The organism is Streptomyces sp. NBC_00078, assembly GCF_026343335.1.
Classification (GTDB): domain Bacteria; phylum Actinomycetota; class Actinomycetes; order Streptomycetales; family Streptomycetaceae; genus Streptomyces.
Map to the genome: position 1 here is coordinate 8,383,112 of NZ_JAPELX010000001.1, position 56,366 is coordinate 8,439,477.

55 protein-coding genes, 3 pseudogenes and 1 riboswitch (1 of these 59 cut by a window edge) are annotated in these 56,366 nt (G+C 70.6%); of the genes and pseudogenes, 21 read left to right on the forward strand and 37 right to left on the reverse strand.

The genetic code is table 11. The features are described 5' to 3' along the window. The 4 genes from OOK07_RS38950 to OOK07_RS38965 all read right to left on the reverse strand — a co-directional run. Window positions 1-185 carry the beginning of a SpoIIE family protein phosphatase gene (locus tag OOK07_RS38950; RefSeq protein WP_266801316.1) on the reverse strand. It extends 1,543 nt beyond the left edge of the window, so 185 of the gene's 1,728 nt are visible here — the first part of the coding sequence; its start codon is at window positions 183-185; the stop codon falls past the left edge of the window. A 304-nt stretch (window positions 186-489) separates the two neighbouring features. Beyond that, on the reverse strand, window positions 490-945 hold the full coding sequence (locus OOK07_RS38955) for an ATP-binding protein (protein WP_266801318.1): 456 nt from the start codon (window positions 943-945) through the stop codon (window positions 490-492). A 137-nt stretch (window positions 946-1,082) separates the two neighbouring features. Next, window positions 1,083-1,676, reverse strand: a complete 594-nt coding sequence (locus OOK07_RS38960; protein ID WP_266801320.1) for a hypothetical protein — start codon at window positions 1,674-1,676, stop codon at window positions 1,083-1,085. Window positions 1,677-1,873: 197 nt separating this feature from the next. After that, a complete protein-coding gene (locus tag OOK07_RS38965; protein WP_266802234.1) occupies window positions 1,874-3,103 on the reverse strand; it encodes a PP2C family protein-serine/threonine phosphatase in 1,230 nt (409 codons plus the stop codon). 196 nt (window positions 3,104-3,299) lie between these two features. On the opposite strand from OOK07_RS38965, the gene OOK07_RS38970 reads away from it, so the two are divergent. Beyond that, a complete protein-coding gene (locus tag OOK07_RS38970) occupies window positions 3,300-4,439 on the forward strand; it encodes a YihY/virulence factor BrkB family protein (RefSeq protein ID WP_406313064.1) in 1,140 nt (379 codons plus the stop codon). Window positions 4,440-4,506: 67 nt separating this feature from the next. Here OOK07_RS38970 and OOK07_RS38975 read toward each other — a convergent pair. From OOK07_RS38975 to OOK07_RS39005, 7 genes and pseudogenes are all read right to left on the reverse strand, one after another. After that, a pseudogene (locus OOK07_RS38975) lies at window positions 4,507-4,848 on the reverse strand (hypothetical protein); the annotation flags it as partial. A 37-nt stretch (window positions 4,849-4,885) separates the two neighbouring features. After that, window positions 4,886-5,704, reverse strand: coding sequence for an SDR family oxidoreductase (locus tag OOK07_RS38980; protein WP_406313066.1), 819 nt, complete (start codon window positions 5,702-5,704; stop codon window positions 4,886-4,888). A 286-nt stretch (window positions 5,705-5,990) separates the two neighbouring features. Beyond that, window positions 5,991-6,134, reverse strand: a complete 144-nt coding sequence (locus OOK07_RS38985) for a hypothetical protein (RefSeq protein WP_266801324.1) — start codon at window positions 6,132-6,134, stop codon at window positions 5,991-5,993. A 109-nt stretch (window positions 6,135-6,243) separates the two neighbouring features. Beyond that, window positions 6,244-6,734 (reverse strand): annotated as a pseudogene (locus tag OOK07_RS38990) (MFS transporter). Window positions 6,735-6,922: 188 nt separating this feature from the next. Then, entirely contained in the window at window positions 6,923-9,679 is a 2,757-nt protein-coding gene (locus OOK07_RS38995) for a phosphoesterase (RefSeq protein ID WP_266801328.1), read from the reverse strand. A gap of 3 nt (window positions 9,680-9,682) precedes the next feature. Next, window positions 9,683-11,041 carry an ABC-2 transporter permease family protein gene (locus tag OOK07_RS39000; protein ID WP_266801331.1) on the reverse strand — a complete coding sequence of 453 codons (1,359 nt, stop codon included), beginning with the start codon at window positions 11,039-11,041 and terminating at the stop codon, window positions 9,683-9,685. After that, entirely contained in the window at window positions 11,038-11,979 is a 942-nt protein-coding gene (locus OOK07_RS39005; RefSeq protein WP_266801333.1) for an ABC transporter ATP-binding protein, read from the reverse strand. Before OOK07_RS39005 ends, OOK07_RS39000 begins: the two co-directional genes overlap by 4 nt. A gap of 501 nt (window positions 11,980-12,480) precedes the next feature. Between OOK07_RS39005 and OOK07_RS39010 the strand changes: the two genes are divergently transcribed. Both OOK07_RS39010 and OOK07_RS39015 read left to right on the forward strand, forming a co-directional pair. After that, window positions 12,481-14,778, forward strand: coding sequence for an eCIS core domain-containing protein (locus OOK07_RS39010; RefSeq protein ID WP_266801336.1), 2,298 nt, complete (start codon window positions 12,481-12,483; stop codon window positions 14,776-14,778). Next, window positions 14,775-15,050 carry an MFS transporter gene (locus OOK07_RS39015; RefSeq protein WP_266801338.1) on the forward strand — a complete coding sequence of 92 codons (276 nt, stop codon included), beginning with the start codon at window positions 14,775-14,777 and terminating at the stop codon, window positions 15,048-15,050. Before OOK07_RS39010 ends, OOK07_RS39015 begins: the two co-directional genes overlap by 4 nt. Window positions 15,051-15,215: 165 nt before the next feature. Here OOK07_RS39015 and OOK07_RS39020 read toward each other — a convergent pair whose 3' ends face one another. Next, window positions 15,216-16,028, reverse strand: coding sequence for a COG4705 family protein (locus OOK07_RS39020; protein ID WP_266801342.1), 813 nt, complete (start codon window positions 16,026-16,028; stop codon window positions 15,216-15,218). Between the two features lie 199 nt (window positions 16,029-16,227). Between OOK07_RS39020 and OOK07_RS39025 the strand changes: the two genes are divergently transcribed. The 6 genes from OOK07_RS39025 to OOK07_RS39050 all read left to right on the forward strand — a co-directional run bounded on the left by OOK07_RS39025 (window position 16,228) and on the right by OOK07_RS39050 (window position 21,964). Continuing rightward, complete coding sequence (locus OOK07_RS39025) at window positions 16,228-17,175, forward strand: ABC transporter ATP-binding protein (RefSeq protein WP_266801343.1); 948 nt, start codon at window positions 16,228-16,230, stop codon at window positions 17,173-17,175. Further along, complete coding sequence (locus OOK07_RS39030) at window positions 17,172-18,011, forward strand: ABC transporter permease (RefSeq protein WP_266801344.1); 840 nt, start codon at window positions 17,172-17,174, stop codon at window positions 18,009-18,011. Before OOK07_RS39025 ends, OOK07_RS39030 begins: the two co-directional genes overlap by 4 nt. A gap of 58 nt (window positions 18,012-18,069) precedes the next feature. After that, complete coding sequence (locus OOK07_RS39035) at window positions 18,070-19,326, forward strand: sensor histidine kinase (protein WP_266802238.1); 1,257 nt, start codon at window positions 18,070-18,072, stop codon at window positions 19,324-19,326. Further along, window positions 19,323-19,991 (forward strand): response regulator, encoded by a 669-nt coding sequence (locus tag OOK07_RS39040; protein WP_266801345.1) that lies wholly within the window; start codon window positions 19,323-19,325, stop codon window positions 19,989-19,991. Before OOK07_RS39035 ends, OOK07_RS39040 begins: the two co-directional genes overlap by 4 nt. Window positions 19,992-20,084: 93 nt before the next feature. Next, window positions 20,085-20,924, forward strand: coding sequence for a COG4705 family protein (locus tag OOK07_RS39045; RefSeq protein ID WP_266801346.1), 840 nt, complete (start codon window positions 20,085-20,087; stop codon window positions 20,922-20,924). A gap of 164 nt (window positions 20,925-21,088) precedes the next feature. Beyond that, complete coding sequence (locus OOK07_RS39050; RefSeq protein ID WP_266801347.1) at window positions 21,089-21,964, forward strand: COG4705 family protein; 876 nt, start codon at window positions 21,089-21,091, stop codon at window positions 21,962-21,964. 6 nt (window positions 21,965-21,970) lie between these two features. Here OOK07_RS39050 and OOK07_RS39055 read toward each other — a convergent pair whose 3' ends face one another. The 12 genes from OOK07_RS39055 to OOK07_RS39110 all read right to left on the reverse strand — a co-directional run bounded on the left by OOK07_RS39055 (window position 21,971) and on the right by OOK07_RS39110 (window position 30,449). Further along, complete coding sequence (locus OOK07_RS39055; protein ID WP_266801348.1) at window positions 21,971-23,344, reverse strand: sensor histidine kinase; 1,374 nt, start codon at window positions 23,342-23,344, stop codon at window positions 21,971-21,973. Next, the gene (locus OOK07_RS39060; RefSeq protein WP_266801349.1) at window positions 23,341-24,003 is read right to left on the reverse strand and encodes a response regulator transcription factor; all 663 of its coding nucleotides are present in this window, start codon (window positions 24,001-24,003) and stop codon (window positions 23,341-23,343) included. Before OOK07_RS39060 ends, OOK07_RS39055 begins: the two co-directional genes overlap by 4 nt. Beyond that, a complete protein-coding gene (locus OOK07_RS39065; RefSeq protein WP_266801350.1) occupies window positions 23,957-24,688 on the reverse strand; it encodes a phosphatase PAP2 family protein in 732 nt (243 codons plus the stop codon). The genes OOK07_RS39060 and OOK07_RS39065 overlap by 47 nt, the downstream gene beginning before the upstream one ends. A gap of 26 nt (window positions 24,689-24,714) precedes the next feature. After that, entirely contained in the window at window positions 24,715-25,149 is a 435-nt protein-coding gene (locus tag OOK07_RS39070; protein ID WP_406313071.1) for a phosphatase PAP2 family protein, read from the reverse strand. Then, on the reverse strand, window positions 25,146-25,814 hold the full coding sequence (locus tag OOK07_RS39075; RefSeq protein ID WP_266801351.1) for a DedA family protein: 669 nt from the start codon (window positions 25,812-25,814) through the stop codon (window positions 25,146-25,148). Before OOK07_RS39075 ends, OOK07_RS39070 begins: the two co-directional genes overlap by 4 nt. Before the next feature lie 143 nt (window positions 25,815-25,957). Continuing rightward, window positions 25,958-27,766, reverse strand: a complete 1,809-nt coding sequence (locus OOK07_RS39080) for an MOSC and FAD-binding oxidoreductase domain-containing protein (protein WP_266801352.1) — start codon at window positions 27,764-27,766, stop codon at window positions 25,958-25,960. After that, window positions 27,763-28,086 (reverse strand): hypothetical protein, encoded by a 324-nt coding sequence (locus OOK07_RS39085; protein WP_266801353.1) that lies wholly within the window; start codon window positions 28,084-28,086, stop codon window positions 27,763-27,765. The genes OOK07_RS39080 and OOK07_RS39085 overlap by 4 nt, the downstream gene beginning before the upstream one ends. A gap of 103 nt (window positions 28,087-28,189) precedes the next feature. Further along, a complete protein-coding gene (locus OOK07_RS39090) occupies window positions 28,190-28,909 on the reverse strand; it encodes a DUF899 domain-containing protein (protein WP_266801354.1) in 720 nt (239 codons plus the stop codon). A gap of 65 nt (window positions 28,910-28,974) precedes the next feature. After that, the gene (locus tag OOK07_RS39095) at window positions 28,975-29,148 is read right to left on the reverse strand and encodes a hypothetical protein (RefSeq protein ID WP_266801355.1); all 174 of its coding nucleotides are present in this window, start codon (window positions 29,146-29,148) and stop codon (window positions 28,975-28,977) included. Between the two features lie 47 nt (window positions 29,149-29,195). After that, window positions 29,196-29,552 carry a PRC-barrel domain-containing protein gene (locus tag OOK07_RS39100; protein ID WP_266802240.1) on the reverse strand — a complete coding sequence of 119 codons (357 nt, stop codon included), beginning with the start codon at window positions 29,550-29,552 and terminating at the stop codon, window positions 29,196-29,198. A gap of 87 nt (window positions 29,553-29,639) precedes the next feature. Further along, a complete protein-coding gene (locus OOK07_RS39105) occupies window positions 29,640-30,071 on the reverse strand; it encodes a response regulator (RefSeq protein ID WP_266801356.1) in 432 nt (143 codons plus the stop codon). Window positions 30,072-30,074: 3 nt separating this feature from the next. Next, entirely contained in the window at window positions 30,075-30,449 is a 375-nt protein-coding gene (locus tag OOK07_RS39110; RefSeq protein WP_266801357.1) for a hypothetical protein, read from the reverse strand. 120 nt (window positions 30,450-30,569) lie between these two features. Here OOK07_RS39110 and OOK07_RS39115 point away from each other — a divergent pair, with 120 nt between their 5' ends. Then, window positions 30,570-32,177, forward strand: coding sequence for a sensor histidine kinase (locus tag OOK07_RS39115; RefSeq protein WP_266801358.1), 1,608 nt, complete (start codon window positions 30,570-30,572; stop codon window positions 32,175-32,177). Beyond that, window positions 32,174-33,382 carry a PP2C family protein-serine/threonine phosphatase gene (locus OOK07_RS39120; RefSeq protein WP_266801359.1) on the forward strand — a complete coding sequence of 403 codons (1,209 nt, stop codon included), beginning with the start codon at window positions 32,174-32,176 and terminating at the stop codon, window positions 33,380-33,382. The genes OOK07_RS39115 and OOK07_RS39120 overlap by 4 nt, the downstream gene beginning before the upstream one ends. A gap of 212 nt (window positions 33,383-33,594) precedes the next feature. On the opposite strand, the gene OOK07_RS39125 is transcribed toward OOK07_RS39120, so the two are convergent. Beyond that, on the reverse strand, window positions 33,595-34,065 hold the full coding sequence (locus OOK07_RS39125; RefSeq protein WP_266801360.1) for a hypothetical protein: 471 nt from the start codon (window positions 34,063-34,065) through the stop codon (window positions 33,595-33,597). 181 nt (window positions 34,066-34,246) lie between these two features. Between OOK07_RS39125 and OOK07_RS39130 the strand changes: the two genes are divergently transcribed. Beyond that, window positions 34,247-34,453 (forward strand): hypothetical protein, encoded by a 207-nt coding sequence (locus OOK07_RS39130; protein ID WP_266801361.1) that lies wholly within the window; start codon window positions 34,247-34,249, stop codon window positions 34,451-34,453. Window positions 34,454-34,510: 57 nt separating this feature from the next. Here OOK07_RS39130 and OOK07_RS39135 read toward each other — a convergent pair whose 3' ends face one another. The 10 genes from OOK07_RS39135 to OOK07_RS39180 form a co-directional block, all read right to left on the reverse strand. After that, window positions 34,511-35,650, reverse strand: coding sequence for an SGNH/GDSL hydrolase family protein (locus tag OOK07_RS39135; RefSeq protein ID WP_266801362.1), 1,140 nt, complete (start codon window positions 35,648-35,650; stop codon window positions 34,511-34,513). A 292-nt stretch (window positions 35,651-35,942) separates the two neighbouring features. Continuing rightward, on the reverse strand, window positions 35,943-36,569 hold the full coding sequence (locus OOK07_RS39140; RefSeq protein WP_266801363.1) for a precorrin-8X methylmutase: 627 nt from the start codon (window positions 36,567-36,569) through the stop codon (window positions 35,943-35,945). Between the two features lie 161 nt (window positions 36,570-36,730). Next, window positions 36,731-37,714, reverse strand: coding sequence for a methylmalonyl Co-A mutase-associated GTPase MeaB (gene meaB, locus OOK07_RS39145; protein WP_266801364.1), 984 nt, complete (start codon window positions 37,712-37,714; stop codon window positions 36,731-36,733). Beyond that, window positions 37,711-39,885: a methylmalonyl-CoA mutase gene (scpA, locus tag OOK07_RS39150; protein ID WP_266801365.1), complete on the reverse strand. Its 2,175-nt coding sequence runs from the start codon at window positions 39,883-39,885 to the stop codon at window positions 37,711-37,713. Before scpA ends, meaB begins: the two co-directional genes overlap by 4 nt. Continuing rightward, window positions 39,885-41,699: a methylmalonyl-CoA mutase family protein gene (locus tag OOK07_RS39155; protein ID WP_266801366.1), complete on the reverse strand. Its 1,815-nt coding sequence runs from the start codon at window positions 41,697-41,699 to the stop codon at window positions 39,885-39,887. The genes scpA and OOK07_RS39155 overlap by 1 nt, the downstream gene beginning before the upstream one ends. A 202-nt stretch (window positions 41,700-41,901) precedes the next feature. Continuing rightward, window positions 41,902-42,060, forward strand: a riboswitch (cobalamin riboswitch). Window positions 42,061-42,220: 160 nt separating this feature from the next. Next, window positions 42,221-42,811 (reverse strand): histidine phosphatase family protein, encoded by a 591-nt coding sequence (locus OOK07_RS39160; RefSeq protein ID WP_266801367.1) that lies wholly within the window; start codon window positions 42,809-42,811, stop codon window positions 42,221-42,223. 105 nt (window positions 42,812-42,916) lie between these two features. Further along, a complete protein-coding gene (locus tag OOK07_RS39165; protein ID WP_266802242.1) occupies window positions 42,917-43,354 on the reverse strand; it encodes a glutaredoxin domain-containing protein in 438 nt (145 codons plus the stop codon). Between the two features lie 261 nt (window positions 43,355-43,615). After that, window positions 43,616-44,110 (reverse strand): peptidylprolyl isomerase, encoded by a 495-nt coding sequence (locus tag OOK07_RS39170; RefSeq protein ID WP_266801368.1) that lies wholly within the window; start codon window positions 44,108-44,110, stop codon window positions 43,616-43,618. A gap of 103 nt (window positions 44,111-44,213) precedes the next feature. Continuing rightward, complete coding sequence (locus OOK07_RS39175; protein ID WP_266802244.1) at window positions 44,214-44,744, reverse strand: DUF6624 domain-containing protein; 531 nt, start codon at window positions 44,742-44,744, stop codon at window positions 44,214-44,216. Window positions 44,745-44,803: 59 nt separating this feature from the next. Next, complete coding sequence (locus tag OOK07_RS39180; RefSeq protein ID WP_266801369.1) at window positions 44,804-45,358, reverse strand: ATP-binding protein; 555 nt, start codon at window positions 45,356-45,358, stop codon at window positions 44,804-44,806. A gap of 477 nt (window positions 45,359-45,835) precedes the next feature. Between OOK07_RS39180 and OOK07_RS39185 the strand changes: the two genes are divergently transcribed. From OOK07_RS39185 to OOK07_RS39205, 5 genes and pseudogenes are all read left to right on the forward strand, one after another. Then, window positions 45,836-46,702 (forward strand): Sco1979 family transcriptional regulator, encoded by an 867-nt coding sequence (locus OOK07_RS39185; protein ID WP_266801370.1) that lies wholly within the window; start codon window positions 45,836-45,838, stop codon window positions 46,700-46,702. A 3-nt stretch (window positions 46,703-46,705) separates the two neighbouring features. Beyond that, window positions 46,706-46,951 (forward strand): DUF397 domain-containing protein, encoded by a 246-nt coding sequence (locus OOK07_RS39190; protein ID WP_266530498.1) that lies wholly within the window; start codon window positions 46,706-46,708, stop codon window positions 46,949-46,951. A 279-nt stretch (window positions 46,952-47,230) separates the two neighbouring features. After that, window positions 47,231-48,040, forward strand: coding sequence for an SAM-dependent methyltransferase (locus OOK07_RS39195; RefSeq protein ID WP_266801371.1), 810 nt, complete (start codon window positions 47,231-47,233; stop codon window positions 48,038-48,040). Window positions 48,041-48,361: 321 nt separating this feature from the next. Next, window positions 48,362-49,771, forward strand: a pseudogene (locus OOK07_RS39200) (glycosyl hydrolase family 95 catalytic domain-containing protein); the annotation flags it as partial. A 108-nt stretch (window positions 49,772-49,879) separates the two neighbouring features. Continuing rightward, window positions 49,880-50,365: a MarR family winged helix-turn-helix transcriptional regulator gene (locus tag OOK07_RS39205; RefSeq protein ID WP_266801372.1), complete on the forward strand. Its 486-nt coding sequence runs from the start codon at window positions 49,880-49,882 to the stop codon at window positions 50,363-50,365. Between the two features lie 59 nt (window positions 50,366-50,424). On the opposite strand, the gene OOK07_RS39210 is transcribed toward OOK07_RS39205, so the two are convergent. Continuing rightward, complete coding sequence (locus tag OOK07_RS39210) at window positions 50,425-51,075, reverse strand: FMN-dependent NADH-azoreductase (RefSeq protein ID WP_266801373.1); 651 nt, start codon at window positions 51,073-51,075, stop codon at window positions 50,425-50,427. A 147-nt stretch (window positions 51,076-51,222) separates the two neighbouring features. Here OOK07_RS39210 and OOK07_RS39215 point away from each other — a divergent pair, with 147 nt between their 5' ends. The 4 genes from OOK07_RS39215 (at window position 51,223) to gap (ending at window position 54,942) form a co-directional block, all read left to right on the forward strand. Beyond that, a complete protein-coding gene (locus OOK07_RS39215; protein ID WP_266801374.1) occupies window positions 51,223-51,891 on the forward strand; it encodes a nitroreductase in 669 nt (222 codons plus the stop codon). Between the two features lie 98 nt (window positions 51,892-51,989). Further along, window positions 51,990-52,718 carry an SDR family oxidoreductase gene (locus OOK07_RS39220; protein ID WP_266801375.1) on the forward strand — a complete coding sequence of 243 codons (729 nt, stop codon included), beginning with the start codon at window positions 51,990-51,992 and terminating at the stop codon, window positions 52,716-52,718. 134 nt (window positions 52,719-52,852) lie between these two features. Beyond that, complete coding sequence (locus OOK07_RS39225; protein ID WP_266801376.1) at window positions 52,853-53,809, forward strand: GlxA family transcriptional regulator; 957 nt, start codon at window positions 52,853-52,855, stop codon at window positions 53,807-53,809. Between the two features lie 134 nt (window positions 53,810-53,943). Continuing rightward, window positions 53,944-54,942, forward strand: coding sequence for a type I glyceraldehyde-3-phosphate dehydrogenase (gene gap, locus OOK07_RS39230; protein ID WP_266801377.1), 999 nt, complete (start codon window positions 53,944-53,946; stop codon window positions 54,940-54,942). Between the two features lie 11 nt (window positions 54,943-54,953). Here gap and OOK07_RS39235 read toward each other — a convergent pair whose 3' ends face one another. After that, on the reverse strand, window positions 54,954-56,234 hold the full coding sequence (locus tag OOK07_RS39235) for an MFS transporter (RefSeq protein WP_266801378.1): 1,281 nt from the start codon (window positions 56,232-56,234) through the stop codon (window positions 54,954-54,956). Between the last annotated feature and the right edge of the window lie 132 nt (window positions 56,235-56,366).

Consider the following 56,366-nt stretch of genomic DNA (forward strand, 5'->3'; position numbering starts at 1 on the left):
CCGACGAGGTCCGCGGCGGGCCGGCCCAGCAGGTGTGCGGCGCGGCTGTTGACGGCAGCGATATGGCCCCGCTCGTCCACGACGTAGGCTCCCGCCCCGATGGCCTCCAGCGCGTCGGCGACCTCGGCAGGCGGCAGGTACGGGGGCTGCCTCTGCTCGGTGTCGGTGCTCTCGGCTGCTGCCATGTCCTCGCCTCCTGCGTGATCGAGCTGCCGCCCCGCTCGCCGCTCGTACGGTCGTCGCCTGCCATCCTCGCCTGCCTGGTTACCCGTGTGCCCCGTCGCCGCAGAGAATCCGCACCAGCCGGTGCCTCGGATGGTCTGTACCCGTGGTGCGAAGGAGCGTGGCGGGCGGGTGCAGGCTGGGCATCGCCCAGTGGGTACCGGCGAGGTGCCGCCAAGGAGCGTCGACCCGCTCGGGCCATCCGGTCCGGCGCACCGCCGCTGCCGGCCACGTCACGGGAACCGCGCCCGTCGGTGCCCGACCGCATCACGAACTCTCGGGCGCCGGACCCGCCTGCCCGGGACGCGGCTGATCGGGGACCAGTCGCACCCATGCGGTGACCTGTTTTCCCGCGGGTCGTGCAGCGGTGACGAACCGGTCGCTGAGGGCGCGCACAAGGTGGAGCCCGTGGCCGCCGACACGCTGACGATCAGGCGGCTGGGCCGCGGGTTGCTCGCGGGACGTGTCCCACACGGTGACGGACAGATCGGTGTCGGACAGTTCCAGAACCAGACCGCAGGGGCCCGGAGCGTGCAGTATCGCGTTCGTCAGCAGCTCACTGATCACCAACTGTGCGTCCAGGACCGCCGAGGAGGGGAGCGGTACGCGACCCAGGCGCGCGGCGCGGTCCACGAGAGCTTGGAACGCACGACGCCCGTCCACCGCGCGCGCAGCGCCCTCGGCGAAGGCCACGCTGAAGTGCAGTGTTCGGTGCCCAGCCACGCGATGCTCATCTGCCGATCCCATTTGACTAAGTCGATGCACGGTCCGGATACCCCTCACCGGGAAAGCTAGACGCCGGATCCCGAGGCACTTGTGCCGCCGGCCGGACGGCCGCCCCACTCTCGTGCCCCGCCTGCTCAGCCCCGACCGGTCGATGGCTTCCCTCCGGCAACGTGCGCAGGTGTCGACCGCGGTGACGCCGCGGGGGAGAACAGCGCCGAGGCGGCCCTGGCGTGCAGGGAGTCCAGTGCCTTGATCTGCCGCTCCGCCCGCCGCAGCAGTTCCTCCAGCCGGGCGGAGTCCAGGCGTGGGTCCTCCGCTGAAGCCGAAAGCAGAGTGCGCCAGAGCATCGACTTGCCGCCGGCGCCCGTGCGTATGGTTTCGAGCTCGATCAGCACCGTGAGGCCGGAGCGACGCACCAGACGGCCATTGGGCTTCACCCGTGCGAGCTTCTCGCCCAGCCATGCCCCGTAGACCTTGTATCGCCGCGTGGGGACATTCAGGTCCGCCATCAACCTGAGCAGGGCCTGCCGGTCCTGAGAGATCTCCGTCGCCAGGCTCCGCAGTTCCGGGCCGTAAGCCGAATCACCGTGCTCCTGGACCATGCGGTGCACCAGTTCGGTGCCGCCCGTCGCGCCCGCCAGGTGATCGTTGAGGTAGACGCCGAGGGTCCTCTGCCACCCGGGACCCTCGCCGGGATTTGGTACGGGAGCATTCACGGGAGCATTCATCGTCTTCCTCCGCGCTCCGGGGCTTCTGACGATGAGCGAGTGCCCCTGTCGGCGCGGTCAACCGCACGATTCGGTGCATACGGCGATCAGGAGGGCAAACCGTCCGCAGTCTCCTCTGTCACAGGTGCAGGTCGAGGCCGTATCGCGCGTCGTCAGCTCGGGGGCAGGCGCACGATCAACAGCCGATTCGGCCGCCGTCACAGTCGGACCACGATCAGGGCGATGTCGTCGCGAGCTCCGCCGGACAGGCCGAGGCGGGCCAGCAGGGAGTCTGCTAGGCGTTGCGGGGACTGGGTGCTGCAGTGGCCGAGGACCTCGAGCAGTCGGGACAGCCCCGCATCGATGTCCTCGTCACGGCGTTCGATCAGGCCGTCGGTGTAGAGCACGAGGGTGTCGCCGGGCACGTACGGCTGGCCGGCCTGAGGACGGGGGACGTGGTCGGGACGGGCGCCCAGGGGCGGGTCGGTGGCCTTGTCGAGGAGTTCACAGCTGCCGTCGGGGTGCACCAGGACAGGTGGCGGGTGGCCGGCGCTGCTGTAGATGATCAGGTGGCTGCGGGGGTCGATCAGGGCCTTGGCGACGGTGGTGTTCAGCGCGCCCTCCACCGACCGGGAGTAGAGTCCCAGCACCTCCAGGGCCTGGGCGGGACGCTCCAGCGCGCGGATGGCGGCACTCAGTGCGCTGCGCAGCATGCCCATCACCGCGGCGGCCTCCAGCCCGTGTCCGACGACGTCGCCGACGGCCACCGCGAAACGGCCGTCGGCCAGGTCGACGAGGTCGTACCAGTCGCCGCACACGTTCAGCGACCCGGCCGCGGGCAGGTAGCGCACCGCGACGTTCTTGTGCCGGACCAGATCCGGCGCCTGCAGCATCGCCTCCTGCAGCGCGACGGCCACTTCACGCTCCCGGGTATGGGCCAGCCGCAACTCCTCGTTCAGCCGCTGCAACTCGCGTGCCCGCGCATAGAGTTCGGCCTCCAACGCCTCGCGCTCGGTCAGCTGTTCCGTCGGCGGCCGCCGTCCGGCTGGGCGCGTCTGTACGAACGCGGTCACGTCCTCCACCCGGTGGATGACCCAGCGCACCTTTCCGTCCGAGCCGAGGATGGGCGTGTTGATCGGCGACCACCATCGCTCCTCGAACGCCCCTGACGGGCCGCTCACGCGGATGTCGTACTTCTGCAAGGCCATCGTGTCCGGTGCCTGCGCGGCCAGGACACGGTGCAGCGAGGCGCTGAGGTTGCGTACGCCGTCGGCCTCCGGATCGGCCGGGTTGTCCGGGAAGGCGTCGAAGATGTGCTGTCCGAGCAGGTCATCGCGGGTGCGGCCGGTCGCCTTCAGGTAGGCCTCGTTGACCTCCACGATGACCAGGTCCGGGCCCAGTACTAGGTACGGGCTCGGCGTGGCGGCGAACAGGGCCGCGTAGTCCATGCCCACCACCGCCACCACCTCTGCACCCGGTACCGGCCCCACGTGTCCGGCCGGGGCCACCGCTTCCGCCGCTCCCTCCAGAGTGCCCCCACTGTGATCGCAAGCACCAGACATACGCACTGCGGGGGAGCCGCTCAGCCTTCGGCACCGGCCGATCGGAGCGTGAGGATGCCGCCGTGTGGATACCCGGGAGCGTATGACCCGAGATCACTCATTGAGCCACATCCATCGCAAAGCACGCCCCGACCCGCCACCCGATCGGGCCGATGACCGGGCCGACCGGCAGGCCGACCAGGAGGCCGGCGACCGGGCCGACCAGCAGGCCCAGCCGCGGGCGGATGCCCGCGAAGAGCGGTTCGGCCCCGGCCCGCAGGTGGAGCAGCGTGCCCCGGACACGCTCACCGACCTGCCCCGCCGTTCGTGGAGCGCCGCACTGAAAGGCAGCCTGCGGGAGTTCAAGGACGACGAGCTGACCGACCGCGCGGCGGCCCTGACGTACTACGGCGTCCTGTCCCTGTTCCCGGCCCTGCTGGTCCTGGTCTCCCTGCTGGGCCTGTCCGGCACATCGGCCACCGACAAGGTTCTGACCAACCTCCGGCAGCTGACTCCCGGCTCGGCCCGGGACATCCTCACGCGCGCGGTCGAACAGCTGCAGGGCGGCGGTGGCCTCGGATCGGCCATGGCCGTCGTGGGCCTCGTCCTGGCGGTGTGGTCGGCCTCCGGCTACGTCGCGGCATTCATCCGCACGTCCAACGCCGTCTACGACATGCCCGAGGGGCGCCCGGTCTGGAAGATCCTCCCCATCCGGGTCGGAGTCACCGTCGTGCTCATGGTGCTGGCCGTGGCCAGCGCGCTGATCGTCGTCTTCACCGGCGGTCTGGCCCGCCAGGCGGGCAAGGCGCTGGGCATCGGCGACACGGCCCTGACCGTCTGGTCGATCGCCAAGTGGCCCGTGCTGGTCGTCCTGGTGACGGTGATGATCGCGATCCTTTACTGGGCGAGTCCCAACGCCAAGGTCCGCGGCTTCAAATGGATCACCCCGGGCAGCTTCCTGGCCCTGCTGATCTGGCTGATCGCCTCCGCGGGCTTCGCGTTCTACGTCGCCAACTTCGCCTCGTACAACAAGACTTACGGCACCATGGCGGGCGTCATCGTCTTCCTGGTCTGGCTGTGGATCGGCAATCTGGCCCTGCTGCTCGGCCTGGAGTTCGACGCGGAGACCGCGCGGCAACGGGCCGTGGCAGGCGGGCATCCACCCGAGGAGGAGCCGTACGTCACTCCTCGCGACACCCGCACCTGGGACGACGAGGACCGGCGCCGCCTGGGCGGCTCCTGACCACCGCCGTTGGCATCCCTCCGCCTCCCACACCTCAGTGCCTCATCACCGCCTCATCACGGCCTCATCACCGGTGGACCGGTGCGGTGAGGCGTCGCAGTGCGGCGTGGGAGGGCGGGCCCCAGGCCGGTCTGCCCCCAGGGCGGCCGTGGACGCCGGCCTCTCCGATGTGGATGCAGAAGAGAGCGCGCAGCACCGACCAGCCGCGAGCGCGCCGCAGGGCCGCGGCGCGTCCGCGCTCGGCCGGTAGGTCTCGAGGTCAGGAAGGCGTCCAGGATGACGGCCGCCTCCGCGGCGTGAGTCGCGGGGGTGCGGTCAGCAGGCTCGCCCGGTACCCAGGTGGTGACGAGCCAGGGTCGCGGAAACCGTGCCGACGGCTCACCAGGCGCCGGGGCACGGGAATCTGCAGCAGCGCCGGCCCGCCTCGCGCGATCGCCTGACCGGGGTCAGGCGAATCCGCCGTTGCTCATCAGAAGCTGGCCGTTGATCCACTGACCCTCCGGCGAGCAGAGGAAGTCGACGAGGTGGGCGGTGTCCTGCGGGGTGCCGAGCCGGTTGAGCGGCGTCTGGCGAAGCACGTGTGAGCGCCCTTCGTCGGTCATCCAACCGGTGTCCACCGGCCCCGGGTTGATCACGTTGGCGGTGATGCCGAGGTGGGCGAGTTCGTGGGCGGCGGCCAGGGTGATGCGGTCGAGGGCGCCCTTGCTGGCGCCGTAGGGCATGTTGCCCACGGTGTGGTCGCTGGTCAGGCTGATGATCCGGCCGCTGCCCGGGGCGGCCGCGAACCGCCGGCCGTACTCCCGGATCAGCAGCCAGGTGGCGCGCGCATTGACCGTGAAGTGCCGGTCGAAGCTCTCGACGGTGGTGTCGAGCAGACCGGAGGCGACCGATTCACAGTGGCACATCACCAGGGCGGAGACGCTGCCCAGGGTGCCTTCGACCTCGTCGAAGACGCGCGCCGGAGTGTCCGGGTCGGCCAGGTCCGCCTCGACGGCGGTGGTGGCGGCACCGTTGTCCTTGAGGGCGTCGGCGATCGCATCGGTTGCGCCGGACTCGCGGCCCCAGGTCATGCGCTCGTCATAGGGGGCCCAGTAAGTGAAGGCGACGTCCCAGCCGGAGGCGGCCAGCCGGCGGGCGATGCCCGCGCCGATGCCGACGGTGCGACCCACACCGGTGACCAGGGCGAGCGGGCGGACCGACGGGTGGGGCGGCTCGGGAGTGGGATCTTCCTGGCCGAGGTGTCCTTGGCTGCTGTTCGTTGTCACAGTCCGGGATCGTCCACGATCGGAACCAGCCGGGGCAACTGCCTTTTCGTCAGATGGAGTTGGCCCGCCGAACGACCGTCCCGGTCATGACCGGGCCACGGCGGTCACCCGATGAGGTCCATGTCCACCGCCGACGGCCGGACCAGCCGGCAACCTTGCTGGGTGACGCGGGATTCGAGATCGAGGCCCAGCTGCCGCTCGACCCGGACGGTGCAGCTCCACGAGCGGTCCTCTTCGCACGCCGGGAGCCTCGCCGGTAGTTCGGGGGCCGCGGACGGACCCGGCGCTACAGCAGGCCGATATTGGTGAGCGGGAAGTTCCAGTCGTTGCTCTCGACATCGCCGCGGCCGTCCTGAGCCACGGCCGGTGCCGCGAACAGGATCAGCCCGGCGACGGCGGCGGCCAGAACGGCGATCACACGACGCTTCACGGTTCCTCCTCTACGACGGCGGCAGCGACCACCCTGTGCCGGGCGGGCGGCTCCGCCCGCCCGGACACGCCGCTCGGCCCGTGGATTCAGCCGACCGGTGGCGGCGGCCCTACGCCACGGCCTCCACTCCGCAACCGAGCAGTCGGCCGCCGACGAGCACCGCGCAGGCCCCGACGGTCAGCAGCCCACCGGCGAGGAAGGTGCCCCGCACGCCGGCGAGCGGCAGGACCAGTCCACCGAGCGCGGCGCCCGCCGCGATACCGGCGTTGTAGGCACCGGAGTTCGCCGCGAGCGCGATGTCCGTGCGTCCCGGCGCGCACTGCAGCATCGCGTTCTGGGCGGTCATGAACACCGGCCCGAGTGCACCGCCCATCAGCGACTGGACACGGCCAGCGCGGCCAGCAGTCCGGTGAGCACATGACGTCGGGGCACGGCCCGTACGACGTGGGCGAGCGGCAGGGACGCGACCGCCACTGTCAGGCCATAGCCGGTGATCAGAAGACCGGCCGCCGACAGGGACACCCGCAGGCTCCCGGAGATGAGGTCCAGCAGACCGATCGGCAGGTTCTCCGCCGTGTTGAACGTGAACGCGGCCAGCATCAGCGCTCCGAGCACCGCCGGTCTCCGCCATGGAGCCGACGGCCACCCGACCTCACCGGTTGTTCCCGCGCCCGCCCGTTGCGCCTGCTCTGTGGACCCTTCCATGCCACAAGCCCAACGGACTCACGGGCCTGGCCGCAACCGAATTCATCTGCCGCCGGGAGCGGCGGACCAGGTGCTCACCCGCCTCAGCCGTCGGACTCCGGCGACGGGAGGTAGGCACCCGGCACGTCGTCCGGTGTGTAGACCTTGCGGTCACCGGGGTACGGCTTGGTCCAGTTGTGGGTCTGGTACCAGGTGTAGCGGTTCATCTGCTCGTTGTTGGCGTAGTCGGGCACGGCGTGCGGGCCGGTCAGCCGCTGGTGCGAGGCCCAGGTCTTCCACTGCACGGCGAGCTTCTGCTGGGCCTGCGGCACCGCCGCGGACGTCGGTGCGGCCGCCGCCTTGGTGTCCTGCGGCGCCGGGGTGTCCGAGCCGCAGGTGGGCTGGGGGCTCACGCCGAGGGTCAGGGAGGTCCGGTTGGGCACCGCGGTGAACGGTGTGGTGTTCGCCTTCGGGGTGAACGCCCCGTACATCGGGGTGGCAGCGCTGTCGAGCTGGTTCATCGGGTGGATCCCGAGGATCTGCTCGATGGTGCGGACCATCGTGATCTGTGAGTAGTAGTGGCTGTCGACGGTGTCGTGCTTGGCCCAGGGGCTGATGATCTGGACCGGGGCGCGGTGGCCGTCGACGTGGTCGAGGCCGTTCTGGGAGTCGTCCTCGACGACGAAGATCGCGGAGTCCTTCCAGTACTTGCTGTGGGAGATCTCGTCGACCGTCCGGCCGACCGCGAGGTCGTTGTCCGCGACCTCGGCCGCCGCGTTGGCCGGGCCGCCGGTGTGGTCGTTGGAGAACCAGAACATGTTCAGGTTCGCCGGGCCGTTCTTCTCGAAGTCCTGCTTCCAGATCTGTTCCTTGTAGATGTCCGGGACATCGAGGTCGAACATCGGGAAGCCCTGCACGGACACCTTGTTGAGCGAGGGGATCGCCGAGCCGGTCTGGATGGGGTACTGCGTCCGCGCCCCGGTGGCTTCCATGTTCTTGCTGTCGCAGTACAGGTTCTGCCAGGTCGCGCCGGCCGGCTTGGTCTCCAGCGACTGGAACTCACCGAAGTCCTTGACCGACCTGCCGGCCGCCTGCGCGCCGCTCCAGATGAAGCCGGTCTTCTGGTGGCCGAGGGCGTCGTTCTCGGTGTCGTAGCTGCGCTGGTACTCGCCGGCGGACGATTCGGTGTACTCCGGGTTGTCCGACTGCATCAGCCAGTTGTGGCCCTCGGCGGAGTTCGTGCCGACGTCGTAGAAGTTGTCGTAGAGCCCGAACTGCGTGGCCAGCGCATGCTGGTTCGGCGTCACGTTCTCGCCGAACGTCGTGAGCGAGGGGTTCCCGTCGCCCTGCGGCAGGTCGCCGTAGACCTGGTCGTAGGTCCGGTTCTCCTTGACGAGCAGGAAGACGTGCTTGATCGTCGAGGCGTCGCCGAGCCGCAGCGGGACCGGCAGCGCCCTCCCGGAGGTCTTGCCGCCGGACGTCAGGACCGAGCCGGGCGTCCAGCCGTTCTGCCGGAAGACCTTGGCCGTCTGGGACTTGACGGTCTTGTCGTCCGGCAGCGTGAACTGGGTCAGGCTCGACGTCGTGTCGTGCGTGCCGTGGCCGGAGGCGGCGGTGGGGCGGCGGGCGTCGATGCCGCGGGTGTTGGAGACGACGACGTTCTTGCCGACGGTGGCGATCCCCGAGGGGAAGTAGTCCGTCGGGAGCAGACCGACGTAACGGGCGGGCTCCTGCGGGGACTTGTACCGGTAGACGGCGACCGCGTTGGCGCGGCCGAGCGTCACCAGCAGGCGGCCGTCGTCGGCGAGCGTCACCGCGTTCGGCTCGTAGCCGACCTTCGCCTCCGGCCAGGGCTGGGTGGCGATGGTCTGTACGACCTTGTCCTTGGCCGTGCTGATGACCGAGACGCTGTTGTCGGCGGTGTTGGTGACGAACACCGCGCCCTTGTTCGCGTACACCGCGGTCGGGTGCAGGCCGACGTCGATGCTGCCGACCGCGGCAGACGGGTCCGCCGTGTCGATGACGCTGACGGTGCCGGTGGTGGTGGCGCCGGTGCCCGGGTCGGCCGGCACGTCGGTGCCGTAGGAGTTGATGGTGGTGTCGCCGGGCTTGGCCGGGCGCCCGCCCTCGTTGCTGACGTAGAGCTTGCCGCCGACCAGGGCCATGCCGCGGGGGGCGGTGCCGACAGTCCAGCTCTGCTTGACGGTTCCGGTCGCCGCGTCGATGGCGACCACCCGGTTCTGGCCGTTGACCGCGGAATACACGGTGGAGCCGTCGGCCGAGAACACGGCCGCGCCGACCAGCGCGTGCTTGGCGCCGTCGGCCGGGATCGAGACGGTCACCGGGTTGGAGAGAGTGCCGTCAGCGCCCACGGTGAACTTGGTGTAGCCGTCGGTCTGGCCCAGCCACAGCTGCGTGCCGTCGGGCGAGTACGTCGGGCCCTCCTGGCCGACGGAGCCGTTCTTGATGCGCAGATCGTCGGCCGCGTTGGTGCCGGCCTTCTGCTTCACTTGGCCGGTCGCGAGGTCCATGACGACCAGCGACGCGTCACCGTCGGCGACCGCGGCCGCGAGGTGCGTGCCGTCCGGGCTGACCGCCGACGACATGATCTTGCCGTCGTTGATGACGGTGCGGCTGCCGTACGGCTTGATGTACTGGTCGCTGGAGATGACCTGCCCGTTGGCGGTCCTCCGAGCGACCTGCTGGGTGCCGAACTGCCACGTCGAGGCGACCGCGGTGCCCGTGACGCCGAGCGCGACCGCGATGCCTGCCGTCACCAGCATGGTGCGACGGCCGACGCGTCTGCCGAGGAGGTTGATCTGGTCCTTCTGCTCAACCCGGCGCTGCCGTGTGACCTGCATGGACTATCCCTTCGAGGTGGTGTCAAGCAGGTCGACGCTGCCGTCGAACTGCCAGAGCGGGTTCGGTGCGTCCCCTGCCGACGTCCGCACCAGGAAGTAGCCGTTCACTTCCTTCGGCCCGTCGCCGTCGGCCACGAACCGCCCGTCCGAGGTGATGTCGAGCTGGTAGATGGCGGTCCCCGCGACCGGGACACCGGGCAGATGCCAGGTCACGGCGCAACGCCAGTCGTTGCCCGCGCCCTCCTGGGCGGCCAGGCCGTCGCTCTTGGTGCACACCGCAGTGGCCCGCAGCTGCGCCTCGGTGACGGCGGGCCGGTGCAGCTGCCGGGTCTGCAGGCGGTAGAGGTGCGCGAATGCCGTGGCGAGCGACCGCTGGACCTTGTCCTCGCTGATCCCCGAGCCCAGGGAGGGGGTGGCCACGCCGATCACGGTGACGGTGAGGGCGGTCAGCGCGACCAGCGGCAGCAGCCCGACGGTGAGCGCCCGGCGCCCGGCACCGTCGTAGGCCGGGTTGGTGAAGTCGCGTCGCAGAAACAGCAGACAGGCCAGCGCGGTCGCGAGTGCCGCCCACACCAGGCTGACCACGACGCCGATCAGGAGCGGGGCGAGCTGCGTGGGGCCGGTGAACAGACCGTTCCAGGAGATGAAGGCGTAGCCGGGCAGGGCGAGTCGCACGGCGACGGGCAGCGGCAGCATCTGGGCCACCGACATCGCGAGCGCGACGAGCGGGGGCAGCAGCAGCCCCATCGGGGACCGCCCCAGCGCGACCGATCCGAGGAATCCGATCGCGGCGAGCGCCAGCGTCGGGGCGAGGGCGCAGCCCCAGGCGAGCAGCACCCGAACGGCCGCGTCGCCCGGCGCCAGCAGATGTCCGTCGAGGCCGACCAGCGGCTGGTTGCCGACCGCCACGAGACCGCCCGCCGTGCTGGAGGCGGCGAGCCCCGCCACGAACAGCAGGACGACAGTGAGGCTGGCCAGCGCCTTCGCCACGAAGATCCGCCGGGGCGACCGGACCGCCACCAGCAGATGGCGCCAGGTGCCGAGCCTGTCCTCGACGGCGAACACGTCGCCCGCCACCACCGAGGTCAGCAACGGCAGCGCCCAGGTGCCCGCGAAACCGAGCATCACCAGCGGCCCGGCCCACCCCGTGGCATGCATCCAGCGGCCGAAGAGGGTGTCCGAGGGGAGCGTGCTCTGCCGGCTCACTCCCGCGACGAACAGCGCAGGTGCGATCCAGCAGGCCAGGACCAGCAGGCGGATCCGCCACTGCGAGACCAGCTTCACCAGCTCGAAGCGGTAGCCGCGGGAGACCGGGACGCGGCGGACGACGGCCGCCTTGTCGTCGGCGATGGTCGCCGTCATCGGCCGGCCTCCTGCTGGTCGGTGAGGGCGAGGAACGCGGCTTCCAGAGGCGACACCACGGGTGCGAGTTCGCGTACCGCGATGCCCGAGCGCACGAGTCCGGCCATCAGTTCGTCGAGGGCGGGCACCAGTGCGCGCACCACGAGCAGCCCGGCATCCTGCCGTATGCCGGTGCCGTCGACGACCCGGATGCCGGCCGTGCCGGCGGCCAGCCGGCGTGCGGCGTCCAGGTCGGAGGTGCGCAGCCGGTAGTCGAGTGCACGGTTCTCGGCGGCCAGCTTGCTCAGCGGCCCGGAGAACACGACCCGTCCCGTGGCGAGGATGGTGACCTCGGAGCACAGTGCCTCCAGGTCGTCCATGCGGTGGCTCGAGAGCACGACACCGGTTCCGTCCGCGGCGAGCCGGGTGAGAACGCCGTGCACATGTCTTTTGCCCGCCGGATCAAGGCCGTTGGAGGGTTCGTCGAGCACCAGCAGCCGGGGCTTGGTGAGCAACGCGGCCGCGAGACCCAGTCGTTGACGCATGCCGAGGGAGAAGCCGCGGGTCCGGTCGTCGGCGACATCGGTGAGCCCGACCTCGTCGAGCACGTCGTCGATCCCCGCCGTCCGCGCGTCGTGGCCGCGGAGTTCGGCCAGCGCCGCGAGGTTCTGCCGGGCCGTGAGCGAGGGGTAGAGACCGGGCGCGTCCACAAAACCGGCGACCCCGTCGGGAACGGCGAGCGCCCGCTCGACCGGCGTCCCCAGGATCTCCAGCCGGCCGCCGTCGGCGACTGCCAGGCCCAGCAGGAGGCCGAGCAAGGTCGTCTTGCCGGCGCCGTTCGGTCCGACCAGGCCGTGGATCTGACCCTGCACCACATCCAGGTCGATGCCGTCGAGTGCGACGACATCGCCGAAGCGTTTGGCGATTCCACGGGCCCGGACTGCGAGGAGTCTGTCCATAGTCCCTTCTCCTGCATCTGTCAGGGAACATAGGGACCACGCACAGCGCGGGCGGGGACGGCTGGTTGAACGCCCATGGAACGGATCGTCAAGGCATCGGCAAGTGCGCGTCACGGACCGGCCGCTATCGGGCCAGACTCGGGCAACGCCGCACGCCTCGGAGCCCGTACGCGACGCCGCTTCCCGCACGGACCGGGCCCTGTGACCGCTGTGGCGGACGGCGACACGGCGGCACGGCGGACGACTTCGCCGTCCCGCACTTCGACAGGCTGGAGCTGGGCCGGCGGTTGTACCGGGCCGGCCCTACGCCCTCGTCGTACGACATGCGCAGGGACGACGTGGCGCTGAGCGGCAGGCGCGTGGGCGGGTGCGGCTCGTGATCCGTCCGGGGGCAGCAGGGCTGCCCGGCCGTTACCCCCAGGGACCTTCCGTGATGCCCCGAGGCGCGTGATGCTGGGCGCGGACCTGGCTGTCGGAACCACCGGAACGACCGGAGATGCCATGCGCGTTCAGGAGCCCGGCCGGGACCGCAGCGACCCGGAGCGGTCGACACGCCACTCCGCGCCCACCGCCCACGACCGTGTGGGCCCGGTTCCGTCGGTGGGCGCCGGCCCCGCGCGCATCCCGGGGACGTTCTCTCCGCAGCGCCTCGTCGCACTGCAGCGCGCCGTCGGCAACCGGGCCGTGGCCGCGATGCTCGCTGAACGGCATGGCGAAGACAAGGACCAGCACGGTCACGACGAGGATCACACCCACGCCGGCCACACCCGCGGGGAGCCGGTCCAGTGTGCCGCCGCCCTGGACCACGCCCACGAGGAACCCGTGCAGCGTGCCGCCGCGCACAGCGTGCTCCGTTCCTCGGGCCGGGCGCTGGAGGCGCCGCTGCGCACCGAGATGGAGGCCCGCCTCGGCGCGGACTTCTCCGGCGTACGTCTGCACACGGGCGCCGTCGCCCAGCGTTCGGCACAGGAGCTGGGCGCCCGCGCGTACACGTCGGGAGAGAACGTCGTCATCGGTTCGACGGGTGTCGACAAGCACACCCTCGCCCACGAGTTGACGCACGTCATCCAGCAGCGGCAAGGCCCCGTCTCAGGCACCGACCACGGCGACGGACTGCGGGTGAGCGACCCGACCGACCGCTTCGAGCGGGCGGCCGAGGCGAACGCGAAGCGGGTGATGGCGGCGCCGCCGCCATCAGCGCACCGGACGGGGGACGAAGGGCGGACGGACCCGGCCGGTTCACTCTCCCGGGGAGCACGGGACACGGGCGGGGCCGGGACCCCCGACGTGCAGCGCGCGGTCGGGTTCGAGTTCGAGGCGCAGTGGAACGTGCGCAGGATGGAGGACAACTCGGAGACCGTCCGCGCACAGCGGTCCCAAAAACGGCAGCAGCTGATCGACGCCAGGATCCTGGAGATCTTCCTCTCCCCCTATTCTCCGTACCACCGGCGGCTGGGGCCGCAGGAGCAGGAGCAGGCGGCCGAAGGCAAGGCTGATGCGTTGCGGGCCCAGTGGTTCGGCAGCGACGGCCTGTTGACCGCGGCCGGTGAGCAGCGCCTCGCAGACCTCGGCGTGACCGAGTCCGAGCGCCAGGGTCTGGTGACCACTCTGCTGGTCAGGGGAGAGGTGTCCGAGGAGCCCCTGGCGGGCGAGAACCTCGGCAAGGGGCGGGTCGACGGGCTCGTCGTGGCGGGCAACAAGTTCGACCTGACGGCGGACGCCAGCCCCACCGGCGGCTCCAACCTGGAGTGGATCACCGACCCGCTCACCTCGCTCGCGGAGGTCGGGACGGTCATGGACAACCTGACCGCCATGGCCCGCTACCTCGACGGCCGGCGCGGCGACCCGTACATCCCCTCCGAGGACGTGACCGCGGGCGGCGGGACCCCTCAGTCCCGGCTGCGGATCTACCCGGACGGAAACCCCCTCAGTTTCGCCCCGCAGGCGACGCTCGGGGCGCGCCTGGAGCGTCTGCCGAAACTGATCGACTATCTCGCCAACCGCGAGCCGATGAGTGTGATGGAGCGCGTGCCCGTGCTGGGGGCGGGGCGGGTCAGGCGCCGCGCTCAGGCGTCCGCGGACCTGTCGGCCGGCGGTCTCGGTGAGCTCCCCGTGGCCCGGGCCGGCGCCGACGCCGCGATCACGGCGCTGCTGCCCCGGCTCGGTTTCCAGCCGTCGAGGTCCGACACCAAAGCGCTCACGGGCCTGGTCATGCATCTTGCCGCTTACCTGATCCAGGGGCAGAACCTGCCGCCGGGTGCCAACGCCAAGTCGATCGCCGGCGCCTTGATGGCCCGTACGGACTTCGCCCACGCCTTCAGCCTGCTGTCGCCGAACCTGACGGGCCACTTCCAGGCCAACCGTGACGCGTTCGTCGCTCTCGTCCTGCAGGCGGCGGGGATGACGGGCCACGGCGACGAGCGGGTCTTCGGCAACGAGGTCGAGCGAGGGCTGGCCAGCGACCGGACCCGGACCACCATCGAACTGACCCGCAACGCCTGGCTGAGTGCCCTGCCGTCCGGTTCGGACCTGCTCAAGAACTGGGACCACCTGACCGTGGACGAGCGGGACATGGTGGACAACGAGGACGGCGCCCGAGCCGTCCACAAGTCCCTCGGTGCCCTCGGCGCCGAGCAGAACCTCGTCGGCCCCCGGGGCAACCAGGAGGCGGTCGTCGCCGAACTGCGCCGGATGAAGGACAACGTACCGACGGCCAACCTGAAGCAGCTGGCCGTCGCCGTCTTCTCCCTCGTCGAACAGCTCAACGCCCAGCAGACGCTGCGCTACGAGAGTCGGTGACAGAACCGCTCTTACCGCTCTTCCCGGCCGCGCTCGCCGTGGTGGTGGCCGCGTTCCCGGTGGAGCGCAGGGGACGCGCGCTCGCCCTGTTCCCGGGGCTCGCCGGCGCCCTCACCGCGACAGGACCGCTACTGGGCGGCCGGCTGACCGCGTGGACGTGGCGAGCGGTCATCCGGGTCAACGTGCCCGCCGCGATCGTCGCCCTGATCCCGACCGCGCCGGCTCGCTTCACCGACCGCCTCCGCGACGAACCTCTCGCGTTGAGGACGTGACCGGCGCATCGCTGATCGCGGTCGGTATGGGGCTGAGCGTGCTCGGCCTCCAGCAGGCCCCGGCCTGGGGCCGGGACACCGCGGCGACCTGGGGCTGCGTCGTCGGCTGACTCGTCGTCCGCTACGTCTTCGGCCGCTGCGAACTGCGCGCACGGCAGCCTTTGGTCAGCCGCGGTGTTTCGCGACCGGGCCTTCACCGTGGATGACCTGGCGCCGATCTGACACGGCCACGTATCCCACGAACCCGATGATCGCGACCGTCCACACGAGGGTGACCGGCGACAGACCGAGGCCGAGGCCGCCGCGGGTGTGGCCGAGCGCCATCCAGTCGGCGAGCGAGGCCCCGAGGGGGCGGGTGATGACGTACGCCGTCCAGAAGGCGGTCACCGCCTTCAGAGCACCGAAGCGGTGGGCCAGGGCGGGCACGCAGATGGCGGCGGCGAAGAGGGCGACCGAGCCCAGGTAGCCGAAGCCGACCGTGGCGGTGAGGTCGCCCGCGGCGGTGCCGAGGGCGAAGGTGGCGAGGACGGCCGCCCAGTAGAACGCCTCGCGGCGGCGGGTGCGGACGGTGTGGATGGACAGGGTCCGCTCGCTCGCGTACCAGAGGACGAAGACCGCGGCCAGTACGACGAGGAAGGCCGGGGCCGACACGCCGTAGGGCACACCGAGGCCGACGTGCAGGACATCGGCGGCCATGGTGCCGAACACGCTGACCATGACGACCGCGGTCCAGTAGGCCCAGGCGACGTACCGGCGCAGGGAGAACTGGACGGCCAGGGAGACCACGAGACCGAGGCCGCCGAGTGCGACCGCCGGTACCGGGCCGAGCGTACGGGCCAGAAGGTCCGACGCCGTCTCGCCCATGCCCGTGGTCAGCACCTTGATGATCCAGAAGTAGGCGGTAACCTCCGGCACCTTGTTCGCCGGCCGGCGTACGGGGACGAGGGGGCGGTCGTCGAGGACGTGCTCTGCGGTCATGATCCGCACGATGGCACTTCGAGCCTGAACGCAACCTGAACGGTGCGCGGGGAAGCGACGGCACGTAGTACCGCGGTACGACCCGACCTGCGTGGATCAGTCCGCGGTACCACCGGATCGGGACGTTTCGCCTCCTAACGTGGTCGGTGAGGCGTCAGGGGCCACGGACGGCGCCGGTGTCCGACAGGAAGAAACGCGAATGATCGACGCACAGCAGCTGACCAAGAGGTACGGCGAGAAGACGGCCGTCGACGGGCTGGACTTCACCGTCGAGCCGGGCACGGTGACCGGCTTCCTGGGCCCCAACGGCGCGGGGAAGTCCACGACCATGCGCATGATCGTCGGGCTCGACGCTCCGACGAACGGCTCCGTGACGGTCAACGGTCGCCACTACGCCCGGCACCGGGCCCCGCTCCAGGAGGTCGGCGCCCTGCTGGAGGCGAAATCGGTCCATCCGGGCCGCTCGGCCTACAACCACCTGAAGGCGCTCGCGCTGACGCACGGAATTCCCCGTCGCCGGGTCGACGAGGTCATCGGCCTCGCCGGGCTCGACACCGTGGCGAGGAAGCGGGCCGGTGCCTTCTCTCTCGGTATGGGCCAGCGGCTCGGCATCGCGGCGGCGCTGCTGGGCGATCCGCAGACGGTGATGCTGGACGAACCCGTCAACGGGCTCGATCCGGAGGGCGTGCTCTGGATCCGCAACCTGCTCAAGGCCCTCGCCGGCGAGGGCAGGACCGTGTTCGTGTCGTCCCACCTGATGAGCGAGATGGCCCTGGTGGCGGACCATCTCATCGTCGTGGGACGCGGGCGGCTGCTGGCCGACACCACGGTGCGGGACCTCGTTCGCGAGGCGGGCGGCGACACCGTGCAGGTGGCCACGCAGGACCCGGCCCGGCTGAGGGACGTACTGGCGGGCCCCGGCGTCGACATCACGGGCCGCGCCGGCTCCGAGGAGCTTCAGGTATCCGGACTCACAGCCCGCGAGATCGGCCTGAAGGCGGCCGAGCACGGGATCCCGCTGTTCGAACTGACCGCGCGCACCGTGTCGTTGGAGGAGGCGTTCATGAACCTGACCAGAGACGCCGTGGAGTACCACGGCTCCACGACCGGCATCGACACTCTCCTGGCCGAGGGGAGGGCGGCATGAGCACCCTCACCGCGACCGTCGAGACACCCCCGGCAACTCCCGCCCGTCCCGCCTACCGGGTGACAGGACGACGCGTGCTGTCCTCGGAGTGGGCCAAGCTGTGGTCGCTGCGTTCGACGTGGATCACCCTGGGTCTCGGCCTGCTCTTCCTCGTCGCCTTCGGGCTGATCGCCGCGAGCCGCTACAAGTCGGGGATCGACTCCGGCGACATCGACAAGCACTTCGCCGCCTCGACGGCCGTGAGCCTGTCCCTCTTCGGCACCAACTTCGCCCAGCTAGCCCTCGGGGTGCTCGGCGTGCTGGTCACGGCGGGGGAGTACTCGACCGGCATGATCCGCTCGACGCTCGCGGCCGTACCGCGTCGGCTGCCCGTGCTGTGGTCCAAGGCGGCCGTGTTCGGTGTGGTCGCTCTCGTTGCTGCCACCCTGGGCGCGTTCGTCGCCTTCGCGTTCGGCAGCCGCATCGTCTCCGGCACGCCCGCCGCGATGGGCCTGACACACGAGGGAGTTCTGCGGAGCCTGCTGGGCGCCGGACTCTACCTCGGCCTGGTCGGCGTGATCGGCACCGCCCTCGGCGCACTGCTGCGCTCGGTGGCCGGCGGCATCTCGGTGCTCGTCGCCACCCTGATGCTGATCCCGGGGCTGATCTCCCTGCTGCCCAGCTCCTGGCAGGACGACATCGGCCCCTATCTGCCGAGCAACGCGGGCGAGTCGATGTTCGCCCTGACCCACGACGCCACCAGCCTGTCGCCCACGGCCGGGCTGCTGGTCTTCCTCGGCTGGACGGTGCTCGCGCTGGCGGGCGCGGCGTACCGGCTGGTGCGCAGCGACGTCTGACTGGCTGCACCATGGGCAGGTGACCACCTTGACGACCACCACCGAAGACGTCAGTGGCATGGGACCGCTGGTCGCCCGGCTCGCCCGGGGCGGCCAGCGGCTGCGCCAGGCGGACCGGGCCCGCCCCTGGGTGCTGGACACCGCGGTGGTGGCGCTGGTCTTCCTGATGTTCTGCCTGCCGGACCTGCTGCACGGGGGTGCCGGGGACGGCGACGGTCCACGCCGGTTCCGGCTCGCCGTCACCCGGCTGCCCCTGGCGGCCATGCTGGTTGTGCAGGCCGGCCTGGTGCTGCCGCTGCTGTGGCGGCGGCGCCGGCCCATGGCGGCCTTCACCGCCATCGCGGTCGTGTTCGTCGTGCAGTGGTCTCTGGGCGCCGCGCTGCGTGCGGACATCGCCCTGTTCATCGCCCTGTACAGCCTGGCACTGCACGGGCATCCACGGCAGTTGTCGTACGCCTGCGGGGTGATGGCGGCGGGGATGGTGCTCGTCGCGTTGCGCATCTCGTCGGCCGTGTCCGTCTGGGACGCGCTGTTCTTCCTGCTCAGCACGTCGATCGCGGCCCTGGCACTGGGTCTGATGGTGCGCATCCGGCGGGCGCAGCTCGCCGGGTTGCGGGAGCGGGCGGCGCGCCTGGAGACGGAACGCGACCAGCGCAGCAGACTCGCGGCCGCCACCGAACGTGCCCGGGTGGCCCGCGAGATGCACGACATCGTCGGCCACAACCTGTCCGTCATCATCACCCTCGCCGACGCCGGCGCGTACGCCACCGACGCCGCTCCCGAACGCGGCAAGGAAGCCCTGCACCTCATCGGTGACACCGGCCGGACGGCCCTGGGCGAGCTGCGACGCGTGCTCGGCGTGCTGCGGGAGGCGTCGGACGTCCCCGCCACGACGCCCGAGCTCAGCCCGCAGCCCGGCCTCGCGGACATCGGGGCGCTGTGCGACGGGGTGCGCGCGGCCGGCCTGGAGGTCGTCTACCGGACCGTCGGTGAGGTGGACGCCCTGGACCGGGGCATGCAGCTGACCGTCTACCGCATCGTCCAGGAAGCCCTCACCAACACCCTGAAGCACGCCGGAGCCGGAACACGGGTGACACTGTCGGTCATCGTCGAGGACGCCCGGCTGGTCATCCGGGTCCAGGACAACGGCCGGGCCGGACACCCCGGACCATGGAACGAGGAAGGACACGGCCTGGTGGGCATGCGAGAACGCGCGGCGCTCTACGGAGGCGACATCAGCGCCGGCCCCGCGACCGGCGGCGGCTGGACCGTACAGGCCACCCTCGACCTGCCACCCCAGGCAGGTGCCCGGTGACCACGGTTCTCGTCGTGGACGACCAGCCGCTGCAGCGCTACGGCTTCCGTGTGCTGCTCGACTCCATCCCCGAGACCGAGGTGGTCGGCGAGGCCGCGCACGGCGCCGAGGCGGTTCGCAAGACCGCCGAACTGCGCCCCGACGTCGTCCTGATGGACGTACGGATGCCGGGTATGGACGGCATCGAGGCGACACGCCGGATCACCGCCGCCGGCGGCCGCTCCCGTGTCCTCGTACTGACCACCTTCGACGTCGACGAATACGTGCACGCCGCGCTGCGCGCCGGAGCCAGCGGCTTCCTCCTGAAGGACGCGCGCCCCGAGGAACTCCTCGCCGGGATCCGGGCGGTCGCCGTGGGCGACGCCGTCATCGCACCGGCGCTCACCCGCCGCATCCTGGACGAGTACGCCGAGCACGTGCCCGCCGGCCGGAGCGACGCGAGCGAGGACCCGCGGCTGGACTCCCTCACCGACCGCGAGCGCGAGATCCTCGTCGCCATCGGCAAGGGCTGGACCAACGGCGAGATCGCGGCGCGCTTCGTCGTGTCCGAGTCCACCGTGAAGACCCACGTCGGCCGGGTCCTTGCCAAGATCGGCGCCCGCGACCGCATCCAGGCAGTGATCTTCGCCTACGACTTCGGACTGGCCCGGCCCGGCACCGGATGAGGGGCACGGCGGCTTTCTCCCACCGCGGCGGATCGCGCGGGGCGGTACGGCGGTCAGGATGTGTTCAGGTATCGGGTGGCACGGTCGGGCCTCATGACATACGAGACCTCACAGACCCCTGCGGCCTCTGCGGCCGATCCCCAGGTGTCGCCCTCCGGCGGGCGGCTGGGCTGGAACAAGGTGCCCGAAGTCACCGTCTACTTCTGGATCATCAAGGTGCTGTGCACGACGGTCGGTGAGACGGCGGCCGACCTGCTCAACGAGAAGGCGGGTCTCGGCCTGACCGGTGTGTCGGTCCTGATGAGCGCCCTGCTGGCGGTCGTCCTGGTCGTGCAGTTCCGCACCACCGCCTACCGCGCGGGTGTGTACTGGCTCGCCGTCGCCCTGATCAGCGTCGTGGGCACGCTGGTCAGCGACAACCTCACCGACAACATGGGTGTACCGCTGGAGACCAGCACCACCGTCTTCGCGATCATCCTCGCGATCGTCTTCGTGGTCTGGTGCCGGCGTGAGCGGACCCTGTCCATCCACCACATCGACACCACGAGCCGTGAGTCCTACTACTGGCTCGCCGTGCTGTTCACCTTCGCTCTCGGCACCGCGGCCGGTGACCTGGTCTCGGAGCGTATGGCCCTCGGTTACTGGCTCTCGGTGGTGCTGTTCGGCCTGGCCATCGCCGCGATCGCGCTCGCGCACTTCAAGCTCGGTCTGGACGCGGTGTGGAGCTTCTGGATCGCCTACATCCTCACCCGCCCGCTCGGCGCGTCCATGGGCGACTACCTCTCGCAGCCGGCAGGAGACGGCGGCCTGGGCCTGGGCACCGTCATCACCAGCGCGCTGTTCCTCACGGTCATCCTCGGCATGGTCGTGTATCTCTCGGTGACCCGCAAGGACGTGGCGCAGCCTCAGCACACCGCCCGACACGCAGCCTGATGGGACGTCAGGCATTCAGGATGCGTTCAGGCGGACACTGCCAAGGTCGATTACGGTGACCGCCCTCACGGTCGTCTCTTCTCACAGGGCGCTCGTCCCCCACTGCGGGGCGGGCGCCCTGCTGTTCGGCCGGATTGGAGCCCCCCACTTTGCAGAAACCGGAAATGCTCACCGACCTCGACGTCGCGAGCACGACCAGGTCGGTCATGAAGAAACTCCCGGAAGTGACGCCGGCGTTCTGGATCATGAAGATCGCCGCGACCACCCTCGGCGAGACGGCCGGTGACCTCTTCGCTCAGACCCTGAAGCTCGGCTACTTCCTCACCACGATCGCCCTGTTCGTGCTCTTCGTGGTGACGCTGGTCGTGCAGCTCAGGTCCAGCCACTACAACCCGTTCTTCTACTGGACCGTGATCCTGTCGACCAGCATGGCCGGCACCACGATGTCCGACTTCATGAACCGCGACGCCAGCACCAAGTTCCTTTCCGGCGGTGCCACTTCGCTCGGCTGGGGCCCGCAGGGCCTCGGCCTCGGCTATCCGACCGGCGCCGCGATCCTCATCTCGATCCTGCTGGTCATCTTCGCCGTCTGGAAGGCGACCGGGATGACGTTCGTCATCCGTGACATCGTCACCTTCCGGGGCGAGGCGCTGTTCTGGTCGGCGATCCTCGTCTCCAACACCCTCGGTACCTCGATGGGCGACTTCCTGTCCGACAGCTCCGGCCTCGGCTACGCCGGCGGCGCGCTGCTCGTGACGGGCGCGCTGGCTGTCCTCGTGGCTCTGATGAAGGTGCCGGTGGTGCCGAACGTGCTGCTGTTCTGGATCGCGTTCGTCCTCACCCGTCCCCTGGGAGCCACCGCCGGTGACTTCCTGACCAAGCCGGTCGCCAAGGGCGGCCTTGACCTCGGTACCGCGGGTTCCTCGGCCGTACTGCTGGCCGTTCTCGTCGGCCTGATGGCCTATGCGCAGGTCCAGGAGCGCAGGACCGCCGCCCCGCGCACAGCGGAGCGGGAGGCGGTCGCCCAGCGGGCGGACTGAGTCCGGTCAGCCGGCCGGCAGATCGATCAGGAAGCGCGCCCCGGAGGTGTACCCGGGGTCGTGGGAGACCTCGCCGCCGACGGTGCGGGCCAGGCGCCGCGCAAGCGGCAGTCCCAGGCCCGCCCCGTCGTGCCCGTCGCCGGAGTCCGCGCGCCGGCCGGGCTGGAAGAGGTCGTCGACGAAGGTCGCCGGTACGCCGGGGCCGTCGTCGGTGATGCCGATGCGGACGCTACCGGGCAACCGGCGTGCCGACAGGGTCACCGTGGAGCGGGCGTAGCGGAGTGCGTTGGTCAGCAGCGGGCTGACGATGCGTTCGAGGAGAGCCGCTGTGACGCCCGCTTCCAGGTCCGGATCCGGCACCTCGACGACGCTCTTGACCTGTTCGCGTACGTCGAGGTTCTCGACAAGGCGGTGCAGGACGGGAACGACGGCAGTGGTGCCCGGCACCGTCGGGGCGTCGTGCGCGCCGTCGCGTGCGTCGTTCAGGAGCGTGTCGCAGATGGTGCGCATGGACTGGGCGGAGTCGGCTATCACCTCGTGGGTGGCACGGGTTTCGTCGGTCGAGCGGGGGCGGGCACGCCACCAGTCCAGCTCGATGATGATCCGGGTGAGCGGGGTGCGCAGTTCGTGGGACAACTCCCCGGTCAACTGCCGCTCATGGCGCAGCACGGTGCGGATGCGGTCCAGCAGCGCGTCCAACGAGTCGCCCAGGCCGGCGAGTTCGGCCGGATGGTGCGCGGCGCCGAAGCGTTCGTCGGAGCCGACGGCACTCCACTGGGTGGCCTGGTCGGTCATGGTGCGCACGGGGCGCAGTGCCCGCCCCACGGCCAGGCGCGTGAGGGCGTAGGTGCACGCGAGCATGACGGCGTCCAGGATCAGCGAACCCAGCAGCAGGGTGCCGGCCGAACCGCGGTACGGCGCCAGGTCCAGAGCCGTGACCACGGCGGCCTTGTGACGGCCTCCGACGAGATCCGAGCACAGGCGCACGGCGCGGGGGCTCTGCGCGTCGACGGTCGAGCAGGCTCGTTCGTGTCGTGCGGCGAGCCGGTCGGCGGCCAGGGTCAGCGTGCTGTCGGCGGTGGTGGACGGCGGCTTCTCCAGCAGCCGCGGTCCGGCGTAGATCCACACGTTCGCGTCCAGGAGGCTGTCGTTGGCGGTCTCCAGGACCCGCACCCGGGCGCCGCCGGTGTCGATGGTGGTGGCGACGGCGGCCGCGCGGTTGCGCAGTTCGTCGTCCGCCTGGTGTTGCAGGTGCCGGTCCATCACCGTGTTGAACGCCACGGTCAGGACGGTCATCAGGAGCGCGGCGGTGGTGAGTGCGACGAGGGAGAGCCGGCCGCGCAGGGTGCGGGGGGCCAGGCGGGCGAGGAGGCGGTTCACGACAGCCGGTGTCCGATGCCGCGCGCCGTCGTAAGGCTCAGGTCGCTGCCCACTTCACGCAGTTTGCGGCGCAGTCGGCTCAGGTACTGGTCAAGCGTGTTGTCGCTGACCTGTGCACCGTCGGGCCAGGCGGCCCTGACCAGGTCCCGGCGGCGCACGAGGACACCGCCCGCGGCCACGAGCGTGGCCAGCAGACGGAACTCGGTCGGGGACAGGTCGACATGGGCCTCGCCCACCCGCGCGGTGTGCCGGGTCGCGTCCAGGACGAGATCTCCTGCCGTGACCACGGCCGGTGGCGCGGCGCGTTTGAGTGCGGCCCTCAGCCGGGCGACGAGTTCGGCGAGGTGGAACGGCTTGGGCAGATAGTCGTCGCCTCCGGCCGAGAACCCGGACAGTCGGTCGGTGAGATGGTGGCGGGCCGTCAGGAAGATGATCGGGGCAGCGAACCCGCCCGCGCGCAGCGCCTGGCAGACGTCCCGGCCGTCCGCGTCGGGCAGACCGACGTCCAGGACGACCGCGGCTACGTCGTCCTTGGCGAGCCGCAGGGCGGTCGCGCCGTCGGCGGCGAGCACGGGCGCGAAGTCCTCGTCCGACAGGCCGCGCCGCAGCACGTCACGCAGGGCGTGATCGTCCTCGACGACCAGGATCTTGTGGCGCATGGTCCTCCGTCGGATCTTCGGGCGTGGGGGGCGTGGCCGAGACGAACGATGCGGGCAGCCATCGGGCCATCGCGCACAGACACACTCCGAGCCACCCGGTGGCGAACAGCCAGCCACCGATGACGTCGGTGAACCAGTGCACGCCGAGATAGAAGCGGGACAGTCCCACCAGCACGCCCCAGCACCCGATGACGACTCTGAGCGAGGTGGCGCCGCGCGGCGCGCGCAGCGAGACCGCGACGATCAGCAGGCCCGCGGTGAGGGCCGCCGTGGTGGTGTGCCCCGAGGGGAACGCCCAACCGCTCGCCTGCGCAGCCCAGTCGGCATGTGCCGGGCGCGGCCGGTGGACGGCTGCCATCACCCCGTAGCGCAGCGCCTGCCCGGCCCCCAGACAGGCAAGGGCCAGTGCGGCGGCCCAGATGCGGTGCCGCACGGTTCGCCCCGCCGTCACGCCGGCCACCGCTGCGAGGACGTAGGGGATGGCGCCACTGCCGGTATACGTCACCCCCCGGGCCAGTGCCACGGCCACGTCCGGGCGATGGCCGAGCGACCAGGCCAGGAAGCCGTCGTCCGTCCACAGCGGAGCACCGCCCCGGCCGGCCACCACCGCGGCGAGGATGCCGAACGCCACCCAGGCACCGAGACCGACGGTACCGGCCAGATCGGCTGCGTCGCGCCGGTTCATGGGGCTGTCGGTTGCGTCGGGCCGGGTCATGGCGCCATCAGCAGCGGACGCAGACGGCTGGGCCGGTCCGACGGACCACAAACCACGGTCGGCGACCGCCACCGCAGCCCGGGCACCGACGCCAGCGCGACGAGTCCACCGACCATCCAACCCAGCGCGACGAGTGCACCGGTCATCGCCCCGGCCACCACGTTGTGCGGATCGTGCGCGCCGACCCACAACCGGGAGACCACCATCGCGACGGCGGCCCCGACCGCGATCAGCCCCAGCCGGCGCAAGACGGACAACAGGACCACGGCCGCGGCGGCCGTGGCCGCGATCGCCGCGAGGTTGCCGGGGAAGGACCAGTCGCCGGGCGCCGGCCACGCCTCCGGGGGCTGCACCCGGGGGCTCCGGCACGGCCGGTCCTCGCGCACCGAGGCGGAGCCGTCGATCGACGGCCCGTCGAAGGCCGTGATCACCTGCCGCCCCCTTCGGGCCTGGCGCCCCGGCGCGCCCGGAACACCTCGGCCAGCAGCGGGATCAGCGACACGACGACGATCAGCGCCACCAGAGGCAGCAGGTAGCGGTCGACGTTCGGGATCGACGAGCCAAGCGCATAGCCGGCAAGGGTCAGACCGACGCTCCACACAAGCCCGCCGACGACCTGCCACAGCGTGAACGTCCGCGCCGGCACCTCCAGCGCGCCCGCCATCGGATTGAGCACCGTCCGCACCACCGGAACGAAACGGGCCAGCACGATCGCTTTCGCGTACCCGTACCGCTCCAGCAGTTCCTCGGCGCGTTTCGCACCCTCGTGCAGACGCCGCGAGCCGCTGCGGGCCAGCAACGCCCCGCCCGCCTTCCGGCCCAGCAGATATCCGCACTGTGCCCCGGCCAGCGCACCTGCCGCGGCCGCGACCAGCAACGGTCCGAGGGAGAGGTGCACACCCCCTTCCGCCGAGCCCGTGCACAGCAGTCCGGCCGTGAACAACAGCGAGTCGCCCGGCAGGAAGAACCCGATCAGCAGGCCCGTCTCGGCGAACAACACCACCCCGACGCCCAGCACGCCGAAGGCCGCCAGCAGCGAATGCGCGTCCAGTACGTTGACGGCCAGCTGCGACGCGGGGTGGATCGGTGTGGTCATGGACGGGAGTCCTCTCCGGCAGGCCTGCGGACATGCCAGGCGAACCACTGACCGACTACAGTCTTGTAGACGTCATACGGAACTGTAGTCGATCGAGGAGAGGCATCCGTTCCGGTTGCCGCGAAACCGGGGAACGCGTGGCCTTACATGTCGAGGACGATGTCGGTGTCGGGCCGGGCGCAGCAGATGAGCACCTGGCCGTCGTCGGGAGGCTCCAGCGGGCTGGGGGAGTAGGTGACCTCGCCGGACAGCAGCGGCGTGACACAGGTGTGGCAGACGCCGGTACGGCAACTCCAGCGGGTGGGGACGTCGCAGGCGTCGGCGAGTTCCAGCACGCTGCCCCGGGACAGGGGGAACGGCGTGGTGATGCCGCTGCGGGCGAAGGTCACCGACGGGCCGGTTGCGGTCGGGCCGGGCGGCTGGTGCGGCGGCCGTTCGGACCGCGCCGTCAGGCCCGGGGTGATGGAGGCCAGCGCCCCGAACAACTCGGTATGGACGGCCGCGGAGTTGACCCCGGCCGCGGCGAGGGCGGCGCTGACGTCGGCCATGAACGAAGCCGGTCCGCAGACATAGGCGGTCGCGTCGGCCGGCAGGCCCAGGGTGATCAGCTTGTCCTTGGTGAGGCGTCCGGGGACGGCGTGGGTGCGGCGGTACTCGTCGGGTGTGGCGGCGCTGTAGAACACGTGCTCACGGGCGCGCGGCAGCGAGGCGACCAGAGCGTGTGCCTCGGCGGCCAGCGGATGTTCCCGGGGACTGCGGGCCGTGTGGATCCACCAGACCTCGCGGTCGCCGCCGCCGGCCGCCAGCTCGTGCAGCATGGCCAGTACCGGAGTGAGACCGATGCCGGCGGAGACGAGGAGAACCGGGCCGGTCCCTTCGTCGAGGGTGAAGTCGCCGCGCGGTGCTGCCGCTTCAAGGACGGCGCCCGGCCGCAGCCGGGAGGTCAGATAGCCGCTCGCCGTGCCGTGCGGCTCCCGTTTGACGCTGATCCGGTAGCAGCCTTCGCCATCCGGCCCCGAGGACAGCGAGTAGCTCCGCACAGGAGCGGGGTGGCCGGCCTCGGGGACCCGCAGGGTCAGGTACTGCCCCGCCCGGGCGGCCGGGAGCGGGGTGCCGTCCGCGGCGGCCAGATGGATCGAAAAGACCGTCGTGGTCTCGGGGACGATCTTCGTCACCTGGAGCGGCCGGAACCCCGGCCACGCGGGCTCGCCGTGCGAGGGCGCATGACCGGCGGGGCCGGCGGTGGCGTCGGGGCCGTCGGTTTCCGCGGCCTTGACCAAGTCGCGGAACGACTCCTGCCATCCCGGGCTCAGGGCGGGGATCCGGGTCGCGAGGCGCAGCTTGGCCGGGTCGCGGCCGGGGAGGTAGAGCAGCGCGTCGGTGTCGGCCACGGTCAATGAGCCCGGCCCGGTCCGGGTCTTGACGATCCGGTCGCCGGCCTCGATCCGTCCTTCGCGGACGACACGCATGTAGAAGCCGGGGCGGTGGTGGCCGACCAGCAGAGCCGGCAGCTGGGGCTCGCCGAGGCGCAGGCCCACGCGGTAGCAGGTGACCCGTGGCTGGGTGACCTCGAACTCCGCCTCGCCGATGCGGTAGTGGTCGCCGATGCAGACCTCGTCGTCGGACAGACCGTCGACGGTGAGGTTCTCCCCGAACTGGCCGTAGTCGAAGTCGTCGCGTCCGAAGTGGTGCTGCCAGTAGCGATAGGACTGCATCTGGTACACGAGTACCGCCCGCTGCTCACCGCCGTGTCCCTGGGTGTCGCCCTGGCCGTCGCCGTCGATGTTGAGCCGACGGACCATGGCCGGGCCGGACACGGGGCGCTTCCAGACACCGGTGTAGACGGTTCTGCCCTGCCAGGACACGTTCTGGGGCAGGCCGACGTTGACCGCCAGCAGGCTCGGCGTGCGGGGTGTTCCCTCGGCTGCGAGGGCGGCCGCGAGGGGGATCACGGGTGCCTGCCGAGGGCGGCTTCGTCGCGTGTGAGATCGCGGTCAACGCCGTGCGAGATCACGTTCTGCCCCGGTTCCAGGCGCAGCCGGATGCCGTCGAGACAGACCTCGGCCCTGTCCGTTCGAACGACACCAGTCCGGAGATGCGCCCGACCTCGCTCCATGCGGTCGCTGTCGGCGATCCAGGCGCCGCCGTACCGGAGCCGCATGCGCCGGCGCGACGGCTCGGCGAACAGCATCCGTTCGGGCCGCGGGCCGGCAACCGGGAACCGGCCGGTCGCTCCCGGTGCGAGCGGTCCTTGCTGCCAGGAAAGACCCATGGTGTCGCTCCTTTCGCCTTCCGCCCGGGTGGACGACGGCCCGGGCGGGAGGGGACGCGGCGCCCCCACCCGCGACGGCCAAGCCGCGGCGTGAGCCGGCCGCTCAGCCGTCACCTGAGCCGGGGCCCGAGTCGGCGCCTGCGCCCGAGCCGTAGAGCGCGGCGATGTCCTTGGACATCGCCCACCGGCTGTAGGTCGGCGACTGGGGCCAGCCCTCGGGTGAGTCCTGCCATTCCTCCTGGCGTCCGTACGGAAGGAGGTCGATCAGGGCGAAGCTGTGGCTGAGCTGCTCCGTGCCCCGGCCGTCGGTGTGCCAGGTGCGGTAGACGGTGTCGCCGTCGCGCAGGAACACGTTGACCGCGAAGCCTCCGTCGGGCGGTGCGCCGACATCGCCCCCGAACGAGCTGTTTGCGGTCGAGTACCAGGTCATCCGGTTGCCCACGCGCTGCTTGTACGCGAGTGCCTCTTCGATCGGGCCCTGGGTGACGATGACGAATCGCGCGTCGTAGTTGTCCAGGAACTCCAGGCGGGTGTACTGCGAGGTGAACCCCGTGCAGCCCGGGCACTGCCATTCCTTGCCGGCGAACCACATGTGGTCGTAGACGATCAGTTGCCGCTTGCCTGCGAAGACGTCCGCCAGCCGAACCGGCCCCTCCTCGCCCTCAAGGGTGTAGTCCGGCATCTCGACCATCGGCAGGCGACGGCGTTCGGCGGCGATGGCGTCGAGCTCACGGGTCGCGGCCTTTTCCCGGGCCCGCAGCGCATCGAGCCGGCCCTCCCAGGTTGCGACGTCGACGACGGGTGGAAGCGCGTGGGTGGTCATGGTCCCCTCACAGAGGTCGTGCTCAGCTGTCGCTTGTGGAGGTAGACCCAACAAGGCCCGGAAACTCATCGTGCGATGCGGTGTTTTCTTCCGCCGCGGCGGAAGCGCAGGGCGACGTAGGCGAGATCGGCGGACAGAACGACGACGCCGATGATGAAGAGATAGAACAGCCCGTGTGCGGCGAATCCGATGATGCCCAGGACGAGGGCCACGAGAACGAGGAACAGAAAGAGGCTCATCGGCTCTCCCGGCGGCGTCGGTGGCTGCTATTGCTGCTGTCTATGGCTCAGCGGCGGGCGAGGCGGCGTTCGCCGCCGGCCCCTGGCACGTATTCGAGTTCGTAGTGCGCGAAGATTCCCGGTTCGTCGGTGGCCGGCAGCTCACCGTCGGTGTCGATCGCGGGGGCCTTCTTGACCACGTCCTTGAGGTGCGTGATCTTGAGATACCCCGGTCCGACGGTCGCGCCCGGCAGCGGCACGAACACCAGACGGCGACGGGTGGGAAGACCCACCGTCACCGTCGCGAAGAAGGGCAGGTCGGTCGCGGTGTCCACGTACACCGCTTCCAGGGCACCGATCTTGTGACCGTTGGGGTCGACCACGTCGTGGCCACGCCATTCACGGATGTCGTCTGCCTCGAACATCATGAACCTCCGCAATGAGGTGTACCCCCTATCGCGTTCCTGATGTCCATGAGCAGTGCCGGTCGAGGACGTTCAGCGCCTCACCTGCTACGGCCTCGGAGGCTTGACGGCGATGTCCAGGTAGAAACTGTCGATGCTGCGGACCGCCGCCTCGAACTCCTCCAGGTTCACCGGCTTGGTGACGTAGGCGTTGGCGTGGTGCTGGTAGGCGCCGGCGACGTCGTCCGGCGCGGAGGACGTGGTCAGGACGACGACCGGGATGGTGCGCAGGACGGCGTCCTCCTTCACCACGGCCAGGAACTCCCGCCCGTTCATCCGCGGCATGTTGAGGTCGAGCACGATGAGGTCGGGCCGTGCGTTGTCCGGGTCGCGCAGGTAGTCGAGGGCCGCGACGCCGTCGGGGACCTGGGTGAGGTTGCGGGCGCCGCGTTCCGAGAGGGCGTCCTGGATGAGCATCGCGTCGGCGACGTCGTCCTCCACCAGGAGCACGTCGTAGGGGCGGGTTGAGGCGGCAGCCATGAGTCACGAGCTCCGTGGGGTGGGGTGGGGGGCGGGGCGATGTGTGCTGGTGGTGATCAGGCCGGGCCAGCGGCGCCGGGCTCCCTGGCGGCTCATGCTCACGGCTCGGCCGATCTCCGGATACCCGGCGCCGCCGGCGGCCGCGGCGTGGGCCGCCTGGTCCTCCAGATGCCGGACAGTCTGCTTGACGCGGGCGAGGACGGCCAGGCGCACGAGGGCGCGTCCGCGGGCGTCGTCGACCGTGTCGCGTGGCTCCGCGGGCGAGTGGGCGGCTTCCTGGGCGAGACGGCGGGTCAGCTCGTCGATCATCTGTGTCAGGAGCGCGGCCGTCTCTCCACCAGGTGCGCGGAGAGCATGAGCCGGAGCGGGGCCAGGCATGACTTCACCCTAGGGCGTTGATCCCGGATGGGACAACAACCGTTGTCAGGGTCGTCGGTACAGTAGCCCTGCCGCGCGCCTGGTCGTGGCAACGGGACGTCGAAGGAGTTGCGCATCGCGATGGACGAAAACGCGATGAGCGGCAGCTCGGTCAACGGCGGGCCGGCCGCTTCCGAGGGGCCGTTCTCCGGCTGGACGACTCGCCGCTGGCTGCGGGTGGGGGTCTCGGTCACCCTGATCGTGCTGGCCCTGCTGGGGTCGCTGGGCGGCTGGGCGATATGGCGCACGGCCCAGATCACAGGCGAGCTGGTGGACCGACGATCACCCGCCGTGATCGAGTCCATACGCGTCGAGGAAGCCCTGGTGAACCAGGAGACCGGCATCCGCGGCTACGGACTGTCCGGCCGCCGCGACTACCTGCAGCCGTACACCCAGGGCGTGGCCGACGAGAACACCGCCCTCCGGCGCCTGCGGTCCCTGCTCGACCACGACGTCCGGGACCGCGCCGACCTGGCCGCCGTGGAGAAACTCGCCGGCACCTGGCAGGCGCGCATGGCCCGCCCCGTCGCGGCCGCCCCGGCAGACGAGGCCGTGAAGCTTGCCACGGAACGATCGGCGGAGGGCAAGGCCACGTTCGACTCGCTGCGCCGGGCCATGACCCGCCAGCAGTCCCACCTGGAGAGCGAGCGGGCGGCAGCCGGCCGGGACCTGCGGAACGCGGTGGCCCTGCGGAACTGGATGTCCGCCGTCATCGCCGGCGTGATCGCCCTGGTGGCGTTCGCCGTCTTCGAGGGACTGCGGCGCGGCATCACCGACCCGCTCCGCCGACTCGGCGCCGACGCCCGTGAGGTCGGACGAGGTCACTTCGACCGCCCCATCGTCGGCACCGGACCCGCCGACCTGCGAAGGCTGGCCTCGGACGTGGAGTCGATGCGCCTGCGCATGGTGGAGGAACTGCAGTTCAGCGAAGAGGCACGCAGTCTGCTGGACGAGCAGGCGGCGGATCTGAAGCGGTCGAACACGGAACTGGAGCAGTTCGCCTACGTCGCCTCCCACGATCTGCAGGAGCCGCTGCGCAAGGTGTCCAGTTTCACCCAGCTCCTGCAGCGACGCTACGGAAACCAGCTGGACGAGCGGGCCGACCAGTACATCGCCTTCGCCGTGGACGGCGCCAACCGTATGCAGAAGCTCATCAACGACCTGCTGGCCTTCTCCCGCGTCGGCCGCGTGCACAACGACCACCAGACGGTCGACCTGGACGCCGTCCTGAGCAGGGCCCTCGACGACCTCAGCGTGGCCGTGGAGGAGAGCGGCACCGAGATCACCCACGACGGGCTTCCCACGGTCGTCGGCGACACCACCCAGCTGACCATGCTCTGGCGGAACCTGCTGTCGAACGCGATCAAGTTCCGCGATCCCGGCCGGCAGCCGCGCATCCATGTCGGCGCCGCCCGTGTCGACGACCTGTGGGAGTTCACGGTGAGCGACAACGGCATCGGCATCGATCCTGAGTTCCAGGACAAGGTCTTCATCCTCTTCCAGAGGCTGCACACCAAGGACACCTATCCAGGAACCGGCATCGGTCTGGCGATGTGCAAGAAGATCGTGGAATTTCACGGGGGCGCGATCAGGATCGACTCCGACCACCGGCCCGGCACCCGTGTCGTCCTCACCCTTCCCGCCGTCGGCGACGAGCCGACGGCCTCGGAGAGAGAGGCCCAGCCGTGACCTACCCGGCCGCAGGCCGCGCAGAGCAGTACCACGTTCTGCTGGTGGAGGACGACGACGGAGATGCCCTCCTGGTCGAGGAACTCCTCTTCGACACCGATCTTCCGCACACCCTCGTGCGATGCCGTACGGCCGCCGACGCGCACACGGCACTCGAAGCGGGCTTCGTCGACTGCGTCCTGCTCGACCTGCACCTGCCCGACGCCTCCGGTGTGGAGACCGTCCAGGCGATCCAGACGGACACGCAGGCCGCCATCATCGTCCTGACCGGGCTGGACGAGCCGCAGGCGGGGGTCGAGGCCCTCGCCGCCGGCGCGCAGGACTACCTCATCAAGGGCAAGGTCGACCCGGACCTGATCCAGCGGGCCGTCCGCTACGCCGTCCAGCGGAAGCAGGCCGAGCGCGCCAACGCCGCCCTGCAGATCGGCCGGCTGCGGGCCGAGGAGAACGCCCGCCTGGAACGCGGGCTGCTGCCCCAACCCCTGTTGTCGTCCTCGGCCGTCACCGCCTCCAGCCGCTACTACCCGGGGCGGGCGCAGGCGCTGCTGGGGGGCGACTTCCTCGACGTCGTACAGACCGACGACGGGCAGGTGCACGCCGTCATCGGGGACGTCAGCGGCCACGGCCCCGACGCCGCCGCTCTCGGTGTCTGCCTCCGCATCGCCTGGCGCGCCCTGACCCTCGGAGGCCACCGCGACCAGCAGCTGCTCCACCTGCTGGAACAGATACACGTTGCCGAACGCACGCACAGCAACCTGTTCACCACCTGCACGCTCATCACACTGAACCCGGACCGGGGCATCCTCACCCTGCACCTGGCCGGCCACCACGAACCCCTCCTGGTCACCGACGACGGCACGCGAGAGGTCAGCGCGGCCCACGGAACAGCCCTCGGGATCGCCCCCGGGCTGGGCATCTGGCCGGCCTCCACGCTCACGCTGCCCGCACGTGGCGCGCTCGTCGCCTACACCGACGGCCTCATCGAGGGCTTCGCGGACAAGGGCACCACCCGGCTGGGCGTGGAGGGCCTCCTGCAGATCATCGACACGATCCAGACGCCGGATCCAGGCCTCCACCTCGACCACCTCATCGCCCGAACCCGCACCCTCAACGCGGACCGGCACACCGACGACCTCGCCGTTCTCCGACTGGACTGGGACACCGGCACCGACGGTCCCGCAGCGGCACTCCGCCCGGGGCGCTAGACACTCTGCAGGACGAGGAGTTCGGCCGCGGGACGGACAGCAGGAACGGGCCGCCGGCGAACGCGCCCTCGGTCGCTGTGGCGCGACGGCCCGGGTGAGTCAACTCACGCTACCCGGCGGCCTGTTCGGCGTCCGACGGCACAGCCACCACCGCCCGGCGGGCAGGCGAGGACTTGGCGGAACTGGGCAGGGTGCGGGGGCGGCGCAGTCCGTCAGTACCGCAGCGCGGTGCCCACCTCGGCCTTCACCTCGCCCGACAGCTTGTGGGTGCTGCGGGCCGTCGCCTCACCGGACTTGCCTGCCGCGACGTCGGAGAGCGTGACCACCACCGTGTCGAGGAGGTTGCCGCCGGCGTCGTCGAAGTTGACCTGGACGGCGAAGGACTTGGCGGAGGACGCCGTGTTGTGGGCAGTCACGGGCACGGTCGTCCGCCCGTCGCCGTCCTTCGTGGGCGGGCCCAGCTTCACCGAGTCCTTGGCGTCGACGCTGCCCTTCACCTCGTCCAGCTTCCGGCCTGCCTCAGCGGTCGCGGACGCGAGTGCCTCGGAGCCGCGCGAGGCGAGCGACGTCGCGGCCGATGCCGCCTTGCTGACCGCGGAGGACGGAGTGGTGTCGTCCGAGCAGCCGGTCAGACTTGCGGCGACGGCCACCGCCAGCACCGCACCTGCCGTCCAGCGAGCCATGACGTCTCCTTCGCACTCGGTCCACCTCCCCGTCCCAGTGAAGTGCCTGTCGGGGGCACCCGCATGCTGACGTCACCCGAACGGCACCGGAGCGCGGCAGGTTCCCCCAGCCGCGATGAGCTCGTCCGGCCTGCCCTATCATCCGTCTCCAGGAGCCGGCAGCCGTCGAGGGGGCGCAGGGATGGTGGCAGTACGCATGGCAGTGGCGGTGCTGGTCACGTGGGCTGCCCTGATCGTGCTCCTGCTCGCGCCGTCGCCCCTGCCGGAGCACTGGCGCTACTACATCTACTCCCCGGCCGGCGTGGGTCTGTGGATGCTGGCCATGCTCGTCGCGCCTGGCGTGGTCTGTTTCGCGAAATGGCCATGGATCAGGTCGGGCGGCAGCTGAACCGCGTTTCACCGATCATGGTGAGCGCACGAGCCACGGTGCCGGCGGACTGCTCGGTCAACGGAGCACGCCCGTATCCCCGAACGCCAGGGGCAGGAAGCGTTCGGCCATGTCGGCGTAGCCGGCCGCGTTCGGATGGAGGCCGTCGGGAAGGTTGGCGACGTCCTCGGGCCCGAACAGTGCTGTTCCGTCGATGAGATGGAGTCTGTCGTCGCCGTCCTTGCGGCGCTGTTCGACGTGCTGGTTCAGCAGTTCACGGATGCGGGTGAGGGTGAGCGCGCCGTTGGCGAGTTCGGCGGGACGGTCGACGGTGCACACGGTGCCGTCGTCGCACACGAGGGTGGGGCCGGGCCGGGTTTCGGCGGTTGGACAGGTGATCGGGGTGATGACCACGATCGGGGTGTCCGGGTGGCCGTCGCGGATGGTGTCGAGGAAGCCGTGCAGCGCGGGGACGAAGACGCGTTCGCGCATGGTGTCGCCGATGAGGACGTTGATGCCCAGTTCGAGGCTGATCCCTTCGGCGGGCAGGTCGCGGATGGTGCGGGCCATGAAGGGGTCGAGATGGCACTCGCCGCCGAGGGCGAGGTTGAGCAGGGACCGGCCGGCGGTCCGCGCGACGATCGCCGGCCAGGTACCGGTGGGGCGGTCCGCCTCCGCGCACTGGCTGATGGAGCTGCCGTGGTGCACCCACAGCGGCCCGCTCGCCGGAGCGGGACGCACTGACGCGCCTTCCGGGACGCGTACGTCGACCAGTTGGAACGAGCGCGCGGCGGGCAGCCAGATCTCGACGCGACGTTCCTGGAGTGCCGGGCCGAGGTGGAAGCGGACGGTGGCGGGATCGGCCGGCTTCCGGTGCAGGGCGAAGGTGGCGGGCTCGACGAGGATCAGGGTCTGTTCGGTGGCCACGACCGGGTCGCGCAGCTCACCCTCGACCACCAGGTCGAAGACGCTGCCGGTCGGCGAGGCGCCCTGCAGCAGGACCTGGGCGAGCCGCGCGTCGAGCTCGATCTCGGTGGCGTCCGTGAGCATCTCGAGGCGTACCCCGGACGGCACCGAGCTGTTGAACTCGTAGGCCTGGCTGTCCAGTTGAGTGCGCCCGGCTGCCGGGGCGCGGTGCAGGGTGACGCCGGTCGCCTCGGCGCTCTTCACGAGAGCGCCGGTGACACAGTCGAGTGCGAGATCGAGGACGGACCGCATGAGGAGCCGGTTTCCGCTACTGATGAGTTCAATCCCGTCGGCCCCGGCCCCCTCGGCAGACCTCGCCCGGAACGGGGCCGTGCGGAAACCTGCTGGGCGCGGCTGCAATCAGTCGTACGCCGAGAGGTTCGGCCGGATCAGGAGAGGGCGACGGCGGGACTGGCACAGGGCCCCCACCGCCGCCGAACAGGGTGCCGACTGGCCGCGCCGCCCACCTGCCAGGTGCGTCCGCGCGAGCCGGGGTTGTGCAGAGCCGACACGATGCCGACGCCCACGCCCTACGGCCTCCCGCTCACTCCACTTCGCTCGCGATCGCGTTGAGTGCCGCGGCGGCGATGGCGCTGCCCCCGCGTCGGCCGCGAACGATCAGGTGTTCGAGGCCGGACGGATGCCCGGCGAGCGCGTCCTTCGATTCGGCGGCGCCCACGAAGCCCACCGGAACACCGATGACGGCGGCCGGGCGGGGCGCTCCCTCCTCCATCAGCTCAAGGAGGCGGAACAGGGCGGTGGGGGCATTGCCGACGGCCACCACCGCACCCTCCAGCCGGTCCCGCCACAGCTCCAGCGCGGCGGCACTGCGCGTCGTTCCCAGCTTCGCGGCCAGCTCGGGGACGCCGGGGTCGGAGAGAGTGCACAGCACGTCGTTGTCGGCGGGCAGCCGCTTGCGGGTCACGCCGCTCGCCACCATGCTGACGTCGGTGAAGATCGGCGCCCCGGCGCGCAGGGCCTCGCGGGCGCGGGCCACCACGCCGGGCGTGTAGGCCAGGTCCCGCACGAGGTCGACCATCCCGCAGGCGTGGATCATCCGGACCGCTACTTGGCTGACGTCGGCGGGCAGGCCCGCGAGGTCCGCCTCCGCGCGGATGGTGGCAAAGGACTGGCGGTAGATCGCCGCGCCGTCCTTCTCGTACTCGTACACCGTGTTTCTACTCTCTCTTACCGGTCATGCATGCGGGCTGCGGCCGGATCGACGGCGACCATACCCACCACCTCCGGACCGGCGGGCGCATGGCGGCGAGCATACCGACCGTCTCTCGACGGGCCGTTGCCCCACCGGCCGCCGGCCGGGTCCGCGTCCGCTCAGTCCTCTCGTCCGCCGAACGCACCCAGGATGCGCTCGGCGGCGAGCGTCGCCGTCAACTTGCCGTCCCTGACCTGCTGTTCCAGGCTCGGTGCGAGCGCCCGCACGGCCGGGTCCGAGTGGAGCCGGCCGAGGAGTTCGTCGCGGACCATCGTCCAGGCCCAGTCGACCTGCTGGTCGCGGCGTTTGGCGGCGAGGCGGCCGGTCGAGTCGAGAAGCGTGCGGTGCTGTTCGAGCCTCTCCCAGACGGTGTCCAGGCCGGTCGATTCGCGGGCGCTGCAGTGCAGCACCGGCGGAGCCCAGAACGCGTCCTTGCCGTGCATCAGCCGCAGCGCGCCCGCCAACTCCCGTGCGGCGGCCTGGGCGTCGCGCTCGTGCGGACCGTCCGCCTTGTTGACGGCGATCACGTCGGCCAGCTCCAGGACGCCCTTCTTGATGCCCTGCAACTGGTCACCGGTGCGCGCCAGCGTCAGCAGCAGGAACGAATCGACCATGTTCGCGACGGCGGTCTCCGACTGGCCGACGCCGACCGTCTCCACCAGCACCACGTCGTAACCCGCCGCCTCCATCACCACGATCGACTCACGGGTCGCCTTGGCGACCCCGCCGAGCGTGCCCGCGGTGGGGGAGGGCCGTACGAAGGCGGAAGGGTCGACGGCCAGGCGTTCCATGCGCGTCTTGTCGCCCAGGATCGAGCCGCCCGTACGGCTGGAGGACGGGTCCACGGCGAGCACGGCCACCCGGTGTCCGAGCGAGGTCAGCATCGTGCCGAACGCGTCGATGAACGTCGACTTGCCCACGCCGGGGACACCACTGACGCCGATCCGCCGGGCCCGGCCGCTGTGCGGGAGCAGCGCCGTCAGCAGATCCTGGGCCAGCACCCGGTGTTGGGGCCGGGTGGACTCGACGAGCGTGATGGCGCGCGCGATGATCGCCCGTTTCCCGTCGAGGACTCCCTTCACATAGGCGTCGACATCGATCACAGGTCGTGCCCGAGGCCGGTCGCGAGCCGCTGCACCAGGTCGTGGGCCGCGTCCGGGATCACCGTCCCGGGCGGGAACACGGCCGCCGCACCCATGTCCAGCAGCGTCGGCACGTCCTGCGGCGGGATCACTCCGCCCACCACGATCATGATGTCCTCGCGGCCCTCCTCGGCGAGCTGCTCGCGCAGTGCCGGTACGAGGGTGAGGTGGCCGGCCGCCAGCGACGAGACACCCACGATGTGCACGTCCGCCTCGACGGCCTGGCGGGCGACCTCGGCCGGGGTCTGGAACAGCGGGCCGACGTCGACGTCGAAGCCGAGGTCGGCGAACGCGGTGGCGATCACCTTCTGGCCGCGGTCGTGGCCGTCCTGGCCCATCTTGGCGACCAGGATGCGGGGGCGGCGGCCCTCGGCCTCCTCGAAGGAGGACACGAGCGTGCGGGTGCGGTCCACGGACGGGGACTCGCCTGCTTCGTTGCGGTACACGCCGGAGATCGTACGGATCTGTCCCGCGTGCCGGCCGTACACCTTCTCCAGGGCGTCGGAGATCTCACCGACCGTGGCCTTCGCGCGGGCCGCGTTCACGGCCAGCTCCAGCAGGTTGCCCTCGCCGCCGGCGGCCCGGGTCAGCGCGTCGAGCGCGTCCTGGCACACCCGCTCGTCCCGCTCCGCCCGCAGCCGCCGCAACTTCTCGATCTGCTGGGTGCGTACCGAGGAGTTGTCGACCTTGAGGACGTCGATCGCCTCGTCGCTGTCGACGCGGTACTTGTTGACGCCGATGACCGGCTGGCGTCCGGAGTCGATCCGGGCCTGGGTGCGGGCCGCGGCCTCCTCGATGCGCAGCTTGGGGATGCCGGCGTCGATCGCCTTGGCCATGCCGCCCGCCGCCTCCACCTCCTGGATGTGCTGCCAGGCGCGGCGCGCGAGGTCGTACGTCAGCTTCTCGACGTAGGCGCTGCCGCCCCACGGGTCGATGACCCGGGTCGTGCCGGACTCCTGCTGGATCAGCAGCTGGGTGTTGCGAGCGATGCGCGCGGAGAAGTCGGTGGGCAGCGCCAGTGCCTCGTCGAGGGCGTTGGTGTGCAGCGACTGGGTGTGGCCCTGCGTCGCGGCCATCGCCTCGACGCAGGTACGCGTGACGTTGTTGAACACGTCCTGCGCGGTCAGCGACCAGCCGGAGGTCTGCGAATGGGTGCGCAGCGAAAGGGACTTGGCGTTCTGCGGGTCGAACTGCTTCACCAGCTTCGCCCACAGCAGCCGGGCCGCCCGCAGTTTGGCGATCTCCATGAAGAAGTTCATGCCGATCGCCCAGAAGAACGAGAGCCGGGGAGCGAACGCGTCCACGTCCAGGCCGGCCTCACGGCCCGCGCGGATGTACTCCACACCGTCCGCGAGCGTGTAGGCCAGCTCCAAGTCGGCTGTCGCGCCCGCCTCCTGGATGTGATACCCGGAGATGGAGATGGAGTTGTAGCGGGGCATCCGCTGCGAGGTGAAGGCGAAGATGTCGGAGATGATCCGCATCGACGGCTTCGGCGGATAGATGTAGGTGTTGCGGACCATGAACTCCTTGAGAATGTCGTTCTGGATGGTCCCGGCCAGCTTCTCCGGCGCGACGCCCTGTTCCTCGGCCGCGACGATGTACAGCGCGAGCACCGGCAGCACGGCGCCGTTCATCGTCATCGACACGGTCATCTTGTCCAGCGGGATGCCGTCGAACAGCTGCCGCATGTCGTAGATGGAGTCGATGGCCACACCCGCCATGCCGACGTCACCGGTCACGCGCGGGTGGTCGCTGTCGTACCCCCGGTGCGTGGGCAGGTCGAAGGCGATCGACAGGCCCTTCTGGCCGGCCGCGAGGTTGCGGCGGTAGAAGGCGTTGGACTCCTCGGCGGTGGAGAAACCCGCGTACTGGCGGATCGTCCAGGGCTGGTTGACGTACATCGTCGGGTACGGGCCGCGCAGGTACGGCGCGACGCCCGGGTACGTCTCCAGGAAGTCCAGGCCCTCCAGGTCACGGCCGGTGTAGAGCGGCTTGACCGCGATGCCCTCCGGCGTCTCCCAGACGGGCTCGGCGCCCTGCGTGGCGTTCTTCACGGCCGTACGCCACTCGTCGGCGCCGCCGTCGGTGGTCGGGGTCCCCAGCTCGATGCCGGTGAAGTCGGGGATTCCCATCAGGACACTCCCATGCGGTCGAGGGTGGCGGTGAGCACGGCGACGGCGTCGCAGCCCGCGAAGACGTAGGAGTCCACGTCGGTGTACTGCCCGGGCCGGCCGGCGAGGAACACGTGCCGTGCGCCCGCCGCCCTGAGGGTCTGTACGACGCCCTCGGCCTGTTCCTCGTACAGCGCGTCGCTGGAGCACAGGCAGGCCTCGGTGGCGCCGCTGTCCTCGAACGTGCCCTCGGTGACGGGCTCGATCCCGCCGGCCTGGAAGAGGTTGGCGGCGAAGGTCGTGCGCGCGGTGTGGGCGGCGGCGGGGCCGATGGCTGCCAGGAAGACTCGCGGCCGGGATCCGGTCGCCGCGAGGTGGGCGTCGGAGCGGGCGCGCAGGGCCTCGTACGCCTCGTCGCGTCGCACGCGCGGCAGACCACCGGATGACGATGGGGGCGCGGGGGCGCGCTCCACGGGCTTTTCGCCGAGGTACGGGAACTCGCTGACGCCGGTGATGGGTTCGCGGCGCCTGGCGAGCTTTGCGCTGCGCGCCTCCCATGTGGTCGCCAGGTCCTCAGCGAGCCGGCCCGAGCGCAGGGCGGCCGCCTGGCCGCCGAGTCCCTCGATATGGCGGAAGAACTCCCAGCCCGCGTGGGCGAGTTCGTCGGTGAGCCGCTCCACGTACCAGGAGCCGCCCGCCGGGTCGATCACGCGGGACAGATGCGATTCCTCGACCAGGATCGTCGAGGTGTTGCGCGCGATACGGCGCGCGAAGGCGTCGGGCAGACCGAGTGCGTGGTCGAAGGGCAGCACGGTGACGGCGTCGGCGCCGCCGACTCCGGCGGCCAGCGTGGCGATCGTCGCGCGCAGCATGTTCACCCACGGGTCGCGGCGCGTCATCATCACCGGCGAGGTCACCACGTGCTGCACCTGCGCGCCGACGCCCGGCGCTCCGCACACCTCCGCCACCCGCGCCCACAGTCGGCGCGCCGCCCGCAGCTTGGCGATGGTCAGGAACTGGTCGGCCGTCGCCGCGTAGCGGAACTCCAGCTGCGCGCAGGCCTGTTCGACGCTCAGCCCCGCCTCGGTCAGCTCCCGCAGATAGGCGACACCACTGGCCAGCGAGGAGCCCAGCTCCTGGGCCGCTGAACCGCCCGCCTCGTGGTACGGCAGCGCGTCAACGGTCAGTGCCCGCAGCCCCGGGTACTCCTCGGCACACCGCAGGGCGAGGGAGGCCACCGGCGCGAAGCCCGACGTGCTGCCCGTACGAGCCTCGTGCCCCAGCGGATCGGCGCCCAGACTGCCGCGCACCGCCTCCTTGGCGACGCCCCGCTCCTCGTAGATCCGCAGCAACTCCCGTGCGGCAAGCTCCACTTCGCTGCCCGCGTCGAGAACGACGGGCGCCAGGTCGAGGTACACGCCGTCCAGGACCCGGCCGAGCGACGACACCGGGATGCCGCCCTCGCTCTCGCCCAGGACCAGCCAGAGCGAGGTGACGCCGTTCTCCAGGTCCGTGAGTGCCGCGCCGTTGTCGGCGACCGTGTGGCGCTGGCGTACGTCCCAGCCGCCGGCGGTGTTCCCTTCGGCGCGGCTCGCGCGCACGAACGGCGCGAAGCCGGGGAAGCCGGTGTCGGGTGCAGCATCGAGCGCGGTGTAGAGGGGGCGGGTGCGCAGCCCGTCCTCCAGCGCGGTGGACAGGGCGTCTTCCGCCGCCGCGCCGGAGACTTCCTTGCCCGACTTGCGCAGGACGCCGGCCACCAGGCCGTGCCACTGTTCAAGGTTCGCGTCAGGGAACTCGGCGGCCAGCGTGAGCCCGTCGTCAGGCAGGACCGTCATGCTCGGATGCTAGGACAGATCGACAAAGGAGCAGCAGAGGGCACGGCTGTGACCTTGCCCTCCATCACATTGTGACGCCGGTCTCTCCCTCCGCGACCTCGATCCTCCGGGTGGGCCACATGGGTCACGGGAGCATGTGGGTGCACCTGGATGGGATGGCCGACGGGTGCGAGACGAACGTCACCCAGGTCATGCGCCCTTGGCCATGTTCCCGTCAGACGGTACTGTCACGGGGTTGTTGACGACGGCAGAGCGGAAGCCGGTGGGAGCCCGGCACGGTCGCGCCACTGTGAACGAGACGGCCCCCACATGGGCGGAACGCCTCGCAAGTCAGACCCGCAGCCGTCGTCATGTGCACCACTGAGATGGGACGCGTACTCCCGAGGAACGTCGCGCGCACCGCATCGGCGCCGGCCCGTGGCCAACTCCTGTACGCCTCCGAGTGATTGAACGACGCACCACCTTGAGGGCCCCCGGACCATCCGGGGGCCTCGCGCGTTTTTCCCGGCACCCCTGTCGGGTCAGTGTCCGCCCTCGGACTCCCGCGCGCCGAGCATCTGCCCCAGCCGCAGGTTCCAGCGTCCGGAGCGTCCGCTGATCTCGGTCGCCGTCAGGGGAGGCACATCGAGCCGCCAGAACGTGGCCTCATGCACCGCGAGGACCCGCACCACCGCGGCCCGTACGATCTCCGGCTCCACCACGACGAGCGTCCGGCCGTCGGTCTGCGCGGTCGCCTCCAGCCACCGGCCGACGCGTTCGCAGAGGGCCTGCACGGACTCCCCGCCGTGCGGCGCCGCGGCAGGGTCCGCCAGCCAGTGGGCCACCTGGTCCGGTTCTTCGGCACTGACCTCGCCGAGCGTCCGGCCCCGCCAGCGGCCCACGTCCATGCCGCCCAGCTCGGGCACCGCCACGGCGGCCAGACCGAGGGCCGAGGCCGTCTCCCGGCAGCGCACCGTGGGGGAGACGAGGACCCGGTCGGCCGCGGACATCGTGCCGGCGGCCGACCGGGCACGAGCCGCGCCACCGGCGTCAAGCGGGCTGCCGTCGTCGAACCGGGCCTCCCGCACGGATCGGTTCATCGCGGGTGAGACGAAGGTGACGCGGCTGGTCACGCCGTCACTCCTGTTCTGCCTGTCCGGCTACTGCGGGATGCGGGGCGACGGGACAACGGGACAAGGCGACAACGGGACAAGGCGACAACGGGAGGGACCCGGTGATCATGCGGAGGCGGAGAGCTGTGCGCGTACCCACTCGGGATCGGGATTGGTGTGCGGCCGGCCCGCCACGACGACGGTCGGCACGGTCTCGTTGCCCTCGTTGGCCGCCCTCACCGCTGTAGCCGCGGCCGGGTCCCGCCAGATGTCGACCCAGTGCAACTTGCGGGCGCTGCGGCCCAACCGGAGGCGCAGGCGGATGCAGTACGTGCAGCCCGGCCGCCAGAAGACGACCGGCCGGCCGTCGACCGCGCTGCGGCGTTGTGCCTCCAGCGCACCGACAGACTTCGGGAAGATCAGCGGTGAGTTGATACCTGCGATCAGCACAAACACGACCAGGAGTGCCGCGGCTGGGGCCGGGGCCCCGTCGACGAGCAGAGCAGTCGCAAGGAACGAGCCGCAGAGCACGAACAGTGTCGGGAGGATCCAAGCACGCGTCATGAAGACCAAGGCTATCGAGGGGCGGACCACCTGCATCAGGGAGGAGGCGGCCTGGAACGCGTAACCCGACCTGGCCCGGTGGCTGGACGTGTACCACCCGGACATCCGGCTCACCTGAGCCATGCTCCGGCCTACGGAACCCGCGGCAGCGGCCGCTTCCTGCGTCCTGCTTGCGGGGCAACCGGATCCCTCCGGGCAATGGAGCGGTCTGGGCGATGGGCGGTCTGGTCATCCGTGACGACCAGACCGCCATCACGGTCCCTAGGCGACGACGCCGCTGTCCTCGATGACGATCTTCTTGGCCGGGGAGCCCGAGCGGCTGCCGAGGGCCTCGATGGCCTTGACGACGTCCTCGCCCTCGACGACCTCGCCGAAGACGACGTGCTTGCCGTCCAGCCACGGCGTCACCACGGTGGTGACGAAGAACTGCGAGCCATTGGTGCCCGGACCCGCGTTGGCCATGCTCAGCAGGAACGGCCGGTCGTGCTTCAGCTTGAAGTTCTCGTCGGCGAAGGTCTCACCGTAGATGCTCTTGCCGCCGGTGCCGTTGCCGTTGGTGAAGTCACCGCCCTGCAGCATGAACTCCGGGATCACCCGGTGGAAGGGCGAACCCTTGTAACCGAAGCCGTGCTGACCGGTCGCCAGCTCACGGAAGTTGCGGGCGGTCGTGGGCACGACGTCGTCGTACAGCTTGAAGACGATGCGACCGAGGTCCTCGCCATTGGCCGAAACCTTGAAAAACACGTTCTCACTCATGGCCACGATTCTGCACAACAGGCGCGGTCAGGTCGAACCGGGGCGGGCCAGGAGGTGTGACCGCCGGTCACGGTCGAGCTGCCCGAACGCCCGGCCCGCCGTGTCAGCCCTGCATGCGCAGCGCCTGCATCTGCTCCCCGAGCGGGCCAAGACCGACATCGCGGCGGCGCTCGTCGACGCTCTGCGGACGGCGGATGGGGTACGGGTGCAGCGTCGCCGGATTGATCCGCGTGCCGTAGTACTGCGGCTGGCCGAGGTCGACGGCGCACTGGTCGGCTATGTAGGCGAGGTGGATGGCCGGCGTGCGTCCGTCCGCGGTGTCCTGGGCGATCAGATCGCGGCACCTGAGCCGGAAGCCGAGATCGGAGGCGTGCAGCAGGATCATCAGGGCCGCGGTCGACGCGGGCGAGCCGACCAGGTCGGCGTTGGGCCAGCCGTAGCGGCGGACGATCGTCGCGAGGGCCTCGGCGTTGTCCTGGTGGCACTGGGCGATACGGCGCGTGCGCTCCGGCGTGGGTTCCGCCCCGCTCTGGCGCATCAACTCCCTGTCCCGGTCCGCCCTGCGCAACAACTCGGCGGCCAGTGCCGAGGCTGTTGCCGGGCACGCGGGTACCGCCGTGGTCGCCGTCGACATGCTGCCCGAGAGACCGGAGTGACCGTTGCCGTCGCTGTCCAGGCGTCCCGCCGTGCCCTTCACCGGGCCGCTCCCAGTCGTTTGATCGTGAACCACACCCTCTTCCCCGGGGTCCCCGGTTCGGGTGGCGCCGTGCCCCAGCCGTCGGTCAGTGCGCTCACGATGGCCAGTCCGCGTCCCGACTCGGCCGCCTCGTCCACGGCCCGTGGCCGCGGCAGCACGGGCGAGCGGTCGGACACGACCACGCGCAGGGTGTGCTCGGTGCACTCGATGACGACCGCGACGGTGTCGCCGGGGCCACGGCTCGCGTGTCTGACGGCGTTGGCGAAGAGTTCGCCGGTCGCCATGGCCGCGTCGTCGAGTTGCTCGGAATGCGGCAGCAGCTCGGCCAGACGTTCGGTGACCGTGCGCCGAACCGCGGCAGCCCAGGACGGGTCGGCGGGAAAGATGGAGCGGAGGACTTCGTTCGCACTCGTAGGCACATCTGTCCCGGCGAGCTTCGCGCCCGCCTTGGCGAGCAGGACGTGACCGGTCGGCAGATCGGCGACCGTTCTGTCCTCGTCGTGTGCCGGCGAGGGCGACGGCGCGTGGCGCTGTGCCCTGGATGCCGTCATCGAGCCTCCTTCGTACGCAGCCCGGTTGTGGGGTGGCTGCTTCAACGGGCAACCGCAGCGGCGACGATCCGAACGTGGGGCGTCGGGGCCGTCCGGCCGCACGCGTGCAGGGGGGTGGTGGGCCGGCGGGTGGAGACCCGTGGCCCGCGCGGAGCGGCGCCGACGAACGACGGATGCCTTGACGGATGCGTTGACGAATGCCTTGTCACAGCTGGTGGCCGGGGCCCGGGCCCGGAGGCGGTTCCGCTCGGCGATGCGCGGAGCGGCCAGGGAACGGAACATCAGTTCCCTTGGTGTCCAAGGAAGTTGGGCACCGTCCAAGCGCACTGTGCGACAGGTCACAGGATCACTATGGCTGCCGGAAAACACAGCCCGCAACCTTCATTCCGATAATTTCAGAACTATCGGCAACGTTCTGTCCCAGTCGTCGGAAGCGTGGCACACTGCACGCTGTGACGGCCGTTCAGGAGGTTGGACGTGAGCGATAACCGCTCGGGCGGCAGTGCGCCGACCGTCCTGCGGATCGTTCTCGGCAAACGTCTGCGGACCCTGCGAGAGCGGGCCGGAGTGTCGTTCGAGGACGCGGCGCGGGTCATCGAGGTGACCCCTTTGACTGTCCGCCGGATAGAGAAGGCCGAAGTCGGCCTGCGCATCCCGTACGTGAAGGAACTGCTGCACACCTACGGTGTCCCGGCGACGGAGATCGACGACTTCCTGGCCCTGGCCAGGGAGGCCAACCAGCCGGGGTGGTGGTACAAGTACCGCGACGTGCTGCCCGAGTGGTTCAAGGCCTACGTGAGCCTGGAGAGCGAAGCCAGCGTCATCCGCCTCTACGAACCCCACTACGTACCCGGCCTGTTGCAGACGCACGACTACACCACCGCGCTCATGCACGTCGGCTTCCCCAACGAGTCGAAGGAGGAGATCAGCCGCCGAGTGTCCCTGCGCCTCAAGCGCCAGGACCTCCTCGCCAAGCCGGACGCCCCTACCGTCTGGGCCATCCTGGACGAGACGGTGTTGCGCCGGCCCGTCGGCGGGACCGAGGTGATGCGGGCACAGGTCGACCAGTTGATCGAGTCCCTGGCGATGCCCAAGGTCCGGATCCAGGTCATGCCCGTGTCCGTGGGAGCCCACCCGGGCGCCTTCGGTCCCTTCCACCACTTCCGCTTCGGATTCTCCGAGCTGCCCGACGTCGTCTACGCCGAGAACCTGACCGGCGCCGTGTACGTCGACCGGCCGGAGGAGGTCGTCGCCTACCTCGAAGTACTGGACCGGATGTCCGTTCAGGCGGAGCCGGTCGCACGAACCAGGGACATCCTGGCTGAACTGCGTAAGGAGCTGTGATCCATGGGATCCAACGGCCGTATCTACAGCGGAATGCCCGCCGTCGACCTGGGAAGCGAGGGCTGGCACAAGCCCTGGAGCGGCACCAACGGCGGCAGCTGCGTGGAGGCCAAGCGACTGCCCGACGGCAGCGTCGCCTTCCGCCAGTCGACGGACCCCGACGGGCCCGCACTCGTGTACACCCGCAACGAGATGATCACGTTCCTGGAGGGCGCCAAGGCCGGCCAGGCGGACTTCCTCGTCGCCTGAGCACCCACCACCACGACCGGACAACCGAACCACCCGCACGACGGCTCCCGCCGTGCGGGTGCACCGCCCGCACCGAGGAGGCCGACCGCCGTGCGCGAGGTGGTGCGCGCAGCGCGACTTCAGCCACGAGCGCTTCAACTGCACGCCGGCGCACGGGAGTTCCCGGGTGGCCCGGATCCACGCGTACGGGTGCTTTCGAATAGTGAACTCCGGCCCCGCACGCAGAAGTTGTCGTTAGGTTGGTTACGTACCCCGTGACGCACGGCAGGAGAATCTCCCATGGCAGACAGCCAGTCGACCTCCGACCAGGACGCGCTGTCCAAGATCGACACCTCGGTGCCGCACTCGGCTCGCATCTGGAACTACTGGATGGGCGGAAAGGACAACTACGAGGTCGACCGGATCGCGGGCGACGCCTACCGTGAGGTCGCTCCCAACATCGAGACCATGGCCCGCGGCTCCCGCCACTACCTGATCCGCGCCGTGACCCTCGTGGCGGGCGAACTCGGCATCCGCCAGTTCCTGGACATCGGCACCGGCCTGCCGACCTACGACAACACCCACCAGGTCGCCCAGCGCATCGCACCCGAATCCCGCATCGTCTACGTCGACAACGACCCCCTGGTGCTGCGTCACGCGCAGGCCCTGCTCACCAGTTCGTCCGAGGGCGTGACCGAGTACATCGACGCCGACCTGCGCGAGCCCGAGAAGATCATCGAACGGGCGGAAAAGGTCCTGGACTTCGACAAGCCGGTGGCGCTGATGCTCATGGGCATCCTCGGCCACATCCAGGGCTACGACGAGGCCAAGTCCATCGTCCGCCGCCTCCAGGCCGCCCTGCCGTCGGGCAGCTACTTCGTCCACTACGACAGCACGGACACGGACGCCTCGCTCAAGGAAGCCCAGCAGGGGTACGACGACACCGGCGCCATCCCGTACGTGCTGCGCACCCCGCAACAGCTCGGCGCCTACTACGAGGGTCTCGAACTGCTGGAGCCGGGGATCGTCTCCTGCCCGCTGTGGCGCCCCGAATCCGGCAGCACACCCGAACCCACGGACATCTACGGCGGCGTGGCCCGCAAGCGCTGAACCGTCACCCGCAATCCCTGCACGGCATCCGCAGCCCACGAACCGTCACCCGCGGGCCGGCACTGTCACTCACGGGTGGGACTTTCACCGCCCTCCCTCGTCCCCGTCGCCCGCAAGGAGATGGACACCGGCTACTACTCCGGCCAGGACATCTTCGGCCTCTTCCAGCAGCAGGCCAAGCTGATCTCGCCCCGCTGGAACGCATGGCCACCACCATCACCTCCGTCGAGGACGGCTTCGCGAAGGCCGGCGCCGGCAGCGGAACCATCATCGGCGCGCTCCGCGAAGGACAACGCCGGACGCTGCCCGACCTCAAGAGCCTGGATCCAGCTGTACAAGGCGGCCTCCGCTGCCCGCCGCGACGCCCCCGTGATGGCGACCAGCGGCCCCTGGCTGGAGCCCACGCCGTGGCCCAACACCTGGTGGAACCTCAACGCCCAACTGGAGTACTGGCTCATCCACGGCTCCAACCACCTCGAACTCGACGCCATCACCCGGGCGTTGAGCGAATTCCGGGACAACCTGGCCAAGGAGGTCGCGGCGCCGTACCGTGCCGACTCGATCGGCATCCCGCGGACCACCGACCCCCATCTGGTGAACGGCGCGGCCGGCACCCTCACCGGCTACGGCGTGGGCATCCCGGGCCAGGACCCGCCGACCCCCGAAGTCGGCGACCTCACCTGGGCGTTGCACAACGTCTGGCTCAGCTACCGCCACACCATGGACCGGTCGATCCTCCGGGACGTCCTCTTCCCCCTCCTCCGCAAGGCGATCAACTACTACCTGCACTTCACCGAGCCCGGCCCGGACGGCAAACTGCACCTGCCCGCCACCTTCTCCCCGGAGTACGGCGGCGACTCACGTGACTGCAACTACGACCTGATGCTCCTGACCTGGGGCTGTCGCACCCTCCTCGAATCCGCCGAACTCCTCGGCATCGACGACCCGTTGGTGCCCCGCTGGCGGGAGGTGCTGGCGAAACGGGTGCCGTACCCGACGGACGCCAACGGCTTCATGATCGGCGCCGACATCCCGTTCGCGAAGTCGCACCGCCACTACTCGCATCTCCTCGCGGTCTACCCGCTGTACGAGGTCACCGGCCGTACCCCCGACGAACGCGCCCCTGATCGAGAAGTCGCTGGCGCACTGGGTGGGCTTCGAGGGCGCCCTCCAGGGCTACACCTTCACGGGCGCCGCCTCGATGTCGGCGCTGCTCGGCAAGGGCGAGGACGCACTGAACTACCTCGGCGAACTCATGACCCGTTTCATCAAGCCCAACACCATGTACCTGGAGTCGGGCCCGTCATAGAGACCCCGCTCTCGGCGGCCCAGTCCCTGCACGACATGATCTGCCAGTCCTGGGGCGGCGTCATCCGGGTGTTCCCCGCGCTGCCCGCCGCCTGGGCGGATCTGGCCGTGCACGACTTCCGTACCCAGGGCGCCTTCCTGCTGAGCGCGCAGCGCCGAGGCGGCACCACCCGCTGGGTGGAGGTGGTCAGCGAGGCGGGCGCTCCCTGCGTCGTACGGCACGGCATCGCGGGACCGCTCGACGTACGGGACCGCCGGGGCCGCCCCCTCCCTCACGCCGACGCAGGCGGCGGCGCGATCCGCATCACCCTCCGCAAGGGGGAGTCGGCGCTGATCACCACCAGGGGCGACCGGCCCGACCTGACCGTGGCACCCGTACGGCCGAACGGGGACGCGCCCCGGTGGGGGCTGCCGGTCGCCTGAGCGGATCCGGGTGGACCGTACGTCCTTGGGGATGTTCGTGGCAGGCGCCGGCGCATGTGGTATCGATCGATACCGTTTCAAATGCATGGACAGCTGTAACCTGGCCCCATGAGCGCCGACGGTCCCCCCACAACCACCACCCCGCGTGCGACTGACCGCCCCGGGGACGCATCGCCCTTCGCGCTCGGCCTGCTGCTGCGCAGGGCGCACTGGCGCGCTGCCGCGGTGATGGGGGAGGCGCTCCGGCCGCTCGGCATCGAGCTGCGGCACTTCGCCGTGCTGATCGTGCTGGTCGACCAAGGGCCCACGGTGCAACGGGACTTGGCGGCGGCGACAGGGACGGACAAGGCCGGAATCATGCGGGTCGTCGACGACCTGGAGCGCAAGGGGCTCGCCGTACGCAAGCCCGTTCCGGGGGACCGGCGGGCCCGGGCCGTGGAGATCACGCCTCAGGGGATCGAACTCTTCGACGCGGCCCATGTGGCGGCGGAGCCGCTGTCCGAGCGTCTGGTCGCCGGCCTGGGGTCCGGCGATGCGGAGAAGCTGGCGGAACTGCTGACCCGGGTCGCCCACGCCGCGGACGAAGAGGCGTAGCGCGCCCACGCATCGGTTGCCTGCCGCGTGGGCGCGCCGCGTCTCGCACGGGCTGCCGGTTATGCGGCGAGGCGTTCCGCGAGGTCCTTCGCCTTGGCGTTCGCCTGCTCGAAGGCGCGCTCGCGGGAGGCCTCGTAAAGGGGGAGCATCGCGGACATGGCCGGGTTGCGGGGCGCCATGGTGAGTTCCGGGACGATGAACTCGACGTCCAGACCGAGGGTGTTCCTCAGGACTGCCTCCAGGTAGTTCTGCACGAAGTCGTAGCCCTCGCGCGGGGTGCCCGGCGCGTAGGAGCCGCCGCGGCTGGTCACGACCACCGCCGGGGTGCCCTGCGCGGAGGGGTGCTCGCCCGCGGTACGGCCGAGCAGGAGCACGCTGTCCAGCCACGACTTGAGGGTCGAGGGGATCGTGAAGTTGTACATGGGCGCGCCGATCAGGACGGCGTCGGCCTGCTCCAGTTCCTCGATGAGCGTCACGCGCGCGGCGAACGCGGCGGCCTGCTCCGGGGTCCGCTCGGCCGGGGCGGCGTAACCGGCGGACCAGGCGGCGGCCGTGATGTGCGGGACGGGGTCGGCGGCGAGGTCGCGGTAGATCACCGTGCCCTCCGGATGCTGTTCCTTCCAGGCCTCGCGGAAGGCGGCCGTGACCGAACGGGACGTGGACGCCTCGCCCGGGAACACGGACGAGTCGAGATGCAGCAGGGTGGCCATCGTTTTCTCCAGAGTGCCGAGCCCGGGGCGGGGGCCGAGGGCTGAGGGGTCGTGCTCACCAACTAGTTAAACACGAGAAGGTATTGGCTGATACGATATCGATCGTAACTGAAGCGGGTTGCCGAGCTGACGAGGGAGCAGGGGATCATGGACGTCTACGAGGCGGTCACGAGCCGCCGGGCGGTGCGCGGATTCACCGACCGGGAGGTTCCGAGGGAGACGTTGGAGCGTGTCCTGTCCGCCGCGGCCTGGTCGCCGTCCGGGTCGAACATCCAGCCGTGGCATGCCTATGTACTGACCGGCCGGCCGCTGGCCGAGGTCAAGAAGCGTGCCGGCGAACGCCTCGCCGTGGGCGACCCCTGGGACGAGCCGGAGTACGAGCAGTACCCGCCCACGCTGAAGTCCCCCTACTGCGAACGCCGGTCCGCCTTCGGTGAGCAGCGCTACGGCTCACTCGGCATCGCGCGCGAGGACCTGGAGGCGCGTCAGCGAGCCGCCTCCGCGAACTGGGACTGCTTCGGCGCCCCGGCGGCCCTGTTCTGCTACATCGACCGTGGCATGGGCGCGCCGCAATGGGCCGACACCGGGATGTGGCTGCAGTCCGTCATGGTGCTGCTGCGGGCCGAGGGGCTGCACAGCTGCCCGCAGATGGCATGGGCGAAGTTCCACCGGAGCGTCGCTGACGTCGTCTCACCGCCCGACGAACTCATGCTCTTCTGCGGCCTGTCCATCGGGTTCGAGGACGTCACGGTCGATGACAGCCGTACGGGCCGGGCGCCGCTCGACGAGACCGTCACGTTCGTCGACGGCTGCTGAGGCCCTGGCCTTTGGGCCCGTATGCGGCTTGTTTCCTGCCGCGCCCCATAAGTGTTCTTGTGTCATATTGCGCACACACCCCCGACGAAAGGCATGTCATGAAGTTCGCGGTCATCGGCGGTACCGGACTGATCGGTTCACAGGTCGTCAAGAACCTGAAGGCCGCCGGGCATGAGGCGGTCCCGCACTCGAAGTCCACCGGAGCCGACGTCATCACCGGCCAGGGACTGGACGCGGCGACGGCGGGAGCCGACGTCGTCGTCAACCTGACGAACTCGCCGACCTTCGACGAAGCCTCCCCGGCGTTCTTCCAGACCTCGATGGACAACCTCCTGGCCGCGGCGCACAAGGGCGGCGTCCGCCACTTCGTCATCCTCTCGATCGTCGGCACGGACCAGGTGCCGGAGCTGGACTACTACCGCGCCAAGGCGCTCCAGGAGCACATCCTCGCGGACGGGCCGGTCCCCTACTCGATCGTCCGGGCGACGCAGTTCATGGAGTTCATGGACTCCGTCCTGTCCTGGACCACGGAAGGCGACACCGTCCGGCTGCCCGCCACGCCGATCCAGCCCATCGCCGCCAAGGACGTGGCCGAGGCGGTGGCAGAGGTCGCCGTCGGGGCCCCGCTGAACGGCATCCGCAACATCGGCGGCCCCGACATCTTCAGCCTCGACGAGCTGGGCCGGCTCACCCTGACCCACAAGGGCGACAGCCGTACGGTCGTCACCGACCCCACCGCCGGCATGTTCGCCGTCGTCAAGGGCGACGTCCTCACCGACAAGGAAGCCCACCTCGCCCCCACCCGCTACACCGACTGGCTCTCCTGACGCGCGGACCGCGGTGCCGGTGACCGGTGCGGTCGCTCCGGGCCCCGGCCGGACGGTCGGCGCCCGTCGTGCGACATCCCTCCCGGGGTGCCGGGTGATCAGGCCGGCCCCGCGCCCCTCGTACCCTGGTTCCCGTGTCGTCCTCCCGCCTCCATCGCGTCGCCGTCCTCGTGCTCGAAGGGGCGAAGCCGCTCGATGTCGGCATCCCGGCGCAGGTGTTCACGACCCGCGCGAGCATGCCGTACGAGGTGCGGGTGTGCGGTGCGGCCCCCGGGCTCGTGACCGGCGGTGACGGCCTGGCGTACCACGTCGCCGACGGCCTCGACGCGCTCGCGTGGGCGGACATCGTGTTCGTGCCCGGCTACCGGTTCCCGGACCGTGAGGAGCCGCCGTGGGCCGTCGTCGACGCGCTGATCGCCGCCCACGACCGGGGCGCGCGGCTCGCCGCCATCTCCACGGGTGCCTTCGCGCTCGCCGCCACGGGCCTGCTCGACGGCCGCCGCGCCACGACGCACTGGCACTACACACGGGCGCTGGCGGACAGGCATCCGCTCGTCCAGGTCGACGAGAACGTCCTGTTCGTCGACGAGGGCAGCGTGCTGACCTCGGCCGGCGCCGCCTCCGGCATCGACCTGTGCCTGCACATCCTGCGCCGCGACCTCGGCGTGGCCGCCTCCAACCACGCGGCCCGGCGCCTGGTCGCGGCCCCCTACCGCAGCGGAGGCCAGGCGCAGTACGTGCCGCGCAGCGTGCCCGAGCCGCTCGGCGAGCGGTTCGCCGCCACCCGTGAGTGGGCCCTGCACCGGCTCGACGAACCCCTCGGTCTCGAAACCCTCGCCGAGCACGCCGCCGTCTCGCCGCGCACCTTCTCGCGGCGCTTCGTCGAGGACACCGGATACACGCCGATGCAGTGGGTCATGCGCGCGCGCATCGACCTGGCCCGGGAGCTGCTGGAGCGTTCCGAGCGGAGCGTCGAGCAGATCGCGAACGACGTGGGCCTCGGCACCGGAGCGAACCTGCGGCTGCACTTCCAGCGCATCCTCGCGACCACGCCGAGCGAGTACCGGCGCACCTTCACCCAGGGCGAGTAGCCCGCCGTCAGGACGCTCCCGCGGGCTTGGCGCGATCCTTGCGAACCATGGCGCTCACGCCACGGTCACGGCCGGAGCCCGCACGCGAGGCTGGTGTCATCACTGTCATCACGCACAGACATCAAGGGGCATTCATGACTCGCATCGCCATCAACGGATTCGGTCGCATCGGCCGCAATGTGCTGCGCGCCCTGCTGGAGCGCGACAGCGACCTGGAGATCGTCGCCGTCAACGACCTCACCGAGCCCGCCACCCTCGCCCGGCTCCTCGCCTACGACTCCACGGCCGGCCGGCTCGGCCGCCCGGTGAGTGTCGACGGGAACACCCTCGTCGTCGACGGCCGACGCATCACGGTGCTCGCCGAGCGCGAGCCGGCGCAGCTGCCGTGGGCCGAGCTCGGCGTCGACCTCGTGCTGGAGGCGACCGGCCGCTTCACGTCGGCCAAGGCCGCCCGCGCCCACCTCGACGCGGGTGCGAAGAAGGTCCTCGTCAGCGCGCCGTCGGACGGCGCCGACGTGACGCTCGCGTACGGGGTCAACACCGACGCGTACGACCCCGAGCTGCACACGATCGTCTCGAACGCCTCCTGCACCACCAACGCGCTCGCGCCGCTCGCCTCGGTCCTCGACGAACTCGCCGGCATCGAGCACGGCTTCATGACCACGGTGCACGCCTACACGCAGGAGCAGAACCTCCAGGACGGCCCGCACCGCGACCCCCGCCGTGCCCGTGCCGCCGGCGTCAACATCGTGCCGACCACGACGGGCGCCGCCAAGGCGATCGGCCACGTGCTGCCCGGCCTCGACGGCAAGCTGTCGGGCGACTCGATCCGGGTACCGGTTCCGGTGGGCTCGATCGTCGAGCTCAACACGACCGTCGCCCGCGACGTGACGCGTGAGGACGTGCTGGCGGCCTACCGTGCCGCCGCGGAGGGCCCGTTGGCCGGTGTCCTCGAGTACTCCGACGACCCGCTGGTGTCGTCCGACATCACCGGCAACCCGGCCTCGTCGATCTTCGACTCTGCCCTCACCCGCGTCGACGGCCGCCACGTCAAGGTGGTCGCCTGGTACGACAACGAGTGGGGCTTCTCCAACCGAGTGATCGACACGCTGGAGCTCCTCGCGGCCCGCTGAGCCAACCGTCGTCATCGGGTCGGCAACACCCGTCCCAGGCGGGCCAGCGGAGACAGGGCGATGATCACGGGTGACAGCAGCATGCCCGCCGCTGTCACCAGCAGGCCGGTACGTGGCCCCCACTCCTGCGCGAGGAATCCGCCCAGCAGGGAGCCGAACGGGGTCAGGCCCATGCCGACGAACGTGATCGTCGCCGCGGCACGGCCCTGCATTCCGTCCGGAGTCACAGCCTGTCGTACGGCCATGACGGTCACGGTCACCAGCTGACTGCCGGTCCCGAACAGGAAGCCGGCCGCCAGCAGCGCAGGAACCGTCACCGTGGTCGACCCGTGCAGCGCGGGCACACACAGGAACACGCCGTCCCCGAGCGCTGCCGCGCACACGAGCACCGCGCCGTGGCCGAACCGGCCCGGCAGCCGGGCGGCCAGCATGGAGCCCAGAAGCGCGCCGGGTCCCGTCGCCGCGAGCGCCAGCCCGACGGCGGTGCCGGACAGGTGCAGTTCCCGGGGCAGGAAGAGCAGATAGACGGTCATCGTGGCCGCGAAGGAGAACTGGAAGGCGGCCGAGGCGAGACACACTGTCCGCAGTGCGGCGTCGCCCGCGACGAAACGCAGGCCCTCCTGGATCCGCCGCCACAGCCGAGAGGGTCGTCGCGAGGGCTCCGGCGCCGGTTCACGGCGACGGATCCGCCGGATCGACAGGAACGACAGCGCGAAGAAGAGCGCGCCGACGGCGGGAGCGATGGGCGCGGCCACCAGTGACACAAGCGCACCGCCGAGGGCGGGTCCGCCGATCTGCGCCGCGGACCGGCTGCCCTCCAGCGCGCTGTTGCCCCGTACCAGCTGATCGCGTTTCACCAGCCTTACCAGAGATGCCTGGTAGGCCACGTCGAAGAACACGGACAGAGCCCCGACGGCGAACGCGACCGCGATCAGCGCCGGCAGACCGAGCCGGCCGAGAAGAGCCGCAGTGGCGGCGACACCCAGCACCAGGCTCCGGCCCACGTCCGCCAGCACCATCACCGTGCGGGTTCGCCATCCGTCCACCCATGCGCCGACGAAGAGCGAGAGCAGCAGGATCGGCGCCTGCCCCACCGCACGCAGGAGGCCCAGCCCGCCGGCGCCGGCGTGAAGCGTCAGGACCGCGAAGAGCGGCAGCACCACCAGACATGCGTGTTCTCCGAGTTGGGAGGCCGTCTGGCCCACCCAGAGCCTGCGGAAGTCGCCGTCCCGCCACAGGCTCGGCGGAACAGGCCGATCGGAATCGGTTACGGCGGAGGAGACGGACGGCACGGTGACCCCTTGGAATGCCGGCAACGAGGCCCGTCCCCCGGCGCTCGACAGGCGCACCGACGGTTCGGGCAGGGAGAGGCTCGCTGTGCTGCAGCATCACGGGCAGCACGCGATGACTGGCTCCTCACGGAC

Coding starts and splice junctions, on each gene's coding strand:
- OOK07_RS38960 (WP_266801320.1), bottom strand. CDS start 1,676: ATGAATGCTCCCGTGAATGCTCCCGTACCAAATCCCGGCGAGGGTCCC.
- OOK07_RS39115 (WP_266801358.1), top strand. CDS start 30,570: ATGGACGAAAACGCGATGAGCGGCAGCTCGGTCAACGGCGGGCCGGCC.
- OOK07_RS39060 (WP_266801349.1), bottom strand. CDS start 24,003: ATGCGCCACAAGATCCTGGTCGTCGAGGACGATCACGCCCTGCGTGAC.
- OOK07_RS38970 (WP_406313064.1), top strand. CDS start 3,300: ATGACCCGAGATCACTCATTGAGCCACATCCATCGCAAAGCACGCCCC.
- OOK07_RS39030 (WP_266801344.1), top strand. CDS start 17,172: ATGAGCACCCTCACCGCGACCGTCGAGACACCCCCGGCAACTCCCGCC.
- OOK07_RS39105 (WP_266801356.1), bottom strand. CDS start 30,071: ATGGCTGCCGCCTCAACCCGCCCCTACGACGTGCTCCTGGTGGAGGAC.
- OOK07_RS39075 (WP_266801351.1), bottom strand. CDS start 25,814: ATGACCACACCGATCCACCCCGCGTCGCAGCTGGCCGTCAACGTACTG.
- OOK07_RS39000 (WP_266801331.1), bottom strand. CDS start 11,041: ATGACGGCGACCATCGCCGACGACAAGGCGGCCGTCGTCCGCCGCGTC.
- OOK07_RS39215 (WP_266801374.1), top strand. CDS start 51,223: ATGGACGTCTACGAGGCGGTCACGAGCCGCCGGGCGGTGCGCGGATTC.
- OOK07_RS39095 (WP_266801355.1), bottom strand. CDS start 29,148: ATGAGCCTCTTTCTGTTCCTCGTTCTCGTGGCCCTCGTCCTGGGCATC.
- OOK07_RS39190 (WP_266530498.1), top strand. CDS start 46,706: ATGGGATCCAACGGCCGTATCTACAGCGGAATGCCCGCCGTCGACCTG.
- OOK07_RS39065 (WP_266801350.1), bottom strand. CDS start 24,688: ATGAACCGGCGCGACGCAGCCGATCTGGCCGGTACCGTCGGTCTCGGT.
- OOK07_RS39085 (WP_266801353.1), bottom strand. CDS start 28,086: ATGGGTCTTTCCTGGCAGCAAGGACCGCTCGCACCGGGAGCGACCGGC.
- OOK07_RS39180 (WP_266801369.1), bottom strand. CDS start 45,358: ATGACGGCATCCAGGGCACAGCGCCACGCGCCGTCGCCCTCGCCGGCA.
- OOK07_RS39125 (WP_266801360.1), bottom strand. CDS start 34,065: ATGGCTCGCTGGACGGCAGGTGCGGTGCTGGCGGTGGCCGTCGCCGCA.
- OOK07_RS39165 (WP_266802242.1), bottom strand. CDS start 43,354: ATGACGCGTGCTTGGATCCTCCCGACACTGTTCGTGCTCTGCGGCTCG.
- OOK07_RS39090 (WP_266801354.1), bottom strand. CDS start 28,909: ATGACCACCCACGCGCTTCCACCCGTCGTCGACGTCGCAACCTGGGAG.
- OOK07_RS39220 (WP_266801375.1), top strand. CDS start 51,990: ATGAAGTTCGCGGTCATCGGCGGTACCGGACTGATCGGTTCACAGGTC.
- OOK07_RS39020 (WP_266801342.1), bottom strand. CDS start 16,028: ATGACCGCAGAGCACGTCCTCGACGACCGCCCCCTCGTCCCCGTACGC.
- OOK07_RS38965 (WP_266802234.1), bottom strand. CDS start 3,103: ATGGACTACGCGGCCCTGTTCGCCGCCACGCCGAGCCCGTACCTAGTA.
- gap (WP_266801377.1), top strand. CDS start 53,944: ATGACTCGCATCGCCATCAACGGATTCGGTCGCATCGGCCGCAATGTG.
- OOK07_RS39025 (WP_266801343.1), top strand. CDS start 16,228: ATGATCGACGCACAGCAGCTGACCAAGAGGTACGGCGAGAAGACGGCC.
- OOK07_RS39005 (WP_266801333.1), bottom strand. CDS start 11,979: ATGGACAGACTCCTCGCAGTCCGGGCCCGTGGAATCGCCAAACGCTTC.
- OOK07_RS39050 (WP_266801347.1), top strand. CDS start 21,089: ATGCTCACCGACCTCGACGTCGCGAGCACGACCAGGTCGGTCATGAAG.
- scpA (WP_266801365.1), bottom strand. CDS start 39,885: ATGGGAATCCCCGACTTCACCGGCATCGAGCTGGGGACCCCGACCACC.
- OOK07_RS39175 (WP_266802244.1), bottom strand. CDS start 44,744: ATGTCGACGGCGACCACGGCGGTACCCGCGTGCCCGGCAACAGCCTCG.
- OOK07_RS39045 (WP_266801346.1), top strand. CDS start 20,085: ATGACATACGAGACCTCACAGACCCCTGCGGCCTCTGCGGCCGATCCC.
- OOK07_RS39130 (WP_266801361.1), top strand. CDS start 34,247: ATGGTGGCAGTACGCATGGCAGTGGCGGTGCTGGTCACGTGGGCTGCC.
- OOK07_RS39210 (WP_266801373.1), bottom strand. CDS start 51,075: ATGGCCACCCTGCTGCATCTCGACTCGTCCGTGTTCCCGGGCGAGGCG.
- OOK07_RS39010 (WP_266801336.1), top strand. CDS start 12,481: ATGCGCGTTCAGGAGCCCGGCCGGGACCGCAGCGACCCGGAGCGGTCG.
- OOK07_RS39170 (WP_266801368.1), bottom strand. CDS start 44,110: ATGAGTGAGAACGTGTTTTTCAAGGTTTCGGCCAATGGCGAGGACCTC.
- OOK07_RS39195 (WP_266801371.1), top strand. CDS start 47,231: ATGGCAGACAGCCAGTCGACCTCCGACCAGGACGCGCTGTCCAAGATC.
- OOK07_RS39135 (WP_266801362.1), bottom strand. CDS start 35,650: ATGCGGTCCGTCCTCGATCTCGCACTCGACTGTGTCACCGGCGCTCTC.
- OOK07_RS39100 (WP_266802240.1), bottom strand. CDS start 29,552: ATGTTCGAGGCAGACGACATCCGTGAATGGCGTGGCCACGACGTGGTC.
- OOK07_RS39110 (WP_266801357.1), bottom strand. CDS start 30,449: ATGCCTGGCCCCGCTCCGGCTCATGCTCTCCGCGCACCTGGTGGAGAG.
- OOK07_RS39205 (WP_266801372.1), top strand. CDS start 49,880: ATGAGCGCCGACGGTCCCCCCACAACCACCACCCCGCGTGCGACTGAC.
- OOK07_RS38995 (WP_266801328.1), bottom strand. CDS start 9,679: ATGCAGGTCACACGGCAGCGCCGGGTTGAGCAGAAGGACCAGATCAAC.
- OOK07_RS39035 (WP_266802238.1), top strand. CDS start 18,070: ATGGGACCGCTGGTCGCCCGGCTCGCCCGGGGCGGCCAGCGGCTGCGC.
- OOK07_RS39155 (WP_266801366.1), bottom strand. CDS start 41,699: ATGACGGTCCTGCCTGACGACGGGCTCACGCTGGCCGCCGAGTTCCCT.